General features: G+C 64.3%; 53 protein-coding genes and 1 tRNA gene (1 of these 54 only partly in view). 31 read left to right on the forward strand and 23 right to left on the reverse strand.

What is annotated here, in order from left to right; translation table 11 throughout:
* The 4 genes from JQ573_RS35720 to JQ573_RS35735 form a co-directional block, all read right to left on the reverse strand.
* A partial coding sequence (locus JQ573_RS35720) for a hypothetical protein (RefSeq protein WP_212408785.1) occupies positions 1–3901 on the reverse strand: 3901 nt, incomplete at its 3' end.
* 321 nt (positions 3902–4222) lie between these two features.
* Complete coding sequence (locus JQ573_RS35725; protein ID WP_212319746.1) at positions 4223–4936, reverse strand: hypothetical protein; 714 nt, start codon at positions 4934–4936, stop codon at positions 4223–4225.
* Positions 4937–5194: 258 nt separating this feature from the next.
* Positions 5195–8713, reverse strand: a complete 3519-nt coding sequence (gene mfd / locus JQ573_RS35730) for a transcription-repair coupling factor (protein ID WP_212319744.1) — start codon at positions 8711–8713, stop codon at positions 5195–5197.
* On the reverse strand, positions 8710–9000 hold the full coding sequence (locus tag JQ573_RS35735; RefSeq protein WP_212319743.1) for a succinate dehydrogenase assembly factor 2: 291 nt from the start codon (positions 8998–9000) through the stop codon (positions 8710–8712). The genes mfd and JQ573_RS35735 overlap by 4 nt, the downstream gene beginning before the upstream one ends.
* Positions 9001–9187: 187 nt before the next feature.
* On the opposite strand from JQ573_RS35735, the gene recG reads away from it, so the two are divergent.
* The gene (gene recG / locus JQ573_RS35740; RefSeq protein ID WP_212319742.1) at positions 9188–11296 is read left to right on the forward strand and encodes an ATP-dependent DNA helicase RecG; all 2109 of its coding nucleotides are present in this window, start codon (positions 9188–9190) and stop codon (positions 11294–11296) included.
* A gap of 191 nt (positions 11297–11487) precedes the next feature.
* On the opposite strand, the gene JQ573_RS35745 is transcribed toward recG, so the two are convergent.
* Both JQ573_RS35745 and glmS read right to left on the reverse strand, forming a co-directional pair.
* On the reverse strand, positions 11488–12303 hold the full coding sequence (locus tag JQ573_RS35745; protein ID WP_212319741.1) for a DUF502 domain-containing protein: 816 nt from the start codon (positions 12301–12303) through the stop codon (positions 11488–11490).
* 197 nt (positions 12304–12500) lie between these two features.
* Positions 12501–14327: a glutamine--fructose-6-phosphate transaminase (isomerizing) gene (glmS, locus tag JQ573_RS35750; RefSeq protein ID WP_212319740.1), complete on the reverse strand. Its 1827-nt coding sequence runs from the start codon at positions 14325–14327 to the stop codon at positions 12501–12503.
* Between the two features lie 330 nt (positions 14328–14657).
* On the opposite strand from glmS, the gene JQ573_RS35755 reads away from it, so the two are divergent.
* The 5 genes from JQ573_RS35755 to JQ573_RS35775 all read left to right on the forward strand — a co-directional run bounded on the left by JQ573_RS35755 (position 14658) and on the right by JQ573_RS35775 (position 20402).
* Positions 14658–15773: an acyltransferase gene (locus JQ573_RS35755; RefSeq protein ID WP_212319739.1), complete on the forward strand. Its 1116-nt coding sequence runs from the start codon at positions 14658–14660 to the stop codon at positions 15771–15773.
* 246 nt (positions 15774–16019) lie between these two features.
* On the forward strand, positions 16020–17234 hold the full coding sequence (locus JQ573_RS35760; protein WP_212319738.1) for a sensor domain-containing diguanylate cyclase: 1215 nt from the start codon (positions 16020–16022) through the stop codon (positions 17232–17234).
* A 168-nt stretch (positions 17235–17402) separates the two neighbouring features.
* On the forward strand, positions 17403–17978 hold the full coding sequence (locus tag JQ573_RS35765) for a hypothetical protein (RefSeq protein ID WP_212319737.1): 576 nt from the start codon (positions 17403–17405) through the stop codon (positions 17976–17978).
* A 51-nt stretch (positions 17979–18029) separates the two neighbouring features.
* Positions 18030–18221 (forward strand): hypothetical protein, encoded by a 192-nt coding sequence (locus tag JQ573_RS35770; protein WP_249132679.1) that lies wholly within the window; start codon positions 18030–18032, stop codon positions 18219–18221.
* Between the two features lie 207 nt (positions 18222–18428).
* Entirely contained in the window at positions 18429–20402 is a 1974-nt protein-coding gene (locus JQ573_RS35775; protein WP_212319736.1) for an oleate hydratase, read from the forward strand.
* A gap of 69 nt (positions 20403–20471) precedes the next feature.
* Here JQ573_RS35775 and JQ573_RS35780 read toward each other — a convergent pair whose 3' ends face one another.
* The gene (locus tag JQ573_RS35780) at positions 20472–21266 is read right to left on the reverse strand and encodes an adenylate/guanylate cyclase domain-containing protein (protein WP_212319752.1); all 795 of its coding nucleotides are present in this window, start codon (positions 21264–21266) and stop codon (positions 20472–20474) included.
* A gap of 288 nt (positions 21267–21554) precedes the next feature.
* Between JQ573_RS35780 and JQ573_RS35785 the strand changes: the two genes are divergently transcribed.
* The 3 genes from JQ573_RS35785 to JQ573_RS35795 are packed head-to-tail and all read left to right on the forward strand — an operon-like array spanning position 21555 to position 23447.
* The gene (locus tag JQ573_RS35785; protein ID WP_212319735.1) at positions 21555–21785 is read left to right on the forward strand and encodes a hypothetical protein; all 231 of its coding nucleotides are present in this window, start codon (positions 21555–21557) and stop codon (positions 21783–21785) included.
* Complete coding sequence (locus tag JQ573_RS35790; protein ID WP_212319734.1) at positions 21782–23056, forward strand: hypothetical protein; 1275 nt, start codon at positions 21782–21784, stop codon at positions 23054–23056. The genes JQ573_RS35785 and JQ573_RS35790 overlap by 4 nt, the downstream gene beginning before the upstream one ends.
* Before the next feature lie 55 nt (positions 23057–23111).
* The gene (locus tag JQ573_RS35795) at positions 23112–23447 is read left to right on the forward strand and encodes a hypothetical protein (protein WP_212319733.1); all 336 of its coding nucleotides are present in this window, start codon (positions 23112–23114) and stop codon (positions 23445–23447) included.
* A gap of 65 nt (positions 23448–23512) precedes the next feature.
* Here JQ573_RS35795 and JQ573_RS35800 read toward each other — a convergent pair whose 3' ends face one another.
* Complete coding sequence (locus JQ573_RS35800; protein WP_212319732.1) at positions 23513–24568, reverse strand: carbon-nitrogen hydrolase family protein; 1056 nt, start codon at positions 24566–24568, stop codon at positions 23513–23515.
* A gap of 262 nt (positions 24569–24830) precedes the next feature.
* On the opposite strand from JQ573_RS35800, the gene JQ573_RS35805 reads away from it, so the two are divergent.
* The 3 genes from JQ573_RS35805 to JQ573_RS35815 all read left to right on the forward strand — a co-directional run bounded on the left by JQ573_RS35805 (position 24831) and on the right by JQ573_RS35815 (position 27749).
* Positions 24831–25781, forward strand: coding sequence for a LysR family transcriptional regulator (locus JQ573_RS35805; RefSeq protein ID WP_212319731.1), 951 nt, complete (start codon positions 24831–24833; stop codon positions 25779–25781).
* 78 nt (positions 25782–25859) lie between these two features.
* Positions 25860–26150 (forward strand): DUF485 domain-containing protein, encoded by a 291-nt coding sequence (locus JQ573_RS35810; RefSeq protein ID WP_212319730.1) that lies wholly within the window; start codon positions 25860–25862, stop codon positions 26148–26150.
* Positions 26151–26165: 15 nt separating this feature from the next.
* Entirely contained in the window at positions 26166–27749 is a 1584-nt protein-coding gene (locus tag JQ573_RS35815) for a cation acetate symporter (protein ID WP_212319729.1), read from the forward strand.
* Between the two features lie 284 nt (positions 27750–28033).
* On the opposite strand, the gene glmU is transcribed toward JQ573_RS35815, so the two are convergent.
* Positions 28034–29392: a bifunctional UDP-N-acetylglucosamine diphosphorylase/glucosamine-1-phosphate N-acetyltransferase GlmU gene (gene glmU, locus JQ573_RS35820; protein WP_212319727.1), complete on the reverse strand. Its 1359-nt coding sequence runs from the start codon at positions 29390–29392 to the stop codon at positions 28034–28036.
* Between the two features lie 183 nt (positions 29393–29575).
* Between glmU and JQ573_RS35825 the strand changes: the two genes are divergently transcribed.
* Complete coding sequence (locus tag JQ573_RS35825; RefSeq protein ID WP_212319725.1) at positions 29576–30955, forward strand: hypothetical protein; 1380 nt, start codon at positions 29576–29578, stop codon at positions 30953–30955.
* A gap of 95 nt (positions 30956–31050) precedes the next feature.
* A complete protein-coding gene (locus JQ573_RS35830; RefSeq protein WP_018271584.1) occupies positions 31051–31431 on the forward strand; it encodes a hypothetical protein in 381 nt (126 codons plus the stop codon).
* Here the strand turns inward: JQ573_RS35830 and JQ573_RS35835 are convergent.
* Positions 31391–33019 (reverse strand): beta-(1-6) glucans synthase, encoded by a 1629-nt coding sequence (locus tag JQ573_RS35835; protein WP_212319723.1) that lies wholly within the window; start codon positions 33017–33019, stop codon positions 31391–31393. The two genes, JQ573_RS35830 and JQ573_RS35835, sit on opposite strands and share 41 nt — an antisense overlap.
* A gap of 244 nt (positions 33020–33263) precedes the next feature.
* Between JQ573_RS35835 and JQ573_RS35840 the strand changes: the two genes are divergently transcribed.
* From JQ573_RS35840 to JQ573_RS35855, 4 genes are all read left to right on the forward strand, one after another.
* Positions 33264–33875 (forward strand): beta-1-3, beta-1-6-glucan biosynthesis protein, encoded by a 612-nt coding sequence (locus JQ573_RS35840; protein ID WP_097672279.1) that lies wholly within the window; start codon positions 33264–33266, stop codon positions 33873–33875.
* A 193-nt stretch (positions 33876–34068) separates the two neighbouring features.
* A complete protein-coding gene (locus tag JQ573_RS35845; protein ID WP_212319721.1) occupies positions 34069–36897 on the forward strand; it encodes a glycosyltransferase in 2829 nt (942 codons plus the stop codon).
* A gap of 179 nt (positions 36898–37076) precedes the next feature.
* Positions 37077–37152 (forward strand) — tRNA-Lys (locus tag JQ573_RS35850).
* A gap of 210 nt (positions 37153–37362) precedes the next feature.
* A complete protein-coding gene (locus JQ573_RS35855; protein WP_212319718.1) occupies positions 37363–37545 on the forward strand; it encodes a hypothetical protein in 183 nt (60 codons plus the stop codon).
* Positions 37546–38813: 1268 nt separating this feature from the next.
* Here the strand turns inward: JQ573_RS35855 and JQ573_RS35860 are convergent.
* From JQ573_RS35860 to JQ573_RS35890, 7 genes are all read right to left on the reverse strand, one after another.
* Positions 38814–39059, reverse strand: coding sequence for a hypothetical protein (locus JQ573_RS35860; protein ID WP_212319716.1), 246 nt, complete (start codon positions 39057–39059; stop codon positions 38814–38816).
* A 207-nt stretch (positions 39060–39266) separates the two neighbouring features.
* A complete protein-coding gene (locus JQ573_RS35865; RefSeq protein ID WP_092114120.1) occupies positions 39267–39461 on the reverse strand; it encodes a hypothetical protein in 195 nt (64 codons plus the stop codon).
* A gap of 606 nt (positions 39462–40067) precedes the next feature.
* Positions 40068–40550, reverse strand: coding sequence for a hypothetical protein (locus JQ573_RS35870; RefSeq protein ID WP_212319714.1), 483 nt, complete (start codon positions 40548–40550; stop codon positions 40068–40070).
* A gap of 37 nt (positions 40551–40587) precedes the next feature.
* Positions 40588–40752 carry a hypothetical protein gene (locus JQ573_RS35875; protein ID WP_212319712.1) on the reverse strand — a complete coding sequence of 55 codons (165 nt, stop codon included), beginning with the start codon at positions 40750–40752 and terminating at the stop codon, positions 40588–40590.
* A gap of 87 nt (positions 40753–40839) precedes the next feature.
* The gene (locus tag JQ573_RS35880; RefSeq protein WP_212319710.1) at positions 40840–41100 is read right to left on the reverse strand and encodes a DUF3551 domain-containing protein; all 261 of its coding nucleotides are present in this window, start codon (positions 41098–41100) and stop codon (positions 40840–40842) included.
* 297 nt (positions 41101–41397) lie between these two features.
* A complete protein-coding gene (locus JQ573_RS35885) occupies positions 41398–42333 on the reverse strand; it encodes a 3-hydroxybutyryl-CoA dehydrogenase (protein ID WP_409334698.1) in 936 nt (311 codons plus the stop codon).
* 55 nt (positions 42334–42388) lie between these two features.
* A complete protein-coding gene (locus JQ573_RS35890) occupies positions 42389–42544 on the reverse strand; it encodes a hypothetical protein (protein WP_212319705.1) in 156 nt (51 codons plus the stop codon).
* Positions 42545–42789: 245 nt separating this feature from the next.
* Here JQ573_RS35890 and JQ573_RS35895 point away from each other — a divergent pair, with 245 nt between their 5' ends.
* From JQ573_RS35895 to JQ573_RS35920, 7 genes are all read left to right on the forward strand, one after another.
* Complete coding sequence (locus JQ573_RS35895) at positions 42790–42939, forward strand: hypothetical protein (RefSeq protein ID WP_212319704.1); 150 nt, start codon at positions 42790–42792, stop codon at positions 42937–42939.
* Positions 42940–43073: 134 nt separating this feature from the next.
* Positions 43074–43289, forward strand: coding sequence for a hypothetical protein (locus JQ573_RS35900; RefSeq protein ID WP_212319701.1), 216 nt, complete (start codon positions 43074–43076; stop codon positions 43287–43289).
* Between the two features lie 128 nt (positions 43290–43417).
* Positions 43418–43675 (forward strand): hypothetical protein, encoded by a 258-nt coding sequence (locus tag JQ573_RS35905; protein ID WP_212319699.1) that lies wholly within the window; start codon positions 43418–43420, stop codon positions 43673–43675.
* Positions 43676–43892: 217 nt separating this feature from the next.
* Complete coding sequence (locus tag JQ573_RS35910; RefSeq protein WP_212319697.1) at positions 43893–45182, forward strand: hemolysin family protein; 1290 nt, start codon at positions 43893–43895, stop codon at positions 45180–45182.
* Between the two features lie 119 nt (positions 45183–45301).
* Positions 45302–45901, forward strand: a complete 600-nt coding sequence (locus JQ573_RS35915; RefSeq protein ID WP_212319695.1) for a formyltransferase family protein — start codon at positions 45302–45304, stop codon at positions 45899–45901.
* A 193-nt stretch (positions 45902–46094) separates the two neighbouring features.
* On the forward strand, positions 46095–46454 hold the full coding sequence (locus JQ573_RS40425) for a hypothetical protein (RefSeq protein ID WP_249132680.1): 360 nt from the start codon (positions 46095–46097) through the stop codon (positions 46452–46454).
* Positions 46399–46953 carry a hypothetical protein gene (locus JQ573_RS35920; protein ID WP_212319693.1) on the forward strand — a complete coding sequence of 185 codons (555 nt, stop codon included), beginning with the start codon at positions 46399–46401 and terminating at the stop codon, positions 46951–46953. Before JQ573_RS40425 ends, JQ573_RS35920 begins: the two co-directional genes overlap by 56 nt.
* Before the next feature lie 85 nt (positions 46954–47038).
* Here JQ573_RS35920 and JQ573_RS35925 read toward each other — a convergent pair whose 3' ends face one another.
* Positions 47039–47437, reverse strand: coding sequence for a RidA family protein (locus JQ573_RS35925; protein WP_194454419.1), 399 nt, complete (start codon positions 47435–47437; stop codon positions 47039–47041).
* Between the two features lie 142 nt (positions 47438–47579).
* On the opposite strand from JQ573_RS35925, the gene JQ573_RS35930 reads away from it, so the two are divergent.
* Positions 47580–48455 (forward strand): DMT family transporter, encoded by an 876-nt coding sequence (locus JQ573_RS35930; protein WP_212319691.1) that lies wholly within the window; start codon positions 47580–47582, stop codon positions 48453–48455.
* Between the two features lie 79 nt (positions 48456–48534).
* Here JQ573_RS35930 and JQ573_RS35935 read toward each other — a convergent pair whose 3' ends face one another.
* Both JQ573_RS35935 and cysK read right to left on the reverse strand, forming a co-directional pair.
* Positions 48535–48780: a BrnA antitoxin family protein gene (locus tag JQ573_RS35935; RefSeq protein ID WP_092114100.1), complete on the reverse strand. Its 246-nt coding sequence runs from the start codon at positions 48778–48780 to the stop codon at positions 48535–48537.
* A gap of 3 nt (positions 48781–48783) precedes the next feature.
* Positions 48784–49758, reverse strand: a complete 975-nt coding sequence (cysK, locus tag JQ573_RS35940) for a cysteine synthase A (RefSeq protein WP_212319689.1) — start codon at positions 49756–49758, stop codon at positions 48784–48786.
* A 228-nt stretch (positions 49759–49986) separates the two neighbouring features.
* On the opposite strand from cysK, the gene JQ573_RS35945 reads away from it, so the two are divergent.
* A complete protein-coding gene (locus tag JQ573_RS35945; RefSeq protein ID WP_050400485.1) occupies positions 49987–50202 on the forward strand; it encodes a hypothetical protein in 216 nt (71 codons plus the stop codon).
* A gap of 10 nt (positions 50203–50212) precedes the next feature.
* Here the strand turns inward: JQ573_RS35945 and tgt are convergent, their stop codons facing one another.
* Positions 50213–51346, reverse strand: coding sequence for a tRNA guanosine(34) transglycosylase Tgt (gene tgt, locus JQ573_RS35950; protein WP_212319687.1), 1134 nt, complete (start codon positions 51344–51346; stop codon positions 50213–50215).
* Between the two features lie 255 nt (positions 51347–51601).
* On the opposite strand from tgt, the gene JQ573_RS35955 reads away from it, so the two are divergent.
* The 4 genes from JQ573_RS35955 to JQ573_RS35970 all read left to right on the forward strand — a co-directional run bounded on the left by JQ573_RS35955 (position 51602) and on the right by JQ573_RS35970 (position 55767).
* Positions 51602–52735, forward strand: coding sequence for a patatin-like phospholipase family protein (locus tag JQ573_RS35955; protein ID WP_212319685.1), 1134 nt, complete (start codon positions 51602–51604; stop codon positions 52733–52735).
* A gap of 97 nt (positions 52736–52832) precedes the next feature.
* Positions 52833–53570, forward strand: a complete 738-nt coding sequence (locus JQ573_RS35960) for a TetR/AcrR family transcriptional regulator (RefSeq protein ID WP_212319683.1) — start codon at positions 52833–52835, stop codon at positions 53568–53570.
* Between the two features lie 306 nt (positions 53571–53876).
* Positions 53877–54479 carry a PepSY domain-containing protein gene (locus tag JQ573_RS35965; RefSeq protein WP_249132681.1) on the forward strand — a complete coding sequence of 201 codons (603 nt, stop codon included), beginning with the start codon at positions 53877–53879 and terminating at the stop codon, positions 54477–54479.
* A 250-nt stretch (positions 54480–54729) separates the two neighbouring features.
* Positions 54730–55767: an aspartate-semialdehyde dehydrogenase gene (locus tag JQ573_RS35970; RefSeq protein WP_212319679.1), complete on the forward strand. Its 1038-nt coding sequence runs from the start codon at positions 54730–54732 to the stop codon at positions 55765–55767.
* Between the two features lie 150 nt (positions 55768–55917).
* Here the strand turns inward: JQ573_RS35970 and queA are convergent, their stop codons facing one another.
* Entirely contained in the window at positions 55918–56994 is a 1077-nt protein-coding gene (queA, locus tag JQ573_RS35975) for a tRNA preQ1(34) S-adenosylmethionine ribosyltransferase-isomerase QueA (protein WP_212319677.1), read from the reverse strand.
* Between the two features lie 76 nt (positions 56995–57070).
* Positions 57071–57105, reverse strand: partial view of a peptidylprolyl isomerase gene (locus JQ573_RS35980; protein WP_016846097.1) — the end only. It continues 430 nt past the right edge of the window; only the last 35 of its 465 coding nucleotides appear in the window; its start codon lies off the right edge, out of view; it ends in the stop codon at positions 57071–57073.

Genomic DNA, 57105 nt, shown 5'->3' on the forward strand with positions numbered 1-57105 from the left:
CGCCGGGGCCGAACACGTAGCTCACCTGCGACAGGTTCGCCGCCGAAACATCGATCTCGGCGTTGGTGGCCTGGACGACGCCGTTGATGGCCCAATGTCCGTTACCTTGGGTGTCCCAGAACGCGTACTGGGTCATCGTGTCGCCGTCCAGATCGCTCACCGTGAACAGGCTCGATGCAGCAATCGACGTCTGGCCGTGCGCCGCAGTCACGTTGACTGCGTTCACGGTTGGCGCGTTGTCGCCAAATGCCTTGGCCGTAAATTGAGTCCAGTCGCCCCAAACCGTGCCGTCATTGCCTCGAACGCGAAGGGTATCAGTCGATCCGTTTGGACCGAAGACGTAGCTCACCTGCGACAGGTTCGCCGCCGCAACATCGATCTCGGCATTGGCCGCCTGGGCGACACCATTCACCACCCAGTGGCCGTTGCCGCCGGTGTCCCAGAACGCGTATTGGGTGATCGGATCGCCATCGGCGTCCGACACCGTAAAGAGGCTGGAAGCCAGCACGGAGGTCTGGCCAGAGCCTGCATGGATGTTGGACGCTGACGTGACCGGAGCGATATCGGCACGCGTCGTGACCAGCGTTCCGGTGCCGGAATCCGCGCTGACGCTGAACCGCACGCCGGGTATCGCATCAAGCTGCAGATTGAAGGTGGATGCCCCCTCGGTAACGCGCAGGATGTTGCCGGCCTGCAAGGTCGCCGCCCCACCCGACACGAAATTGAGGCCTGCCAGATCGATGCTGTCGCCCAGCACCAGACTGCTGATCGTCGTGCCGGCCAGGGAGGTGCCATCGATCTTGAGCTGACCGCCGGAACCGCTGAAGGTGATACCGCCGTTCGCGATGCTGCCGGCCCGCAGCTCGACCACGCCGCCGGAGATCGTGACCGGCCCCGTGGAGCCGCCAGAGGAAACGATCTCATTGCCTCCGGCAAAGACCGCGACGTTGCTCGTCACCGCGCCAGCGACGTTGAGCGCACCACCGCTCGACACCGCGATGTCGTGCGCCGCGGCTCCAGATTTAATGTTCAGCACGCCACCGCTGATGACGGTCGTGTGGTCGATTGCGCCTCCCGAGGACACGTTGACGGTGCCACCCGAAATCCCGGTTCCGGAGCCGGTGATACCGGTGACCACACCTCCGGAGAATACGTTCTCGATGCCGCCGGCAAAGACCGAGACATTGCTCAGAACCGTGCCGCCAACGTTGAAGATGCCGCCGCTCGAGACGGAGATATGGTCCGCCGTCGCACCGGACGAGACATTCAGGTCACCACCATTGAAGACGGTCGCATATTCGAACGACGCGCCGGAGAGAACGTCGACGAGTCCGGAAATGACGGTCCCCGAACCGGTGACGCCGGTGACGGAGCCACCTGCAGAGACGATTTCGTGGCCGCCGCTCTGAATGGTGACATTGCTGGTGATCTTGCCCTGCACGTTAAGCGTGCCGGACACGTTGATCATGCTGGCCGAGCCTCCGGCCAGGAGGTTGAGCGTTCCGCCGGCCGCGATGAACGTTCCCGCACTGGCCGCACCGCTGATGGTGCCCTGGATGACGCCACCGGACGAGACGTTCTCGACGCCGCCGCTGGACACCACCACCATGTTGGACGTGGTCCCCATCACGTTGAGGATGCCGCCGGCCGAAACCGTCGTCCCTACACCGTTGGAGGATGCCGAGACCAATCCTCCCACCAGCACGTTTTCTATGCCGCCGCTTGAGATGAAAACGTTGCTGGTGACGGTGCCGCCAAGATTGAGCGTGCCACCCGACAGGGTGACGTCGTGCGCCGTCGCGCCGGCGGAAACATTCAAGGCGCCGCCGCCGAAGACCGCAGTGTTGAACGTCAGGCCGCCAGACGAAACATCCTCAACACCTCCGCTTGAAACTTGCGCCGCGGCCGAACCGCCGGCCGACACATTCAACACGCCGCCGCTTGAGATCGTGGCGCCAATGGTGACGCCACCAGAGGAAACCACCTGAGTGCCACCCGACAGAATCGTGGCGCCGGAATCGACGCCACCACTGAAGACGGCCTCGAATCCGCCAGACAGGATAGTGCCCGTCGCGCTGCCACCGGCTGAACCGGGACTACCGTTGAACGATCCGAGTTGGAAGTAGCCACCGCTCAGCAACGTCGTGCCGGCCGCCGTGCCGCCGCTCAGGACGGTCATGCCACCGGAGTTGGAGATCGTCGTTCCAGATACTGCACCGCCTGAGGTGACTTGCGCGCCGCCGTTGCTGGCAATCGTGGTGGACACCGCGAGGCCACCGGAGTTCACATCGAGCTGACCGCCCGCCACGGTCGTGTTGCTCGCGGTTCCGCCTGCCGAACCACCCGATCCCTGGAACGACGGAATGCCGACTTGCATGAAGCCGCCACTGCCAATGAAGGTGCCCTGGGCCGTGCCGCCCGCGAACACGTTCTCCGTGCCGTTCGCGGTGACGGTGATGGCGGAGGTTGAGCCGCCCGACAGAACGTCGAGGATCGGGCCACTACCCGCCGAATAGCCGCTCACGACAGCGCCAGGGCCCACCTCAAGGTGGGTGCCGGCAGCGAAAGTGGTGTTGGAAAGCTGCGAAACGGACGCTCCGCTGACCAGTTCTACGGCGCCGAAATTGACCGAAACGCCACTGAGGGACCCGCCTGAGAACAGCTTCAGCAGACCACCATTGACCATCGTGGCGTTTGCCGATCCGCCGGAAAGGACATCGAGCTCACCGCCGCCGAAGACATTGGCGCCGTTCTCGGCACCTCCGGACGAAACGGTTTCCAGGCCACCGCCGTGGATGTTGATGTTACTGGTTGTGCTTCCCGCGAGATTGAATTGGCCACCGCTATTCACATTGATGTCATGCGCGGACGCGCCGGCCTGCAAGTTCAGGGCGCCGTTGCTGTTGACGGCAACGTAGCTGACGGACGCACCCGCGGATGCATTCACTGTGCCCACGACGGTGACCGTTGGGAGGGCGGATGGATCCAATGAACCGCTGAGGGCACCGCCGGCAGAGACGTTCAACGTGGCGCCGCCCCCAACGAACACGAAGTTCGTCGCCGAACCCAAAAGGCTGAGCGTTGCTCCGTTCGATATGGTCAGATCGTGAACGGTGCCGCCGGTTGCGACGCTGGCCGAGGCTCCGGACGACAGGGTGAAGAACTCGGACTGGCCTCCGGAGAGGACATTGAGCGAGCCTCCCGACACCGTAAAGGACTGCGCATTGCCGCCGGAGAGCACGTTCAGCGTGCCCCCCGACACATCGAAGTTCTGCGCGTTGCCTCCCGAAAAGACATTCTCGGTGCCGCCGGCGAAGACCTCCGAGTTGCTGGTCTGAGAACCTGCGAGATTGAGGATGCCGCCACTGCTGACGCCGAAGTCGTGGATCGTCGCGCCATTGTCGGCCGTGACAAGGCCACCACTCCTGACCGTGAAGTAGGAGAGCTGGCCGCCCGAGGTCACGCTGACCGTGCCACCCGACACAATCGTCTCGTCGCTGCCGGGAGCGCCCGTCTCGATGCCGCCGGAAGAGATCACAACAAGGCCGCTCGAAAAGACCTCAACGTGGCTTGTCACCGTTCCGGTAACGTTCAGCGTGCCACCCGACGACACGGCAACGAACGACGCCGAACCGCCCGAGGAAACGTTGAGCAGGCCGCCTGCAGACACCGTGGCCGAGACGCCGAGACCGCCGCTGGAGATATTCTGGCTGCCGCCGGACAGGATCGTGGCGCCGCTGTCGACACCACCGCTCGAAATCACCTCGGAGCCACCGGACACAGTCGTTCCAGTGGCGCTGCCCGCGGACTCAATGATCAGCGTGCCGCCGGTCAGGACGGTATCGCCGGATTCCGTGCCAGAAGATACAGTAATGGTGACGCCGCTGGAAATCGTCTGCATGGTTCCGCCTCTAGGCCAGACTAAAATTCATTTGCCGGTTTCGGGCAGCGATGCCCGTCGGCGTCGACGTCCTTTACGCGCACCGCGTTGGCGTCGACCGAAAAATCCTGGTATGCGCTCAATAACCTGCTTTACGTGATCGGCCGTAAATCAGCCGCGTGCATTCAAATTGTCGCGGTGAATTTGCGTGCCGCGGACGCCACAGGAAATCCTTGTGGTCGAAACGCATCCGCGGATCGTTCCAGAAACTGTTGCACGCGTGAAAATTGACAATGCGGTAAGGCGTAACAAATTCGTTGGTGGGATGGGTGAACCCGCTGATCATGATGACCCGCGTTCCTGACGCCCATGCAAGCCACGACAGGCCGCTCGACAGACCAATGAAAAAGTCAGCATGACTGGCGCGGCGTCAGCCGAACGATCAACGATGACGTTGGGATGTTCCGGCAAATGGTCCGCCGGGCGCTTCAGCCCGATCGCCGGCGCGACGGTAATCGCATTCACGAAAAACCCCTGTAGTGAAATACAAAGAAACTGTTCGAAATGTGAGAAAAAGCTAGGCGAGATTGACAACCTCGTCAACGAAACCTTGGCGAGTACCCCTTCGGGGCTGCTCCGGAATCGCAGGAACAAAGCAACATACAACGATGAACAGAATCCCAGCGCCGCTCCAGCTTGCCTTGGGCGAAGTCTGCTCTGCCCCTGACAACGAACGTGGCGATCACCATCGCGGCCGGTTGTAAAGACCAGTACGCAAATTCCGCTCCGAGCCGATGTACTGCGTACCGCCTTCGACGAAGGTGTTGATCGCGGTGGCAGCCCCAGGAAATCCAACGATCTGTTCGGAGCCGCTTTCCACCGCGGTGTTGGACGCGACTGCGCTGCCGTAGGCGCCAGGTTGTGGTTGCAGTCGTTTGAGACGCACTGGAGCCAACCGTTCTTGATCGTCGTATTGATGGCGGTGCTGCGATAGATTTCCTCACCCGACTCTTCGTTACCATCGATGGTGGTGTCGCTGGTGGTGCCGCCGAACACGGTCAGCTTGCCGTTGCTGTCGACGTGGTGCTGCTTGCGGTTGAACCACTGTCAACTGTCATTCGGACGCCATCGATCGTGGTGTCGATCGCGATTCCAACTCCCAACAAGTCTGTCCGGCAACTCGCCCCGCGGCCGAGCCTGGCCGATGCCCGACAGTCGAAGCGAAGATCCGCTGGCCCTCGCCAACTCACTTGGCGCGAGGTCTCGATCACTGACTTTTTGAGCCGAGCCTCCCGCTCCGGGCAGGCCAAAACCTCACGCAGCCTTTTTGGTCTCCGCGAGATTGGCGAGCTGGCGCAGGATCTCGGTGGTGCCGGCGAGCCGCTCTTCCGGCGTCTCCCAGTCCTGGAAGAACACCACCTTCATGTCCGGCCGCACCTTGGCGGCCTGGCCGTGCTGGCGGATGAACATCACCAGCCGCTCCGGATGGGCAAAGCTGTTGTCGCGGAACGCGATCACGGCGCCCTTCGGACCGGCATCGACCTTCCCGACATTGGCCCTGCGGCAGTAGGCCTTGATCGCGGCGACCTTGAACAGGTAACGCACCTCGTCCGGCAGCACGCCGAAACGGTCGCGCATCTCGGCGGCGAAGCTGTCGATCTCCTCGTCGGTCTCGAGATCGGCAAGGCGGCGATAGAGCGACAGCCGCACGCTGAGATCGTTGACGTAGTCCTCAGGAATCAGGACCGGCATGCCGATCGTGATCTGCGGCGACCAGCGGTCGGCGGCGGGCTCGGCGACGCCGGCCTTGAGGTTGATGATCGCCTCCTCCAGCATCGACTGGTACAGCTCGAAGCCGACTTCCTTGATGTGGCCGGACTGCTCCTCGCCGAGCAGATTGCCGGCGCCGCGGATGTCGAGGTCGTGCGAGGCGAGCTGGAAACCCGCACCGAGCGTCTCCAGCGACTGCAACACCTTCAGCCGCCGCTCTGCCTGCGCCGTGATCTTCTGCTGCGCCGGCAGCGTGAACAGCGCATAAGCGCGCAGCTTCGACCGCCCGACACGGCCGCGCAGCTGGTAGAGCTGGGCGAGACCGAACATGTCGGCGCGGTGCACGATCAGCGTGTTGGCGTTCGGGATGTCGAGACCGGACTCGACGATCGTGGTCGAGAGCAGGATGTCGTATTTGCCGTCATAAAACGCGGACATGATGTCCTCGATCACGGTCGGCGGCATCTGGCCGTGGGCTACCGCGACCTTCATCTCCGGCACGTTCTTGTCGAGGAAATCCTTGACGCCGGCGAGGTCCTCGATCCGCGGCACCACGTAGAACGCCTGCCCGCCGCGGTAGCGTTCGCGCAAGAGCGCCTCGCGGATCATCAGGGGATCGTGCGGCGCCACGAAGGTGCGCACCGCGAGGCGATCGACCGGCGGCGAGGCAATGATCGAGAGCTCACGGACGCCGGTCAGCGCGAGTTGCAGCGTGCGCGGGATCGGGGTTGCCGACAGCGTCAGAACATGGACCTGGGCGCGCAGCTGCTTCAGCCGCTCCTTGTGGCTGACGCCGAAGTGCTGTTCCTCGTCGACGATCAGGAGGCCGAGGTCCTTGAACTTGATGGCCTTGCCGAGCAGCGCATGGGTGCCGACGACGATGTCGACGTTGCCGTCAGTGAGCCCCTTCTTGACCTGATTCAACTCCTTGGTCGACACCAGCCGCGAGGCCTGCGCCACGTTGACCGGGAAGCCGCGGAAGCGCTCCGTGAAGGTCCGCGAGTGCTGCCGCGCCAGCAGCGTGGTGGGCACCACGACCGCGACCTGCCTGCCTTCGAGCGCCACGGCGAACGCCGCGCGCAGCGCCACCTCGGTCTTGCCGAAGCCGACGTCGCCGCAGATCAGGCGGTCCATCGGGCGGCCGATTTCGAGGTCCTTCAAGGTCGAGTTGATGGCCCCTAACTGATCCTCGGTCTCCTCATAGGGGAAGCGCGCGCAGAACTCGTCATAGACATGCGGCTGCAGCGGGAATTTCGGCGCCTCGTGCAGCTGCCGCTCAGCCGCGATCTTGATCAATTCGCCGGCGATCTCGCGGATGCGGTTCTTGAGCTTCGCCTTGCGCGCCTGCCAGCCGCCGCCCCCCAGACGATCGAGCTCGACATTGGCGCTGTCGGAGCCGTAGCGCGACAGCAGCTCGATGTTCTCGACCGGCAGGAACAGCTTGGTCTCCGCGGCATAATGCAGTTCGAGACAATCGTGCGGCGCGCCGGAGACTTCCAGCGTCTGCAGCCCGACGAAACGGCCGATGCCGTGCTCGACATGGACCACCAGATCGCCGGTCGCAAGGCTCGTCACCTCGGAGATGAAATTGTCGAGCTTGCGGCTCGCCTTGCGCGGCCGCACCAAGCGGTCGCCGAGAATGTCCTGCTCGCTGATGACGGCGAATTCGTCGGTCTCGAAGCCGGACTCCATGCCCACCACGGCCAGCATGGTCTCGTTGCGCGGGGTCGCCTGCACGATCCGCCAGGTGTTGACGCTGGTCGTGTTGAGCAGCTTGTGGTCGCGCAACATCGCGCCCATGCGGTCGCGCGAACCCTCGCTCCACAGCGCGACGATGACCTTCTTGCGCTGCGACTGCAGCGCACCGATGTGGCCGACGACGGCCTCGAACACGTTGACATTGCCGTCGGCGCGCTCCGGCGCGAAATTGCGGCCCTGCCGCGCGCCGGCGTCGAACACGTCGGGCGAGCCTTCCGGCACCGCGAACGGCGTCAGCCGCGCCAGCGGTGCCTCGCCGAGCAGCCTGGCCCATTCGGCCTCGGACAGATAGAGCTTGTCAGGCGGCAACGGCTTGTAGATCGCGCCGCTGCCGGGATGCTCCAGCGCCTCGCGCCGCGCGTCATAGTAGTCGGCAATCTGCGTGAAGCGCTCGCGCGCGGCGTCCTCGCCCTGCGGTTCGATCGCGATCGTCGCGCCGTCGAGATAGTCGAACAGCGTGTCCATCCGCTCCTGGAACAGCGGCAGCCAGTGCTCCATGCCGGGATGGCGCCGTCCCTCGGAGACAGCTTCATAGAGCTGGTCGTCGCGTCCCGGCGCGCCGAACGCGGCGACATAGCCCATGCGGAAGCGCCGGATGGTTTCGGTCGTGAGCTGGAATTCGGACACCGGCACGAGGTCGAGCCCGCGCATGTCGAGCAGCGTGCGCTGGGTCTCGGCATCGAAAGTGCGGATCGATTCCAGAGAGTCGCCGAAGAAGTCGAACCGCACCGGCTGGTCGAGGCCGGCCGGAAACAGATCGAGGATGCCGCCACGGACGGCATATTCGCCGGGCTCGCGCACCGTGGACGAGCGGGTGTAGCCATTGTGTTCGAGCCAGGCGACGACAGAGTCCATCGGCACGACATTGCCGGGCGCAACCGACAGCGCCTGCGCCGCGACCTGATCGCGCGCCGGCACCCGCTGCACGGCGGCATTCACGGTCGTGAGCACGATCAGCGGCTTGTCGCTGCCGACCAGCCGCGACAGCTTGGCAAGCGCGGTCAACCGCTGCGCCAGAATGCCGGAATGTGGCGAGACGCGGTCATAGGGCTGGCAGTCCCAGGCCGGAACCTGCATGACAGCGATATCGGGCGCAAAGAACTCCAGCGCGCGGGCGAGCTGCTGCATCCGCGCGCCGTCGCGGCACACCACGGCGAGGCTGACCGCCGACCGCTTCGGCTGCGCGGCAATGGCGCGCGCCAGATCGGAGATGACGAGCCCTTCGGCGCCCTCGGCGACGTTGGCGATGGTCAGCACCCGGCCGGGCGCGAGCATCGCGGCCGGTGATTTCATCGGCTGCTTCATGCGCTGGGATCCGCCACCCGGAACGCCTTGATGCGGTCAAACAACGCGGTGGCATATTCGGCCGCCAGCACCTTGTCGCCGGTCAGTGCGGCATAGAGGTCGGGATCCGGCACCTCGATCAGATGCTCGAGCTCGCCGATCTCCTGATCGGACAGATCCGCGATGGTCGCATCGGCAAAGCGGCCGAGGATCAGGTCCATCTCCCGGGTGCCGCGATGCCAGCAGCGAAACAAAAGCCGCTTGCGGCGGTCATCGAGCCCGCTGCTCGATCGTGTCGATCCCGTCATGTCCCAAAATCCATCGAACGCCAAAAGCCCGGACGTGCCGGGCGGGGCCTGATATAGCGATGGCAGGGGCCGATGTCAGCCCTCTTTCGCCGTCTGAGGGGCATGCCGTCACTGCCGGCTCAAAAAAAACGTGGATGCCCGGCACAAGGCCGGGCATGACGTGTCGAAACGGACCTAGATTCTCCTGATGCGCCCCAGCCTGCTCAATCCGCTGTTTGCCCAGGTCACGACCCTGCAGGGTGTCGGCCCGAAACAGGACAAGCTGCTGCGCTATCTGCTCGACCGCAGCGAGACGCCGCGGCTGGTCGATCTGCTGCTGCACCTGCCGGCGAGCGTGATCGATCGGCGCGCGCGGCCGAAGATCCGCGACGCCGCGGTCGGAACCATGGTGACGCTCGAGGTCACCGTCGACCGCCATCGCCCGCCACCGCCGCGCAACTCGCGCGCGCCGTACCTCGTCTATGCCAGCGACGACACCGGCGATGTCGTGCTGACCTTCTTCCGCGCCCAGCCCGGCTATGTCGAAAAGCTGCTGCCGGTCGGCGAGAAGCGCTACGTCTCCGGCACGCTGGCGATGTATGACGGCATCCCGCAGATCGTGCATCCCGACCGCGTCGTCGATGAGGCCGGCTTCGCAAAGCTGTCCGGCATCGATCCGGTCTATCCGCTGACCGAGGGGCTCGCGATCGGCTCGCTCCGCCGCGCCATCGCGCAGGCGTTGACCAAGCTGCCGGACCTGCCGGAATGGATCAGTCCCGAGGTGCTGCGCCGTTGCAACTTCCCGCCGATCAGGGAGGCGCTGACTCGTGTTCATGTCCCGGTCGAATTGACCGACATCCTGCCGGACGGCCCGTTCTGGTCGCGGCTTGCGTTCGACGAATTGCTCGCCGGCCAGCTCGCGCTGGCGTTGATCCGCGCCACGCTGCGCCGCCCGGCCGGCGTCCGCAATGCCGGCGACGGTCATCTGCGAAAGCGGATCATCGACGCCCTGCCCTATGCGCTGACCAAGTCGCAACAGCAGGCGGTCGCGGCGATCATCGCGGACCTGCAACAACCGGTGCGGATGCTGCGCCTCGTGCAGGGCGATGTCGGCTCCGGCAAGACCGTGGTGGCGCTGCTGGCGGCCGCCGCCGTCGCGGAAGCCGGCAAGCAGGCCGCGCTGATGGCGCCGACCGAAATCCTGGCGCGCCAGCACATCAAGACCATCGCGCCGCTCGCCGAGCGAGCCGGCATGCGGGTCGCCATCCTGACCGGGCGCGAGAAAGGCAAGGAGCGCCGCGAGCTATTGGCACGGCTCGAAGCCGGCGAGATCGATCTGCTGGTCGGCACCCACGCGCTGATCCAGGACGACGTGATCTACAAGGCGCTGGCGCTCGCCGTCGTCGACGAGCAGCATCGCTTCGGCGTGCGCGAACGCCTCGCGCTGACCTCCAAGGGCGAGGCCGTCGACGTGCTGGTGCTGAGCGCAACCCCGATCCCGCGCACGCTGGTGCTGACTTATTTTGGCGACATGGACGTCTCGGAGCTGCGCGAAAAGCCCGCCGGCCGCCAGCCGATCGACACCCGCGCGGTGCCGATGAGCCGGATCGAGGATGTCATGGACGGCGTCGGCCGCGCGCTCGGCGCCGGCAAGCTGGTCTACTGGATCTGCCCGCTGGTCGATGAATCCGAGGCCGAGGGCACCGAGCACCTCACCAACGCGACCGAACGTTTCGAGAGCTTGCAGCAGCGGTTCGGCGATCGCGTCGGCCTGGTGCACGGCCAGATGAAGGGCACCGAGAAGGATCGCGTGATGGCGCAATTCGCCGCGCACGAGATCGGGCTCCTGGTCGCAACCACCGTGGTTGAGGTCGGCGTCGATGTCCCGGCGGCGACCATCATGGTGATCGAGAATGCCGAACGCTTCGGCCTCGCGCAACTGCACCAGCTGCGCGGCCGCATCGGACGCGGCTCGGAGGCCTCGACCTGCCTTCTGCTGTACAAGGAGCCGCTCGGCGAGATGTCGAAGGCGCGGCTGAAAGTGATCCGCGAGACCACCGACGGCTTCCGGATCGCCGAGGAGGATCTGAAGCTGCGCGGCGAAGGCGACGTGCTCGGCATCCGCCAGAGCGGCCTGCCCGGCTATCGCATCGCGCGCTCCGAGGTGCACGGCCAGCTCATCACGCAGGCCCGAGACGAGGCGCTACGGATCATGAAGGACGATCCGAAGCTGAAGGGCGAACGCGGCGAAGCGCTGCGCTGCCTGCTCTATCTCTATGAGCGCGACGAGGCCGTGCCGCTGATCGGCGCGGGATGACTCAACGCGACAGACGCCGCCGTCCGTCCCGTCATCCTGAGAAGCGCCAACGGGTCCGCGCGGAGCGCGGCCCGATGACGGGCTCCGCGCGTCTCGAAGGATCGACGGCCACCAGCGGGGCCGATTCATCCTTCGAGACGCGCGCAAGAGCGCGCTCCTCAGGATGACGGTGCGATAGCGCGATCGTACGGCTAGACACGCCGCATGGGCGCACCAGCCCCTAACTCCACCTTGGCCGGCGCGGGCTGTGTGGCCGGCTGCAACGAGGCCTGGTTGGCGACGCGCGCGGCGTTGGCCATGCCGGCGAGCGCCGCGGCGCGCTGTTTCTGATCGTTGGCGCCGGGCTGCACCACGCCGGCCGACATGATCAGGGTCGCGGCGTCCTCGGTGCTCATCTCGATCTCGATGATCTTGCTCCTCGGCACGTAGAAGAAGAAGCCGGTGGTCGGGTTCGGCGCGCACGGCAGGAATACCGAGATATGCTCTTCCTCTCCGGGCAGGCTGGCCGCGAGTTCGGCGCTCGGCGCCTGCGAGATCAGCACGATCGACCACATCCCGGGCGAGGGAAACTCGACCAGGCCGACGCGGCGGAAGCTCGATCCGTTGCCGGAGAACAGCGTCTCGAACACCTGCTTCAGGCCGCGATAGATCGCACGCACCGCTGGAATCCGGCCGAGCAGCCGTTCGCCGAGATCGACCAGGGTTCGCCCGATCAGGTTGGCGGTGAGGAAGCCGAGCAGCGTCAGCGCGATGACGGCGACGATCAGGCCGGAACCCGGCAATCCGAACGGCAGATACGTCTCCGGCCGATAGGCCGTGGGCACGAACGGCCGGACCAAATTGTCGACCCAGTTCACGAACCACCAGGTCAGATAGAAGGTGATCGCAACTGGTCCGGCCACCACCAGACCGGTCAGGAAATAGTTGCGGAACCGCGCCATCAGCCCTCGGGGAGCGTCCGGGGGTAGTTCACCTGGCGCGGGGGGAGGCACTTTGTTGGACGTCATTGCTGTTCCAGATCGTCGAAGCGGCCGTCCTCACCAGCATGATCCGGAAAAGTGCGCCGCGGATTTCCGAAAAGATCGTGTATAAACAAAAGGCTAGCGCGAGATGATGATCCTGCCCCGAACTTCGGCGCGGAGCACCCCTGAGCTAAGCCATTCTAGCAGGTTTTTGAAGGGCTGCGTGACAGCGTCACTTGCGGCTATTCGACCGTGACCGATTTGGCCAGATTGCGGGGCTGATCGACGTCGGTGCCCATCACGACGGCGGTATGATAGGCGAGCAGCTGGACCGGAACGGCATAGACCATCGGCGCGAAGGTCGCCGCCATGTCCGGCATCACGATCGTCACCAGCGACTGGATGGTGGCCTCCGCGGCGCCCTTGGCGTCGGTCATCAGGATGATCTTGCCGCCGCGGGCGGCGACCTCCTGCATGTTGGAGACGGTCTTCTCGAACACCTTGTCATAGGGCGCGATCACCACGACCGGCATGTGCTCGTCGATCAGCGCGATCGGCCCGTGCTTAAGCTCGCCGGCGGCATAGCCCTCGGCATGGATGTAGGAGATTTCCTTCAGCTTCAGCGCGCCTTCCAGCGCCAGCGGATAGCTGGTGCCGCGGCCGAGATAGAGCACGTCGCGCGACTTCGAGATCTCGCGCGCCAGCTTTTCGATCTGCGGCTCTGACGTGAGCGCTTCCGACATCAGCCGCGGGATCTCGACCAGGCCATGCACCAGCTTGGCCTCGTCGGCATCGGACAGTTCGCCGCGCGCCTTGCCGGCGGCAACCGCGAGCGCGGCCAGCACCATCAGCTGGCAGGTGAACGCCTTGGTCGAGGCGACGCCGATCTCGGGACCGGCGAGCGTCTGCAGCACGGTCTCGCTCTCGCGCGCGATCGTCGAGGTCGGCACGTTGACGACCGAGAGCGTATGCGCGCCCTGCGCCTTGGCGTAGCGCAGCGCAGCCAGCGTGTCGGCGGTCTCGCCCGACTGCGAGATGAAGATCGCGAGGTCGCCCTTGCGCAGCGGCGCCTCGCGGTAGCGGAATTCGGAGGCGACATCGAGCTCGACCGGAACGCGCGCCAGCCGCTCCAGCCAGTATTTTGCGACGAAGCCGGCATAGCTCGCGGTGCCGCAGGCCGTGATCGAGATGCGCTGGATATCCTTGAAGTCGAACGGCAGCTTGATCGGCAGGGCGACGCGCTCGGTCGCCATGTCGACATAACGCGCGAGCGTGTGCCCGACCACTTCGGGCTGCTCGTGGATCTCCTTCGCCATGAAGTGGCGATAATTTGCCTTGTCGACCAGCGCGGTCGCGGTGGTGTGCTTGATCGCCTCGCGGTGGACGATCGCGTTGTCCTTGTCGAAGATCGTCGCGCCCTTGCGGGTCAGCACCACCCAGTCGCCGTCCTCGAGATAGCTGATCGTGTCGGTCAACGGCCCGAGCGCGATCGCGTCCGACCCGAGATACATCTCGCCCTCGCCATGGCCGACCGCGAGCGGCGGGCCGTTGCGGGCGCCGATCATCAGATCGTCCTCGCCGGCGAAGATGAAGCCGAGCGCGAAGGCGCCGCGCAGCTGCGACAGCGCCGCCCTCACCGCCTCGACCGGCGCGACGCCGCCCTTGAGCAGATTGTCGACCAGATGCACCACGACCTCGGTGTCGGTCTCGGTCGAGAACACCGCGCCCTTGTGCTCGAGTTCCTCGCGCAGCTCACGGAAGTTCTCGATGATGCCGTTATGCACCACGGCGACGCGCTCGGTAGCGTGCGGATGCGCGTTGTTCTCGGTCGGCCTGCCGTGGGTGGCCCAGCGGGTATGGCCGATGCCGGTGTGGCCGCCGAGTGGCTTGGCCTGCAGCCGGGCCTCGAGGTTCTTCAGCTTGCCCTCGGCGCGGCGCCGCGTCAGGGAGCCGTTCTCCAGCGTGGCGACACCCGCGGAATCATAGCCGCGATACTCCAGCCGCTTGAGCGAATCCACCAGTTGCTCCGCGACCGGAGCGCGTCCAAGAATGCCGACGATGCCGCACATGCGGTTCAATGTCCCCAAAAATCGCCGAAAATTTGCCAAAGCGGCGACACGGTCCCTTAACGGGAATCGCCAGCCGCAAGATACTCAATAATTATTGCCGATTGCGACAGTCTTAAGCGGCGGGTTGATGCGAAAGGCTGGTTAATCGGGGCTAACTATGCCGCGGCAAACCCGGCCCCGCATGAGGCGGCACGTGCAGCGTCGATGCACACGTTAAGGATGTGATAAGGGATCTGCGACAACCTTCGTCGCAGCGCGAAACAGTCGAGACAAGGTCAATCACAATTCGCGCTGCACGCCAAGAGTGCGTTTGCTCTGGCTGGGGGCGAAGTGGACCACAGGAATAATTTTGACGTTTTAAGGCTGTTCGCGGCCTTTAACGTGGTGCTGCAGCATGCTGCCTATTTGCAGGTTCCCTGGGCGAGGCCACTGCCCCTGCTGGTCGCTTATACGTCCGGCGTTCCGATCTTCTTCATCATCAGCGGATACTTGATCACCGGCACCTTCTTCCGTAACGACGGAGACGTCGGCGTGTATCTGCGCAATCGTTGCCTGCGCATCTATCCTGGGCTCTGGCTCAATCTCGCGATCATCCTCGCCCTGCTTATCGGGTTCGGGGCGTTGCCGATCGGGTCGCTCCTCAGCCCGCAGTTTCTGCGATACTGGACCGTCGTCCTCGCCACCGGCTCCGATGCCGTCACCAGTTGGCTGCTGTCGCCATACCCGTTCGCCTGGAACGACGCCCTGCCTTTCCTGCCGACAACCGCGCTGTGGACCATCGAGCTCGAACTTGGCTTCTACCTGATCGTCCCCGCGATCTTGCTGCCGCCGATCAGGCGCCGCCGGTGGGCTTCGGTCGCGGTGATGTTTGCCGCGACCATCTACTCGCACTACTTGGCCACCGTCACCGTGACCGACGACAGCACGCGCGTGACAAACCCGCTGTTCTATTTCTGGTTCTTCGGCATCGGCGCGATATTTTCGCTCCTTTGGCCGCGAATTGACCGGCTATTCCGCGGCAAGTTCATGCTGTGGGCGTTGCTGTATGCCGAGATGGTCGTCCTGATCGGTGATCAGAACGGCATTGCGTTCTATCGTCCGCCGACGCTGCAATCGACCGCGCTGACGATCCTTCTTGCCTGCTGCGTCATGTCCGCGGCCTTCACCTGGACCAATCTGTCAAAGCCGCTCGCAGGCAACGACATATCGTACGGCATTTATCTGCATCATATGCCGGTCGTGATGCTCCTGCACGCCTTCGGATGGCAGGGCTTTTCGGCCGCAGTCCTCCTAATCGTGACGACGGCCATCGCCGCGATTGCGACGTGGTTCGCCGTCGAGCAACCGGCACTGCGTTTCAAAATTCATTCGGTCCGCAGATCTCCGGCGTCCAATGCGGGCGAGCGGCCGGACGTGCTGGACGGTGCGGCATACCGCGCCGGCTAAAGATCGATTCCGAACAGCGCTTCGAAGCCGCCGATCAACTGTTCGATCACGGTTCCCACCGCTGCGCGCGGCGCCACGCGGCACGCCCGCAGCATGCCGCGCAATCCGATGCCGATCGGTCAGGATGCCGCCGGTTTTGCACCGCGGTTCCCAAGATGGGCGAAAGCGCCGGCGGCAAACGCAGCGCGTCACGTCAACGCAGCATTAACGGCTTTCGGAGAGGGTGCCGCCGCCGGAGGTGCCCTGATGCAAGCCACGCACGACCGTGAGACGCAGCGCCTCGATGTCCTGGCGGAACTCGACATCCTCGATACGCCGCGTGAACTCGCTTTTGATCGCCTGACCGGGCTGTGCCGCAAGATCTTTCGCGTGCCGATGTCGACGCTGACGCTGATCGACGGCCATCGGCAATGGTTCAAGGCCTCGGACGGCATGGCGGATCGCGAGACCGCACGCGGACCTGCACTCTGCAATTTTGCGATCGCGCAGGACCATCCCTTCATCATTCCCGACACGCAGCGCGACCCGCGCCTTGCCGACAATATTTTCGTGCGCGGTAAGCCATTCATCCGCTTCTATGCCGGCGCGCAACTCAAGATCTCAGGTGCGATCGTCGGAACCCTGTGCGCGATGGACACGCGCCCCCGCGAGTTCGATGCCGATGCCGTCAGCATGCTGACCGACCTCGCCGCGATCGCCGTCGACGAGATGATGCTGCGGAACCTGAGCATGCAGGACGGGCTCACCGGCTGCTCCTCGCGGCGCGCCTTCCGCGGCGAAGGCGAACGGCTGACCGCGCTCGCCGCGCGGCATCTCAGTCCGCTTGCCTGCGCCGTGCTCGATGTCGATCACTTCAAACAGGTCAACGACACCTATGGGCACGCCGTCGGCGACATGGTGCTGGCGGCGGTCGCGGATGCCGCGCGCCGCGCGTTGCGCGGCTCCGACGTGATCGGCCGGCTCGGCGGCGAAGAATTCGGCATCCTGCTGCCGCACACCCGGCTCGACCAGGCGATGGGCGTGCTCGAGAAGGTGCGCGCCGCCGTCGCGGCAACGCGGATCGAGACGCCGGCCGGCACGATCGGTGTCACCTGCAGCCTTGGCGGCGCGGTGCTCTCGCCCGGCAACTGCCTCGACGACATGCTGCGCAACGCCGACCTTGCGATGTACGGCGCCAAGCAGGCCGGCCGCAACCAGGCGCTGGCCTGGGTCGACCGGGCGCCGTCGATTGCGCCGACCGCGCGGCGCGTGTTCAAGGCCGGCAAGATCAGCTTCAACGCCGGCCATTCCACGATCGACTGCACGGTGCGCGGCCTGTCGCGCGACACCGCGACGATCGAGGTGCTGTCGATCTCAGGCATTCCCGACCAGTTCAAGCTCGCGATCGCCGCCGACGCGCTGTCGCGGGCCTGCTGCATCACCGCGAAGGCCGACAACCGGATCGAGGTCGCCTTCACCTGAGCGGCGGCGCGGCTTCTCGGCAAGACTGCCGACACATTCGAAATTCTTCTCGCCGCAACGACACGGTGGAGATAGTTTCAAGGCAGCGCGACGAAGGGCCGCTAGCTCAGAATTGATTGGCGACACGTGCGTCCAAGGCGGGTCAGGGGCGTGGAATCAAGGATTGTATTGGCGGCGATTGTTCTCTCGGCGTTTCTGTGCGGACGCCGACTATTGACGCAATCAACCGATCTGAGTGCGTCGAGAGCGGCCAAATTGAGCGGAACATCCGGCTTTCTGTTTGGGTTATTCACGCTGGTGATCGGCGTGGTGAATTTGTTTTTTGGCTTTAAGGACGGCCAATTGCTTTGGTTCTCGTTCCACGGAAACACCTTGAAGAATTGGTTTCCTTTCGAGGGGCACGAAGCGGCGTATATTTACACGGGGGTCCTGTCTAGCGGTTGGGTCTTGGTTGGTGCAGGGGTGCTGAGACTTTGGGCGGCTCTGCCGATCGACAAGGAGAAGGATTTCGCCTCATCGCAATGGGTGGCCGCAGCCGCTGGCTTTGTCATATCGGCAGGCATGGCCGAATTGAGCGATCTGACGCGCGTCTGGGCCGTCGTTTTGGTGGTGGCCGGCTTTGCCGGGCCGCCCGCAATCATGGGACTGTTCAAAACCCGGAAACTGCGCGGACGTGAGATCCGTGCCAGTTCTCCTGCGCAAGTGCTTGAGCAGCACCAACAGCGGCCAGAGAGCAATCTTTGATGTCGACCGAACAGCCACCGCCCCTCGCAAAACCGTTCTGGCGCCGCGGCCTTGCCGGCTTGCTCGATTTCATCACCGTGTTCTTCGGCGGCGGCTACGCCATCGGCGCCGCCACCGGCCAACGGCTTCAGCCTGACCGGCGGCCCCGCGCTGCTGCTGTTCGCGCTGATCGTGCTGTACTTTTATCTCGGCTGGAAGGTACTCGGCGGCACGCTATGGCAGCGCATCCTCGGTGCGCGCTAGACGCGACGAAGCCCTGACGACGGTCCAAGCGCGGACGTGCAGACAATTTGGCGCGACGGGAACGCGTTCGGTTCAGGGATACCTGATTGCCGCAATGACGCATCGCGCACTGGTTGCAGCTTCCGCGAATACCTCCCGGGGGCCATGAAATTGACAGGTCGGACCGCTACAGTCAGGGTCAACTGAACGCGTTCCAGCGAGGCCGCCATGACTGACGTCGCATCTTCCAGCACCTCTCCCAATTCCTTCGAGGTCGAAACCGACGCGTCCAGCCGCTACTGGCACAACAGCAGCCACAACACGCTGCCACCGCCGGACATGATGGGCGCCTACATGCGCAACCGTCCGGTGCCACAGGGGCCGGTCGAAGCCCGCAAGGCCTGGATCATCGGCAGCGGCATCGCGGGACTGGCCGCGGCCTTCTACATGATCCGCGACGGCGGCATGAAGGGCGAGGACATCACCATCCTCGACACGATGCACATCGAGGGCGGTTCGCTCGACGGCGCCGGCGATCCCGAGAACGGTTACATCATCCGCGGCGGCCGCGAGATGAACTGGAACTACGACAATCTCTGGGACATGTTCCAGGACGTGCAGGCGCTCGAATTGCCCGAAGGATACAGCGTTCTCGACGAATACCGACTCGTCAACGACAACGATCCGAACTTCTCCAAGGCGCGGCTGATGCACAAGCGCGGCCAGATCCGCGACTTCTCGACGCTCGGCCTGTCGAAGCCGCAGCAATGGGAATTGATCCGCCTGCTCCTGAAGCGCAAGGAGGATCTCGACGACATCACCATCGAGCAATATTTCAGCCCGGGCTTCCTCCAGACCAATTTCTGGTTCCTCTGGCGCTCGATGTTTGCCTTCGAGAACTGGCAGAGCCTGCTCGAAATGAAGCTCTACATGCATCGCTTCCTCGATGCGATCGACGGGCTGACCGACATGTCGGCGCTGATCTTCCCGAAGTACAACCAGTTCGACAGCTTCGTCCGTCCGCTGGTGATCCATCTGCGCGAACGCGGCGTCAAGGTGCAGTTCGATACGCGGGTCCACGATCTCGACATCAAGGTCGAAGGCGATGCTCGCACGGTGACCGCGATCCACGCCAAGGTGTGCGGCGCCGACACCAGGATTCCGGTCGGTCCGAAAGACCTCGTCTTTGCGCTCACGGGATCGATGACCGAGGGCACCGCCTATGGCGACATGGACCACGCCCCGGTTCTTGCGCGCGGCAAGCATGATCCGGGCGAAGCCAGCGACTGGACGCTGTGGACGAACCTGGCGAAGAAATCGCCGATCTTCGGCAAGCCCGAAAAATTCTACGGCAATGTCGACAAGTCGATGTGGGAGTCGGTCACCCTCACTTGCAAGCCGTCGCCCTTCGTCGACCGCCTGAAGGAGCTTTCGGTCAACGATCCCTATTCCGGCAAGACGGTCACCGGCGGGATCATCACCTTCACCGACTCCAATTGGGTGCTCAGCTTCACCTGCAACCGACAGCCGCACTTTCCGACCCAGCCCAAGGACGTCCTGGTCGTCTGGGTCTATGCGTTGCTGATGGACAAGGAGGGCAACTACGTCAAGAAGCCGATGCCGGCCTGCACCGGCCGCGAAATCCTGGCGGAGCTCTGCTATCACCTCGGCATCGAGGACAAGCTGGACGCCGTGGTGGCGAACACCAAGGCCCGCCTCGCCCTGATGCCCTACATCACCGCGATGTTCATGCCCCGCGCGGCAGGCGACCGGCCGCATCCGGTCCCCGCGGGCTGCACCAATCTGGGGCTGATGGGCCAGTTCGTGGAAACGTCGAACGACATCATCTTCACGATGGACAGTTCGGTCCGCACCGCGCGGGTCGCGGTGTATACGCTGCTCAAACTCCCCAAGCAGGTGCCGGACATCAGCCCTACGCAATATGATATCCGCACCATCCTGAAGGGGGCCCGTGCCCTGAACAACAACGAACCATTCCCGGGTGAACGCCTGCTGCACCGGCTGCTCGACAAGACGTACTACGCCCACATTCTTCCGCCATTGCCCGAACCCGACTCCACGCGACGCGGCAGCGCGGAGCGCGAACTGGCGGGACTTCTCGGCAAGGGGGATCAGGCGCTCGGCGCCATCATCGGCTGGCTGGAACGAATTCGAGAGAGCATCTCGACCCGCAAGGGTTAGCGCATGCCGTCATGAGCGTGTCACGTCCGCGTTGATCGCAACACCCGAGTCCAGTTCCTGCCGGACGCCTTAAGGTTCGACCCGGTAGAGCCGCCATCGCTCCGGCACGCCCTTGAGCTGGTGCGCGCCGCGATCCTTGAACTGGATGGCTGACCCTGGCATCAGGTCCTTGACTGCGCTCGAGACCAGCACCTCGCCGGCACGTGCCTTGGCGGCGACGCGCGCACCGATGTGAAACGCGAGACCGATCACCTCCGCGCCGCTGACCTTGTATTCGCCGGCGTGTAGTCCCACCCTGATCTCGAGCCCGAGCGTGCGGACGGCCTTGACGATTGCGGTCGCGCAACTGATCCCGGCTGCGGGCGCGCGGAACGTCGCCAGCACGCCGTCTCCCGTCGTCACGACCTCCTTACCGCGCAAGGCCTTCAGTTCCCGGCGAACGGCGGCGTAGTAGTGATTCATCACCGTTGCCCAGCGCGAGTCGCCGAGCCGCGCGGCTTTTTCGGTGGATCGGACGATGTCGACAAAGAGGATCGTGGCGAGCGCCTGTTTGAGCTCCGAGCCTCGATCGGCGGTTCGACGCCGGTTCGCAATATTTCCCGTCAGCGGTTCATAGCTATGGCTGCGCCGCCGCGCGACGGCCGCCCTTGTATAGTCCTGGGCACGCTGCACCGTGCGGCAGCGAATGGTTTTTTCCTGCGGTGGAAACGTCCAGTAGACCTTTCGTCCGGCTCCGGCGCCTTGAACCACCACGGCGCCCCATTTCAGGAAGACCGTCGAGCCAGACCGTCGAATGCACCATGCCTTTGACGTGTATCCGGACACGTTCGACTGATGGACTCCGATGCGAAGGAATTTGGGCATGAGCGTCCGGCCGATCGAACGAGCGCTTTGGGGCTTATCGGGCAAGCGTAGTCACACATTCCCGCATTGGCAACAGGCCCCCTGAACCGAATATTTGCCGACGGCGCCCGTGCTCGACCGCGTACGCAATCAACACTCACGACGGCACTATTCGCCTTGATCCGAGACCTTAGCGTCACTGGTGTGGCGCAGTCTGCATGAAGCAGGCCAAACAGTTCACCGATAGTTGTCTGGATTTAGCCATAGAAATAATGCACCCTAAGGTTTATTTCGCTTGGGAGCTTTGCAATGGCTGAAGATTTCGAGCAGCAAATTGAACTCATGCGGGCGATGTTGATCCCTGTCATGGAAGAGCGCTTCAGAAAAGGCGAGATTTCGGGCGAACGCCTTGCCGCGTTGCGCGGGATCATGGCCGACTTCGATCGAGCCCGCGCCCTTCCAGACCTCGAGGATCGAGTGGTCGAGATGAAGAGAGTGATGGCGCGCATGAATGCGACTTTCGCTCAAGAACCGCGTTGATCTTGACCGACGGGCGAACCGAAGCAATCCGAACCGCGGCACGAGGTTTGGTGCACGCGGCCGGGTTGCTGGTGGCCGAACCCATGAAGGCCACCGAGGAAAGCGCCGAGATATTCGAGCTCTACAGAAGGGCTGCTGAAACTGGTGCTGCGATCAGGGATGCCGCCTCCCTCGATGTGCTTTTGCGGCTGGAACGGGATCATCTTAGACCCGTTGCGCAATCGTTGCGGCAATATGCCCGCCGGTGCCATTTGCAAATTGTCCGGTGTCCCTGGCCCCCTCTGCAATCGGACCCGAACGCCTGCGCGATCGTGGCTGGGGAGGGGTATACCGAGCTGGAGCTCGTGGCAAAAGAAGCGGGTCTGCGGCCGAACAAACCTGTCGCGGGGCAACCGGCTGAACAAGATCTTTGGCGTCAGGTCGCGACCGCGGAAATTCTGCTGATCGATTTGAGGGAATCCGAGCGTGACACGGTCTGGCCGAGAGCCTGCTATGCAATGGGTTTCGCGTTGGCGATCAGCCGCGTCATTTTCGTCATCACTGATTGCGCCCTGGAGTTGCCGTTCGACGTATGCGTGGCTCCCTTCGATCGCAGCGTAGAAGCATCGCTCCACTCTGCGGCCAGTTCACTGACCGCCGCCATGCTCCAGATACCGAACGACCCACGTGATCAGGATCTCGTCGGAGCGGCGGCATGTTACACGCTCGACGTTGATCCGCCAGCCGACGGGTGGACCCGGCATACGGCGCAACGTCTCAAGGAGAGATGCAGCAAGTTCGAGGTCGACCCAATTGCGATACGGCGCGCCATCGACAGTCATGTCGGTCGACCCGGCGGCGCCTACAGAACCGAAATCTCCTCCTTTCGGCCGGCGTATCCCGATCATGATCGACGCCACTGCTTCCACGTTTTGCAGTTCAATCGCCCGGATTGGGTGACCCAGGGGGTACGAGAGGCATGCGAGCCGCACGTCATTTACGAACGTGGTGATACCGAGCGTGATTTGCAGATTCTGGATCGCATTTGGAATGGTATCGGACGGGCGTCCCTTATCGTTGTCGATTTGACCGGGGTGACGTCCAACGTCTGCCTGGAGTTCGGCGTTGCTCGAATTCTCGGCCGCCCTCTCCTCCTATGCCACGATCGCGCAACATGGGAGAGGACTAGGCTGTTTCCGGAAATTGCTCAGCTTTCCGTGGAGCTGTACTCCGACAAATCGGAACTATCTGAAGTCGTGCGTTCAAAGCTCAGGAGTATTCGGATCGTCTAGCTGCATCACGGCGTAGTGCGCCTCGATATTGCGAAACTCATTCAGGGAGGTTGCTGTGCAAAATGATCTGAGTGGCTTGCTTTACTATTTGCCGATCCTCTTCGCATTGCCCATTCTAGTCCTTCTTCTGAGATTGGCATGGCTTGTTATTTCCGTGGTGATCGCCATCAATCGAGCCAGACGCTTTCAATCCCAGTTTGACGTCGTCATCCGCAACTTGCCGCCACCAGGCATTGCGCCTTCGAATGTGTGGGTCAGCGATGTGTCGGCGATGGCTGGAACGTGGAGTCAGCTAGATCCGATCCAGCGAGCTAACATGGCGAACAAGAAAGCCAATATGATTCAAGCGTTCACGGCAGCTCGCGTACCGCCCCCTCCCGGCTTCCCATGAACACCGGCAGCGCAGTCGCTCGAACCGCCGTCGGGGGCTAGAGCTGCGACTGCGATTCAACCTGGTCACCTCACCCCCTGCCGGTTCGATACAGCGTCGGTATCGGTGTCTGGAATTGCCGCGTCTTGGGCTGCCGCGAGGGGTTGTTCTTCATCGCGAAATCGTGCCGGGGTTAGGCGGCTGCGGTCGACGGTCATGCCAAAGATGTCGAAGCGGTTGTAGTAGCCGACGACGTCGTGAAACTGCTTCGGCTCGACGCAGCGATTGAGATCGATCTCCGCGTAGGCGATCCCTTCCTGGTCCTGCAATTCATCGCCAAAGACACCACCCGTCGGATCGACGAAGAAGCTCGCCGCGCGTGGCGTCTGGTCGATCACGTCGGCGATGGTTCTGTCGCGTTCAATGAGGAAGGCCCGCATCGGCTGGTCCATGTAGCCGGCGGTGACGATCCCGAATGCCTTGGCTTCGAAGCAGTGGGCGCTGGCCCGGATGCGGTTGGCGGCGACGTTGTCGAAATTGCCGCCGCCTGCCGGACGCCGGGTGGGCCACATCGGCGGCCAGCTCGAGATGTGCACCTGTTCACCCTGCGCCATCAATGCGAAGCGGGCCAACGGATTGGTATTCTCGCCACAGATCAACCCACCGATCCGGCCCTGCCGTGTCTCCGCGACCTTGAGACCCGCACCATCCCCCGACGACCACACCAGCTTCTCATAGAAGGTCGGAACCAGCTTGCGGTGATGAACCAGAATTTCGCCGGTCTCGCCGATCAACAGGTTCGAGTTCCACAGCCCTCCAACGCTGACGGCCGAGCGCTCGCTGATGCCGATCGAGACGGTGACGCCGAGGCCGCGCGCCTCGGCGCACAGCCGCGCCACTTCCGGTCCGTCCACCAGCACGGACTGCTCCGCGATCCGCACGAACAGATCGTGATTGTCGATCGGCGGCCACAGCGCGGCCCAGACCGGAAAGGCGGGAATGTAGGTTTCAGGAAACGCGATCAGCTCGGCGCCGGCCCTGGCTGCCTCCCGCATGATGGCGATCGCCTTTTCGGTGGTCGCCCGGCTGTCGAGGAAGACGGGCGCGGCGTGGACAGCAGCAGCCTTGAAACGAGGGAGCATGACGAAAATCCCGGCTAGAGCGTTTTCCCGCGAAGTGGACACCGGTTCGCGCGAAGAAAACGCGTCAAAACAAAATCTAGAGCTCCGTTCCGATCCAATCGGAACGGAAAAGCTCTAGGACTAGGGAGGCGAAGCGGTATCATCACGGCCTTCCCGGCATGCATGGGAATTGTCGCAAGGTCGGTTGCGAAGGATCGGAGCCGTCGGCGCGTTGGAACGGGAATTGCTTTGCTGACAGGGGCCGTAAATCCGGAGGCAGGTCATGTTCGATACGATCAACTGGGACGATTTGCGGGTCTTTCTCTGCGCCGCTCGTGCCGGAAATTTGAGTCAGACAGCAAAGCGGCTGCGGCTGGATCATTCCACCGTGAGCCGGCGGATCGCCCAGATGGAAGCTTCGCTCGGGATTGCGGTGTTCGAACGCCACCGTACCGGGCTCAAGCTCAACGAAGTCGGCGAGCGGTTGTTGCGTCATGCCGAGCGGGTGGAGAGCGCGGTAATCGCCATTCGCGAGGAGGCCAGCGCCAGCGACACCCAGGAACTCGTCGGGACCGTGCGGCTCGCCACCATGGAGGGGATCGCCTCGCTCTATCTGGCGCAACGCTTTGCGAAACTGCGGCGCACCGCGCCGCAACTCTCCGTCGAACTCGTCACCTCCGCGCAGACGGTCTACGTGCACAAGCGCGAGGCCGATCTGTTCGTGTCCTTCTTCCGGCCACCCGGTCCGGGCCTGATCTCCGAGCGCATCGGCAAGTTTCGGCTCGGGCTATTCGCGAGCCAGAGCTATCTCGACAATCACGGCATACCTGCAAGCCTTCGCGACCTCGGGGATCATTGGTTCGTCTCCTATATCGAGGACCTGATCCAGGTCGATTCGGTGCGCTGGCTCGCCGACGTCATCGAGGAGCCGAAGGTCGCATTCCACTCCAACAGCATGATCGCACAGATGAACGCCGCGGCGGGCGGCCTCGGCATCGTCATGCTGCCGAGCTTTGCCACCAACGACCGGCCCGATCTGGTCCCCGTGCTGCCCGCCCTCGCCGGCACCGTTCGCGAGGTCTGGCTCAACGTCCACAGCGACCTGCAATTTGCCCCGCGCATCCGCGCCGTCCGCGCGTTTCTGAAAAATACCCTGAAGCAGGACCCCGACATGCAGGTCACGCTGGCCGACGCCCTGCCGCAGCCGCGCACGGCAGATTGCAAAAATCCATAGTTCCCTTCCATCGGAGCCCGGCTGAAGCTCGTCCGATTGGCGCAAGGTCGCGCGCGCTGAAGTTTTGAGGGGGCAAGCATGAACGTGGTTATTCCCGGCAATACCGATCCGGCGCCCAGCGTCAGCGCCTTGGCCAAGAAGCGGCTGATCGTCGCGCTCGTGCTTAGTGCCGCGATGATCGTGATCTATTTCAGCTTCATGGGGCTGTTCGCGTTCGACAAGCCGCTGCTCGGCACCATCCTGATGCCCGGCCTGTCGCTCTGCATTGTGCTCGGCCCGCTCGTCATCATCTCCTCCTTCGCGCTCTGCCTGGTCTACGTGCTGTGGGCGAACCGGGTGTTCGATGCCGGCATCCGCAATCTTCGCTGAAGGGACCAGAGCAAGATGGGCAGCAGCACGCTTTCGATCGGGTTCTTCTTCGCCTTCATGGCGTTGACGCTGGCGATCACCTATTGGGCCGCACGGCGCACGCGCACCACCGAACACTTCTTCGCCGCCGGCGGCCAGGTCACGCCGTGGCAGAACGGCTGGGCACTCGCAGGTGACTTCCTGAGCGCCGCCGCCCTGCTCGGCATTGCCGGCATCGTCACCTCAAACGGCTTCGACGGCATGATCTATTCGATCGGGTGGCTGGTCGGCTGGCCGATCATTCTGTTCCTGATCGTCGAACCGCTGCGCAACGTCGGCCGCTTCACCTTCGCCGACGTCGTGGCCTATCGGCTGCGCCAACGCCCGGTGCGCCTCGCCGGCGCCGTCGGGACACTTGCCGTCATCCTGTTCTACCTGATCGCCCAGATGGTCGCGACGGGATCGCTGATCAAGCTGCTGTTCGGCCTGCCCTACACCTGGTCGGTGGTCGTGGTCGGCAGCGTCATGCTGGTCTATGTGCTGTTCGGCGGCATGCTGGCGACGACCTGGGTACAGGTGGTGAAGGCTGCGCTGCTGATGGGCGGCGGCATCCTGCTCGCTTTCCTCGTGTTGACCCATTTCGACATGAACCCGCTCAAGCTGTTCGCCGCGGCGTCCGAGAAATACGGCACCAAGGTCCTGCAGCCGGGATCCAAGGTGGTCTCCGGCCAATGGGATGCCATCTCGCTCGGGCTCGGCCTGATGTTCGGGACTGCCGCGATGCCGCATGTGCTGATGCGGGCCTATACGGTGAAGGATGCCAAGGCCGCGCGGCTGTCGATCCTCTATGCCACCGGCCTGATCGGCGTGTTTCATCTGATGGTCTTCATCATCGGCTTTGGCGCCATGGTGCTGGTCGGCGCCGACGCGGTGGCAAAGGCCGGAGGCGGCGGCAACATGGCAGCGCCCCTGCTCGCGCTGGCGGTCGGCGGCAATGCCTTCTTCGGCTTTATCTGTGCGGTCGCATTCGCGACCATGCTCGCCGTCGTCGCCGGGCTGACGCTGTCGGGCGTCGCCACGCTCTGCCACGACGTCTGGACCAATGTGATCCGCAACGGCAGCGCTTCCGAGGCCGAGCAGCTCAGGGTCGCGCGTGTCGCGACCGTCATGATTTCGATCTTCGCGATCTTTCTCGGCATCGCGTTCGAGGGCCAGAACGTCGCCTTCATGGCGGGCCTCGCGTTCTCGATCGCCTGCGCCGCCAATTTCCCATCGCTGGTGCTCGCCATTACCTGGCGTCGCTTCACGACGCCTGCAGCGGTGGCGAGCATTCTCGTCGGCACGCTGAGCTCGCTGGTGCTGATCTATCTGTCGCCGACCATCCAGGTCGACATTCTCGGCAAGCCGCTGGCCGCGATCGAGCATCAATGGTGGTTCGTGTCGCTGCGCAATCCTGCGATCATCAGCATGCCACTGTCGTTCGCGGTCGCGATCCTGCTATCGCTGATGACGCGGGAGAAGAACGCCGATCTCGCCTTTGACGAGATGCAGCGGCGCATCCTGCTCGGGCCGGTTCAGCCCAACACCAGCGCGCAGGGCCAGGTGAAGAGTGCAGCCTGAACAGCGCTGCGGGGACGACCACCCTCAATGAGGACGAACGGCCCCTAGCGCTGATTGGCTCGGACAATCATGTCGCGGGAACGCGAATGTGTGACTCCCCGGCCGCGCTAAACATTCGGTGTCGTCCCTGCGAAAGCAGGGACCCATAACCACCGACGGTCATTGTTTCACGATGCTGGAACGACGAGTCCCGCCTCCAACGTCGGCTGCGGAGTATGGGTCCCTGCTTTCGCAGGGACGACGCATCTTCGCGGAAGCAGGGTCGTGAACGTCGCGCGACGTCCTCACTTCCCCTTCGCAGCCTTCGCCTTCAGCTTCGCCGCGCGATAGCGGGTGGCGCCGCCTTCGCGGATCGACTGTTCGCTGCGCTCGAGCGCCATCGCGTCGTCGGGGACGTCCTTGGTGATAACGGAGCCGGAGCCGATATAGGCGCCCTTGCCGATCGTCACCGGCGCGACCAGCGAGGTGTTGGTGCCGATGAAGGCGCCCTCGCCGATCAGCGTCTTGTGCTTGAGGAAGCCGTCATAGTTGCAGGTGATGGTGCCGGCGCCGAGATTGGAATTGGCGCCGACATGGGCGTCGCCGACATAGGAGAGATGGTTGACCTTGACGCCGGCCTCCAGCGTCGCGGCCTTGGTCTCGACGAAATTACCGATCCGCGCGCCGTCGCCGAGCGAGGTGCCAGGCCGCAGCCGCGCATAGGGACCGACCGACACCTTCTTGCCGATGCGGGCCTCGACGATGTGCGAGAAGGAATGGATCACGGCGCCCTCGTCGATCGAAACGCCCGGTCCGATCACCACGAACGGCTCGATCACAACGTCCTTGCCGAATTTGGTGTCGGCGGCAAGATAGACGGTGTCCGGCGCGATCAGGGTCACGCCGGCCTCGAGCGCCTGCTTGCGCAGCCGCGCCTGCATCACGGCCTCGGCCTCGGCGAGCTGCGCCTTGGTGTTGATTCCGCGAACTTCGTCTTCGCTGGTTTCGATCACGACGGCCTCCAGTCCCAATTCCCTGACGATGCCGACGGCATCGGTCAGATAATATTCGCCCTTGGCATTGGCATTGCCGATCTTCTCGATGATCGCGAGCGCCTTCCTGCCGTCGAACGCCATCACGCCGGCATTGCACAGCGTGATCTTGCGCTCCTCGGGGCTGGCATCGGCATGCTCGCGGATCGCGATCAGCTTGCCGTTCCCGGTCACCAGCCGGCCGTAGCCAGTCGGGTCGGCGGCGTGGAAACCGAGCACCGCGAGCGCGGCGCCGTCGCGCAGCGGCGCGCGCATCCGCGCAAAGGTCTCGGCCGAGATCAGGGGCGTGTCGCCGAACGCGACCAGCAGGTCGTCGGCGCCGCGGGCGAGCGCCTCGCGCGCCGCCAGCACCGCATGCGCCGTGCCGAGCCGCTCGCGCTGCACGAAGGTCTGCGCATCGGGCCGCACCCGGCGCGCCTCGGCGGCGACCGCCTCGTGGTCGGGACCGATCACGACCGCGAGCTGCGATCCCTCGCCGGAGGCGGCGGCATCGAGCACATGCGCCAGCAGCGACTGCCCGGCCACCGGGTGCAGCACCTTCGGCAGCGACGAGCGCATCCGCGTGCCCTCGCCGGCCGCAAGCACCACTGTCAGGCTCGTACGCGCAGTCATTCGGCATCCTCGACGGTTCGCGCAGCCAGCTGCGCAGCGCTTTCTTTGAGGCCGTCTTTAATTGTTTTCCCCGGCAGAAGAAACCGATTCGCCTCCGTGGCCCCTCAGATTCAAGTTCCCGGTCCATTTCCTGTTAATCTTTGCCTCGTGATTCGGCGGGCCTTGAGGAGGGCCAAGCGGGCTTTGGCCAAAGATCCCGACAATCTGGCGGCGGATTTCGACACCGAAAGCACCACCGGCTTTTTGGCCGAGGAGGATGCCTTCGATCGCCGCATGCTGTGGCGGCTCGGCTCGTGGGGCGTGGCTGCGGTCGGCGCCGTCATCATCGCCGTGACGGCCAACCAGTCGGCGCTGACGCTGCGGCGCGACCAGGTCGCCGCATCTGATGTCGCGCGCCAGGCCCAGCAGCTGCAGACGCTGGCGAAGGAGAGCCACAACGAGACGCGCCGGCTGGCATCCGCGATCGATACACTCAACGGCGACCGCGACCGGCTGTATTCGCGCGTCACCACGCTGGAACAGGGGCTCGACTCCGTGACCGGCGCCATCGCGAAACAGCCGGCGGCACCACCACCAACTCCGGCAGCGGCGCCTGCTACGCCGCCCGCTTCAGCCAATTCGGCGCCGGCAGTGGCGGCACCAGCCGTTGCCGCCGTCGCAACGACGCTGGCTGCCGCATCGGACAAGCCGGTCGCGACCGACAAGGTGGTGGCATCCATCGACAGCAAGGCGCCGGCGCCGGTCGAGAAGCCAATTGCTGCGGCCGAGAAGCCCATGGCGGCCGACAAGAAGCCGGCGGCCGCCGCGAGCAGGCCGCAGGTTGCCGGGGAGAAGCCGTCGGCGCCCGAGAGCTCGTCGCCGGTTTCTGCCTCCGCCCCATCAGTTGCCAGTCCGATGAGCGCCGCGGCCGCCGCGGCCAGTACCGACGAAGTAAAACCGGCCGCGCCAGCGCCCGCGGCCACGCCGGCTGCGGACAAGCTGCTGATGGCATCGCGCGATCCTGCGCCGAACAAGGCGACCGAAGCGGCCAAGCCGCCGACCTCGAGCGATGTCAACGCCGCGCCGATCCCGCCGCTGGTGATCACCCCGGATCCGGACTCCGAAGTTGAAGAGGATGCGCCGAAGGCGCAGATCCAGCGCACCGAGTTCGGCGTCGATCTCGGCACGGCAAATTCGGTCAATGGACTGCGCGCGCTCTGGCGCAGCCTCTTGAAGTCGAAGGCCAACGCGCCGCTGGCTGCGCTGCGGCCGATCATCGTCATCAAGGAGAACAGCAACGGGCTTGGCATGCAGTTGCGCCTGGTGGCCGGACCGCTGAACGACGCCGGGACCGCCGCCAGGATTTGCGCCGGCCTCAGCCTGGTCCAGCGGACCTGCGAGACGGCGATCTATGACGGCCAGCGGCTGGCCCTGAATGAGCCGCCCGCCGGAGCCAAGCCGGCTGTGCCGCACCGGCGGGTCGCGCCGAGGCGCGCTGCCGCCCCGCCAGCGCAGCCGGTCGCCGAGGAAAAGAAGCCGGAGCCGACGTCAATCTCCTCGATGTTCCGGCGGAACAGCCAATAATCATGTCCGGCAAAGGATTGCGGCCAAATTCTCAACCGATTTCGCTGCTCTGACCGAGCCTTGTCCGAAACCCCGTTCCCGACCATAGTGCCGCGATGACAAAACCTCCGTTCCGCCTCTCCCCCTATCAGGTCCAGTTCCTGATGGTCGTGGGCTTCGTCACCGTCGGCTACGCGCTGTACGTGCGTTATCTCGCCATCGAATTCTCGCCGGTTGCACTGGCCTGCGACGCCGGCACGCAGACCATGCTCTGCAAGGCCCGCGCGCTGTCGACCGTGCTGTTCAAGAACTCGGTGTTCGGGATCACCGCGCTGGTAATTGCGGTGCTGAACCTGACGCGGCCGTCGATCGTGCTGCTCACCGTCGGCTTGATCGCAGCCGGGCTCGGGATCGTGCTCTACAACGTCGTGTTGTCGGGGCTTGCGATCGGCTTGTTCATCCTGGGTTTTGCGCGGCCCGCGCCCGCCACAGCGTAGCGGCGAGCAAGAGGTACATCACGCAGGTCCAGTCCGACTGCCAGTTGATCGTGCCCTCGTTGTAGATCGTGAACAGGGCGGCGATCGCCAGAAGGCCGGCGAACACGGATTCCGCGAGCGGCCGGATGCCTTCCTTCGGGCGATTGAGCATGGTGAGCAGCGCGAACGGCACCACCGCCATGGTGAGCGAGGCATAGGGGAAATCGCGGTAGCGCGGATCGAATGCGAAGCCGAGCGCGGTCTCGGCTGCGATCACCGTGGTGATGACCAGCACGATCGCCAGCAACGCGCCGATCGCGCCCTTGCCGCGATAGTCGCGCGGCCCGACCAGCTCCAGGAAGGTCGGCAGCGAGCGCCCGGCGATCAGCGCATGCGCCGTCAATAGGGGCGATGCAATCGCGGCTGCGAGCAGCACGCCCCAATGCAGCCAGCCGCCGACGCCGTAGCTCTCGTAATACATCTTGTCGCCGGCGATCCCGAGCAGCGCCCCCGCCGTCGTCGCCGAAATCGCGACCGCGATCCAGGCCGACGGCCGCGGTGTCCAGGGCCGGCGGCGCAGCGTCAGCCAGGCCGCGAGGAAGGTCGCGACGGACAGCGCCATGCCGCCCGCCATCTGCAGCTTCCAGTCGGGGTAATTGCTGATCGCAACGCCGGGCGGGTACTTCACCTGCCGCTTGGCCGCATCGAACAGGCCCCAATTGCCGCCGACGGTGCCCTCGAGCTTGCGCTTCCAGGGCTGGTCATAGGCCTCGATCAGATTGACCCGAAAGCCCTCGCGCTTGGCGAGATCGAGGATCTCGGACACCACCCGCGCCTGGTTGGTGCGCGACGGCAATGCGCCCTCCCGCATCCGCCCCGCGCTCGGCCAGCCGGTCTCGCCGATCAGAATCTCCTTGCCCGGGAACGTCACCGCCATCCGCTTGCGGATATCGTCGACATGCGCCGCGGCGTACTTCGCCTTGATCGGGACGTCCTCCCAATACGGCAGGATGTGAATGGTGACGAAATCGACCGCGTCATAGATCTCGCGGTTCTTCACCCAGTATTCCCAGACGTCGGCATAGGTGACAGGGAGATTGCCCGCCGCCGCCTTCACCGCACGGATGTTGCCGGCAAGATCGTTGGCCGTCATCTCGCCGCGCAGCAGCACTTCGTTGCCGACGATCAGCGAGGTGACGACGCCGGGATATTCCTTGGCGAGCCGGACCGCGATTGCGATCTGCTGCAAATTCTTGAAGCGGTTGCTGCTGAGCCAGATGCCCTGCATCACCTTCAGCCCGACCTTGGCCGCCACGCCGGGCACCTGGTCGAGGCCGTTCTCGATCGAATAGGTCCGCACGCAGTCGGTGACCTTGGCGAGATCGGCGAGGTCCTGCTCGATCTGCTCGACCGGAATCTGCGTGGTCGGATCAAGCGGCGTCTGGGCGCCGCGGAAGGGCGTGTAGGACACGCATTGCAGCTTTGCGGCAGGATCGATCGGCGCACGCGCGAGGGTAATCGGCGTGGCGAGCCACCACCACACAGATGCAATCACAGCGAGCGAGATCAGGAGAAGCGCCAGCGGCGTACGAAGCGAAATCGGTTCCATCCTCCGGGGGACCGTCGAATTAGCCGGTCATAGCCCGTCTGCCAAGTCCAGGAATCGGTCAATACCGTGGTTGTCCTGCGACAGTTTTGCGCTGGGTCGATAAAGTTGTGAGTTTGCTGGACAAAATACCAAATTCCAGTCATGGGAATCCGCCAGAGTCTCCGCCGCACTGGAGACCTATTTGGACGGCATCACGCGAGCCGTTAGGATGATCCCGCAGGGGCCGGAACATATCGGGGAATGCATGCGTCGACGGCTGCTTGAGTTGAAGAACACTGCTTTGCGCCATCTTGCCGTAACGGGCCTCGTCACAGCGCTCGCGCTCTTGAACGGAGCGGGCGGCGCGTTCGCCCAGAGCGGCACGCCGAATCCGCCTGATCAGGCCAAACAGCAGCCTGGACAGCCCGACGCCAATGCCAACGCCGTGCGGGAGGCCAACCAGCGCAAGGTCGAGGAGTTCGTCGAGGCCCAGCAGGCCATCAACGGCCCGGCCGGCAACCCGGAATGCGTCTGGCTCGGCCGCCGCGTGGTCCGCCTGATGTGGAACGACGACCTCGACACCGCCTTCCGCCATCTCGACCTCTATGACCGGTTCGGCTGCCCCGGCGGCCACGTCCAGGCCGCCTTCCGCTGCCTGACCCGGTTCGGCGCCCAGATCGACGACAAGGTGCGCGGCAGCCTCGATGGCCGCATTCACGCCTGCTGGATCAACCCGGGTGCCCAGCCGCAGGCCGCGGCAGCCGCAGCCGCGCCCACCCCGGCGCCGTCGACGGCCGGCAATGCCGCGCCTGCGCCGGCCGCCTCGCCCTCGCCTGCGCCGACCCCGTCGGCGACACCGGCGCCGGCATCGAAATAGCCGCATCGCACGATCGGATCCGGCCACGATTTTTTTCGCGGCTGGAACGGCTTGCGCCCTTAAAACGCCATCGCGGCACACCAGTTGTTAAATCGGATGGCGGAGATATCTTTCCCTCCGCCGCTATGTTGGTCGAACCCAGGGGACGGGTTCGCTTAGTCCTCAATCTCAGGCCCCGTATGGTTTAACCGCGATGCGCGCCGTCGTCGCCGTCCTGTTGCTTGTCACCGCCGCCCACGCCGCCCTGTGGGGTCTCTTCCAGGAGAAGCAGTCGGCGCCCGATTTCCGTGGCACGTTGCCGAGCCTGTCCTATGCCCCGTTCGAGTCCGGCCACTCCGTCGCGGACGTTGCCGCCGACAGCGAGAAGGTGCGCACCGACCTGCGAAAGCTCTCGACGCTCACCAAAGCGGTCCGCCTCTATTCGTCGACCGAAGGCAACGAGCTGGTGCCGCCGGTCGCCGCCGAGTTCGGCATGAAGGTCACGGTCGGCGCCTGGATCGACAAGGACGCCAACCGCAACAATCGCGAGATCGAAGCCGCGATCAACCTGGCCAAGCGCAACAGCAACGTCATCGGCATCGTGGTCGGCAACGAAACCGTGTTCCGCGGCGAGCAGGTCCCGCTCGAAAACCTCGGCTCGGTTCCGGAGATCGGAGTGCCGCCCGAGGAGTCCGAGCGCATCCTCCGCGAGGAGGCGCAGCGCCTGCGCGACGCGGAAACGCAACCCGAAGACAAGCGGTCCGAAGCCGTCAAATGGGCGATCGCCGAAAGCAACGTGCACCGGCTGATCAAGGTGATCCAGCGCGTCAAGAAGTCGGTCAACGTTCCCGTCACGACCGGCGAAATCTGGAACATCTGGCGCGACCATCCGCAGCTCGCCAATTCGTCCGACTTCATCGCCGCGCACGTGCTGCCGTACTGGGAAAACTTCACCGACAAGCAGGCGGTGGATCAGGCGGTCGACCGCTACAACCTCCTGCGCGACTCCTTTCCCGGCAAGCGCATCCTGATCGCCGAATTCGGCTGGCCGAGCCAGGGCTACAATCTGCGCAGCGCCGAGCCCGGCCCATTCCAGCAGGCCACCGTGCTGCGCAATTTCGTCGCGCGCGCCGAAGCCATCGGCATGGACTACAACATCGTCGAAGCCATCGATCAGCCGTGGAAGTTCTTTGAAGGCGGCGTCGGTCCCTACTGGGGCATCCTCAATGCCGACCGCGAGGCGAAGTTCGCCTGGACCGGCCCGGTCACCGATCTGAACTACTGGAAGATCGCGCTGGTCGCCGTGCTGGTCGGCCTTTTCATGTCGCTGCCGATCCTGCGGCTGGACCAGCCAACCGTGATGCAGGCGCTGCTGCTGTCGGCCGCAGCCAACGGTGTCGGCGCCTGGGTTGCGACCGTGTTCTCGTACTGGACCACGCACTATTTCGTCTGGGGTTCGGCCTTCGCGCTCAGCCTGGGCCTCGTGCTGCTGGTTCCGCTGGTCCTGATCGCGATGGCGCGGATCGAGGAGATCGCAGCGGTCGCGTTCGGCCGCGGCCCGCGCCGGCTGATCGGCAGGAGCGCGACCCTCGCACCGGCCACGATGGGCGAGAATGTGACGTTCCCGAAAGTCTCGATCCACATCCCGGCTTATTTTGAGCCGGTCGAGATGCTGAAGCAGACGCTCGATGCGGTGTCGCGGCTCGACTATCCGAACTTCGAGTGCGTCTGCATCATCAACAACACGCCCGATCCCGACTTCTGGCGGCCGATCCAGGATCACTGCCGGATGCTCGGCGAGCGCTTCAAGTTCATCAATGCCGAGAAGGTGCAGGGCTTCAAGGCCGGCGCGCTGCGGATTGCGATGGAGCGGACCGCGGCGGACGCCGAGATCATCGGCATCATCGACGCCGACTATGTCGTGCATCCGGACTGGCTCAAGGATCTGGTGCCGGCGTTTGCCGATCCGCGCGTCGGCCTGGTGCAGGCGCCACAGGAGCATCGGGACGGCGACCGCTCGCTGATGCACTACATCATGAACGGCGAATATGCCGGGTTCTTCGACATCGGCATGGTCCAGCGTAACGAGTTCAACGCCATCATCGTGCACGGCACGATGTGCCTAATCCGCCGCGCCGCGATGGACAAGGCCGGCGGCTGGTCCTCTGACACGATTTGCGAGGACACCGATCTCGGTCTCTCGATCCAGCAGCAGGGTTGGCTCACGCACTACACCAATGTGCGTTACGGCGAAGGCCTGCTGCCCGACACCTATGAGGCCTTCAAGAAGCAGCGCCACCGCTGGGCCTATGGCGGCTTCCAGATCGTCAAGAAGCACTGGCGGCGCTTCCTGCCCGGCGCGAGCCGGCTGACCCCGGACCAGCGCCGCGAGTTCTCGCTGGGCTGGCTCAACTGGTTAGGCGCCGAAAGCCTCGGCGTCGTGGTTGCGATCCTCAATCTGATCTGGGTCCCGATCGTCGCGTTCGCCGACATCGCGATCCCCGACAAGATCCTGACGCTGCCGATCATCGCCTCCTTCATCGTCTCGCTGTTGCACTTCGTGGTGCTCTACCGGCTGCGGGTGAACATCAAGGCGGCCCAGATGCTGGGCGCCATGATCGCGGCGATGAGCGTGCAGTGGACGGTGTCGCGCGCGGTGGCGCAGGGCCTGATCACCGAGCACCTCGCATTCGCCCGCACTTCGAAGGGCGGCCTGTCGCGGATGTCGATCGAATTCCAGGCGTTCTGGGAGGCCGTGATCGGCGTGCTGCTGCTGGTCGGCGCCATCGTGCTTGTCGTCACCAACGGCTACAAGCAGGTGCGCGAGATCTACATCTTCGCCGGCGTGCTGGTGCTGCAAAGCCTGCCATTCCTTGCGGCGGTTTCCATTGCGATCCTGGAGAATTCGCGGATCAACGAGTTCGCATTCTGGCGCAACAGCGCGATCCGGACGGCGGAACTGATCGGGCTCCGCCCGGTCAGCCTGCCCTCGGTCGCCGCCCCGTCGCAGCCGGTCGGCTCGGAAATCCGCCACGACAGCTGACTAACTTCAAGAAACCGGCCTAACCCGAGGCACCGGAACGGCAAATCCGCCCTCACGGTGCACAATTGACCGTCCCTCGGCTATTGACCCGATGGGCCCTGCCCCCTACACAGCGCGGGCTGGAGCATGATCCGGAGCGGCTCGAAGCCTGCGCGTCCGGATCCGATGTTCAGGTGAGTGAGCGCGTAGCTCAGGCGGTAGAGCACGTGACTTTTAATCATGGGGTCGAGGGTTCGAGTCCCTCCGCGCTCACCAAACAAAATCAAATACTTAAGCGACTTTTATCGACCTCCGGACAGACTTACAGATTTCGTCTTGCGCACACCCTGCACACAGTAGGTGCGGCAATGACGATTGCCCTTGTGGTGCTTGGGACCGCTACACTGACGGTGGTGCTCATCGCCGCGGCGACCGCGCTGATCGCCAAAGGTGAACAGCTTCGGCGAACCGGGATAGGATGCCGCCATGTGGCACCTGTTCCAATCGCTCGTGATCTTCGGGGTGATCGCCTCGAACATTGCCTATCACTGGACGCCGAACGGATACCTTGCTGCAGCCATCGGCGCCGGCCTGGCGTGGGTGCTCACCCAGATCATCACCGAACTCCCTCAGACGCTCGAAGGCCTTCGGCGGCGGCGCGGGTCATAAGCGTGTGGCACAGACGGTGCAGTATGTTTGAGGCTGGGGATTTCACGTCCCAGATGTAGACAAGCGCCGCCGGGACAAATCATTTCGGGCCCGGCGGCGTAATTTTTCGGGACAGATCAGACGCTGAACTGATCCCGCAACCTCTCGCCCTGCTCTCCTCCGACAAATTCGAACAGAAGATCGCGCGCCATCTTTACATCCCAATCCGCGTCGCCGTCGTGGTCGCGCCAGCTTGCTGCAATCAGCTTGTCTCTGGCTGGATGTGGTGTGGCGCGGACAGTCCAAGCAAACAATGCCTATGACGCCTCTTTGGGCCGCCTACAAGGAGTGTCTAGCCCGGCTGGGCGCCACGGGGTGCGAAGCACAAAGGCTGGCGCTGGAAGCCGACAAAGATCACGTCGCAATGACGCATACCGCGGCTGTTGCCGGCGGAGGCGGCGGAAGAAGTTATGCCCCCTATGTCGCGCCCAGGGTCGATCCCGTTGTCTGCGACACCATGCGCACCGCGGGATAATGTCCACCACGACTTGCAACTAGTTTCGCCGCTTTTCCGCTCGCCGGCTCGAGCATTTGAGCCGACGGGTACGCCTAAAACTTACGTCCGGAAGAGTCTATCTTTCTACATTCCCCGCTGATTGTAAGGGACTTCCGTTCCGACGACAGGGTTTTGGTAGCTTTGCCTGACTGTCGAGAAATAGTGATCGAAAGCGAAGCTGCGTGGTCTCTTCCACCGATGGTAATGTTTGTCGGGCCATCGAAGGAGAAGGAATCTTGCTCCACCTTCCAGCCTCCTGCGGGATCAACGTAATACTGCAGGGTCGCCGCGGCCATGTTCCAATCATCACTTGAAGCTGGCGGAAAATCGCACTCCAATGCTACGACCACAGTTTGAGCGTGACCTTCCAGGGTCAATGCTCCCAAGGCCAGAAGTGATAAAAATCCATTCCGTATGACTTGCACGTAAAAACTCCTCGAAGCGCTTATCGCACATCTGCATTTTACCCTATTCTCCCCGCCCGAGATTCCCGTGTTTCTACGGCCACCGTCTCCATATTCACAAAGCCAGCGCGGAACGCTTATCTGTTGGCAATGCTCAAGCAAAGCCGCTCGAAATCCCGCCCGAAGTTGCCCGCAAATTCGCGGCAAAGATGCGGATGTTCTATGCGGAGAGTAGCCCACTCAAGCGTGATGAGATCGCCTCGGATACCCGGCATCTCTTCTAGAGCACATGCCAACGAGCCCGCCGCATCCCTCATCTGAGCAAATGTTCACGGCCCCACCGTCAGCGGCAGCTCGCCCTGACCGCCCGTCCAGTCGATGATATCGAGCGGAAGCCCTCGCTTCAGCATCTCGGCCTCGAGACTGCCGGCGTGGCGTTTCCATTCGGGCGTCGAGCGGACCCGGAATTTTGGCTCTTCGCCGTTGGCCTCGAATTCATCGTCGGCTTTGAGCGCACCGCGGATGGCTTCGTACATCATCTTCAGGCTGGCGTCGGTGAAGGCGCCGTAGTCCATCGGTCGTCTCCCTCAGCACTGTCAGAAGCCAAAAGGCCGCCACGAAACTCATCGCGGCGGCCTTCTGCATAGCGGCCCATCCAGACGGCCCAAGGGGAGCGTGAGTGAGTCGAGTTAACGAAACGTTGTTGGTGCGGTGGCGGCATCCCCGGCAACAAGGCCAGGATCATCCGCACGGCGCCGCAGCCGTACCGGCCCGGCCGCTCGTCAGAGCCTCAGGCATCGAAACAATTGGGCGAGCGCCGTGTTGGCGGATTGCGCGCGCCGTTCGAGGATTTCGGCCGCCGTGGCGTAGTTGCGTGCCAGGATCTGGAGCGCGCGTCGAGCATCCGGCAGCGTGGACTGCTTGGCCATCTCCAGGCACTGGTGCTCGAAGTAGCGAAGCTCCTCAAGTTCGGTCATTGCGATTCGTCCGATTTCATCTGCATCTTCGAACTCAGTGCGCCAACGGCCTAGTGAAAGTTTGGCAAGATTGTTGCGGACGCGGGATGATCTGGTCGGAGTGTTGCTGGAGGCGTGATTTGATAATCACTGCTCCGTGACCAGTGCGGGGCGCGCTACGCGGATCGACAAGCACGCCCGATCGCTCCAGTATGCGTGGGTCTTGCTTCGGACGCAGCAGCGTCTTGACCGCGATGTTGGGGCGTCTTCGCGCGGATGGCGGTGGCGAGGCATTTGGTGGAGTGGTTGGCGCAGGCATGTGGCCGGCGTGTCCTTGAGTTGGCATTGTTGTATCAGATGAAGAGACGCGATTGGGCCTTCGTGGCCGCCTGTGTGGCCGGCGCGGTGTTGTTCGGTGTCTGGAGTTTCCAGATGGGGATCGCGTTTCATCGCTCGCGGCAGGGCGCAACCGATCTCTCCAGCTCGCACCGGCGTAGCCAGGACGGCTCTCAGGACGGCTCTTCCGCGAGCAGCCCTGCCCGGCCCGCGGCCGACGACAGCGACCAACAGGTCCGACAGCCGCGATAGCCGGCGCAATTGCGTTCTTCACCGCCGCATCGCCTCGATCTAAGCCCATGCCAGCCCCGCGACGACAGCGGGCTCATCATCGTCGGTCCTCGCACCGGTGAGGCGCCTGCGGCGCGCGCTGTCCTTGGCGCGACGATGACGCGTATCAAACCGGCGTAGCGCCATCGGCACACGCCGCGCGAGGCCTTGAGCGAGCTCGATGGCCTGTCTGACCACGGCCATCACGGTCGCCACGCGCGTGAACAGGCCGATCAGGAAGATCATCGAGAAGACGTCGATATAGGCCAGCACATCGCCGACCAGCATCAATTCGGGAGGAAGCGGAATCCGGTGCAGATAGGCACCGATCAGGATGACGACCGGGATCAGCGCGATCAGCTTCCGCAACGTCAGCCGATCCAGCAAGGCCGCGAGCTCAACGACCAAGACCTGCCAGAGCCAGCCGCCAAGCGCGGCCGGCTTGTCGATCGTCCAAGTCTGCCACAACGTCTGCCATAGCTGCCGCCAGTTCCGTTTCCCCATCGCAGCGTCCGCATCCTCTCGCGCGCAATACCGATGGCTACGGCTTCGACGACGCCTCGCTGCCGTCGCCCTCGACCGCGGCGCCCTGCACATCAGCCGAATCGGCCGACGGAAAGATACGCTCGTAGTTGGCCCGGGCCTCGCGAATCAGACGCGCGCGCTCCAGTTCAGACTTCGAGATGAACCTGATGATCTCGCCCATGTGCTCTCCAACGCAGGGTGAATTCTCCGACCATCGACAATGCAACCATCATGCCTGATGGCCGCCCGGCCGACATGCTCGTACCGCTTAGCGGGGGGCCCGCGGCGATATCCGCTGCTGGCTGAACGCAACACGCGGATTGATGCCGCAATAGGCATCGCGGCCTGACGCCGACGCCTGGCACTGCTCGTAGGTCTGGTAGCCGCAATAGCCGGGATATCCCTCATCCCTGCCCTGGATGCACCAAGGATAATCATAGGGATCGGCCGCCGCCGGCTGTGCGGAGCCGACAATCCAGCTCGTCCCGAGCACCGCGAACGCCAGAATTGCCAAATTCGACCTGCGCATGATCCTGCTTCCTTCTCGATCGGCACCCAGCCGTTGATTTAGGTACGCCGGGAAGATCTGCGAGGTTTCCGCTCTCCGCCTCAAGAAGGTGTGACCCGCGCGCGAGGAGCGCATCGGAAGCCAAGGCGCTCCGGATGGGCTGGGGACCACACAAAAAACACGAGGCCCGGTGTGCCTAGGAGCCCGGGCCTCGTGTCTGATGTCCCCCGCCTCAGTGGCGGATCAGGCGTTGTGGTTACGCGAGCTTGTCCGCGCGATCCATCCCGGATGACTACGGGGGTCGGGCGCGCGCAGACTTCACTTGCTGTAGCTGTAGAACCCCTGCCCGGTCTTGCGGCCGAGATGGCCGGCATCGACCATCTCCTTCAGCAGCGGCGCCGGCCGGTATTTGGGATCGTTGAAGCCGGTGTAGAACACCTCCATCACCGACAGCATGGTGTCGAGCCCGATCAGGTCGGCAAGCGCGAGCGGGCCGATCGGATGGTTGCAGCCGAGCTTCATGCCGGCATCGATCTCTTCCGCGGTCGCAATGCCTTCCTGCAGCGCGAAGATCGCCTCGTTGATCATCGGGCACAGGATGCGATTCACCGCAAAGCCCGGGCTGTTCTTCGCGGTGATCGCGACCTTGCCGATACGCTTGGCGAAGGCTTCGGCCTTGGCGACCGTGTCGTCCGAGGTCTGCAGGCCGCGGATCAGTTCAAGCAGCGCCATCACCGGGACCGGATTGAAGAAGTGCATCCCGATGAAGCGGTCGGGACGATCGGTCGAGGCCGCAAGGCGGGTGATCGAGATCGACGAGGTGTTGGTTGCGACCAGCGCGCTCGGCTTCAGCCCGGCGCAGAGATCCCTGAGGATCTTGACCTTCAGCTCCTCGTTCTCGGTGGCGGCTTCGATCACGAGATCGCAGGCGGCAAGCTTGGACTTGTCGGTGGTCGCGTTGATCCGCGCGAGCGTCGCGTCGCGATCGGCCGCCGTCATCTTCTCCTTGGCGACCAGGCGGTCGAGACTGGACCCGACCGTCTTCAGGCCGCGTTGCACCGCCGCGTCCGAGATATCCACCATGGTCACGGCAATCCCCGCCGCCGCGCAGATTTGCGCGATACCGTTGCCCATGGTTCCGGCGCCGATGATGCCAACCGTCTCGATCATTGTGTCTGTCCCTTCTCGTCGCTTGCGCCGCCTCGCGGCCGCATCGTCAAAACGGCGGACCCCGAGGGTCCGCGGATGACGCATGCATAGCAGTCCGGCCGAACGGCCGATACAGGAGACGGCGGTATTCTGGTGAGGTCTATTCCGGGCGCGGTGGGATGGATCGCCGTGGCGGCTCGGCCGCGCGCGACGGCTCGAGCACGCGATTAAGCCGCACGATCCACCAGGCGAACCGGCCGTAGCTGCGGCGCAGCGCCGACCCAAATCCCTCGTCGATGTCCTGGTCCCGATCCATGCCGCTCTCGTTAACGCCGATCCTTGAAGGAACAGTGTGACGCGATCACCCGCTGCGCCAGCCGCTGTTAGGAATTTGGCAACTATCGGCGCGCAGGCTGAAGGCTCAGTGCCGGTAATCTCCCGGATTGCACCGGGCCGCCCCCGCGCCGCAGCATCGCCATGGCGGCGCGACTCGCTTTTAATTGATCGAATTTTCCGCCGGGTGCCGCGACATAAGGACATTAGACGACGAGGGCTACGCCCATGCTTTCTGAAAAGTTCTTTTTGGTTCTCGAGACATTGCTCAACGGCCAGACCCATTCCGACGGCAGCCCGCGTGTGGTGAGCACATCACCCCACGTCCCGGTCAAGCTTCCGCAGGAAAGCCAGCCGGAACGCAAGCTCCCTCGCTAGGCTTCGTGCCGCGAGCCAGCCTGATCGATCGCCGCGACGAGCGAAGCCGGTCGTCCGTCTCGCGCCCGTGATCCAGCTCATAGTCGGTACCGGTGAGCCACGCTACACCACTCCCACAACGAAGTGGTGCCGCCGTGAACGATGAGACCGACAGCAAGACCGATTTCGGGAGCATCGCCGTCGCGATCTGCGTCGCCGCCTACACAGCGATCATGCTCGCCTATCTCGCCCAACATGATCTCGGCCTGACCGCCACGCAAACGCGTCATCTTTCGATGATGGCCGCGCTGTTCCTCGCGCTGCCGATCGCGCTGGATTTCCTGCGCACGGGCCCCGGCAAGGCGCGCTGAGCCGGGCCACGGCGCGCCTGCCGCATCCGATCTCCCCTGCCGAACACGCGCCTGCGCAACATAGCGCTAGGTGAAGCGACGCGAATCAGCGTTACTTTGCAACTGATCACTTCGTGGGATTTGGCTGCATGACCCAGCCCAGCGTCCTGGATCAGAAGATTTTGGATCAGAACATTCGCGAGCTGCAGGAATGGCTCCGCAGCGCCTGGCAGCAGCTTGCGGACCCCTCGCTCACCGCCTTCTCCCGACGCGAACTGCGCAACCAGATGAAGCAATGCAACGCCGATTTACGCGTGCAGCTGCAAGCCGCTTCCAAACAGATGCTGAGTCAGCCTTCTGCATCGGGCAAGACGTTCGTCAGACCTGAGCTGCGGATACTCGCCTAGGAGCGTTTTCCAGCGCAGCGGATTGCCGCTCGCGTGAAGAAAACGCGCCGGTGTCACAAGCGCCCGCGCGCCAAAATGCCGCGATCTCCTGCTGCATGCGCGCCATACGCACCCTCTGCTTGTGCAGGGGCGCCCGACAAGGCACAGCAAAACGGCCCCGGTATGCCTATATAGGGCGTCGCAGAGCGGCCCATGCCGCCAAACCTCAGGGACTCCCGTGTTATATCTGGAACTTGCGATCGTGGCGGTCTTGATCGTCGTCAACGGTCTGTTGTCGATGTCCGAGCTCGCGATCGTCTCCTCCCGTCCGGCGCGCCTCGCCGCGCTGGTCGAACGCGGCGTCAGCGGTTCGCGCCGCGCGCTTGCGCTGGCCTCCGATCCCGGAAAATTCCTCTCCACGGTGCAGATCGGCATCACGCTGATCGGCGTGCTGTCGGGCGCCTTCTCGGGCGCGACGCTGGGCCAGCGCCTCTCGCAATGGCTGTTCGAGCTTGGCGTGCCGCCCAACGTCGCCGACGCTGCCGGTGTCGGCATCGTCGTCGGCGTGATCACCTATGCCTCGCTGATCGTCGGCGAGCTGGTGCCGAAGCAGATCGCGCTGCGCGATCCCGAGGCGATCGCGGTGCGGGCCGCGCCGGCGATGACGGTGATGGCGAAATTGTCGCTGCCGGTGGTGTGGCTCCTCGACCGCTCCGGCAAATCGCTGCTGTGGCTATTGGGCCATCGCGAGGATGCGCAGGACCGCGTCAGCGAGGACGAGATCAAGACGCTGGTGGTGGAAGCCGAAAACGCCGGCGTGCTCGAGCCCGGCGAAAAGGAGATGATCGCCGGCGTGATGCGGCTCGGCGATCTGCCGGTCGGCGCCGTCATGACGCCGCGCCACGAGGTCAGCCTGATCGACCTCGCCGCCCCCGCGCCCGAGATCCTGGCGACGCTGCAAAGGAGCAGTCACTCGCGCTGCGTGGTGTTCGACGGCAACCGCGATCATGCGCTCGGCATCGTGCAGGCCAAGGACGTGCTCGACGTCTACCTCGCCGGCCAGACGCCCGACATCCGCGCGCTGACGCGCGATGCGCCGATCATTCCGGAGACCGTCGACGCCCGCGACGTCGTCGCGATCCTGCGCGACTCCGCGGTGCATATCGGCCTCGTGCACGACGAGTACGGCACCTTCCAGGGCGTCGTGACCAGCGCCGACATCCTCGAGGCCATCGTCGGCGCCTTCCATACCGAGGAAGGCCCGGCCGAGCCCGCCTATGTCAGGCGCGACGACGGCTCCTATCTGATCTCGGGCTGGATGCCGGCGCTCGAGTTCAGCGAACTGCTCGGCATCGTGCTGCCCTCGCCGCGGCCCTACCAGACCGCCGCCGGCTTCCTGCTGCATGCGTTTGGCGCGATCCCCGATGTCGGTGCGAAAATCAACGCGCAGGGCTGGGACTTCGAGATCGTCGATCTCGACGGCCGGCGTATCGACAAGGTGCTGGCGAGCAAGCAGCCGTCGGCCTGAGGTTGCCAGCCGGCCGACCTGTTGATAACGGGCAGGACAACGAAACAGGCGGCCGCGGTGTGCTATCGGCATAGCGGCAGCCCAACCAAATCCCGCGTAACCCCCACGGAATTGATCCCATGCGCCTTACCCTCGTCGGTTCCCGCCACTTCGGCGTGACGACCTTGAACATGCTGCGCGAGCACGCCGTCGAGATCGCAAGGGTAGTCGTCCATGACGGCGAGGACCGGCTGGCGGCCGCGGCCCGGGCGGCCGGCATCGAGGTCGTGGTCCAGGCCGATCCCAAGCTGGTGACGGCCGCCGAGATCGCGCCGGGCACCGACCTGATCGTCACGGCCCACAGCCACGCCCGGGTCAGCAAGGAGGCCCTCGCCGTGGCCAAGTTTGGTGGCGTCGGCTACCACCCGTCGCTGCTGCCCCGCCACCGCGGCATCGCGGCGGTGGAGTGGACCATCAAGGAGGGCGATCCGATCGCCGGCGGCAGCATCTATCACCTCGCCGACCGCATGGACGCCGGCGCCATCGCCGCCCAGGACTGGGTGTTCGTCAAGAAGGGCGAGACCGCACGCGAATTGTGGGAGCGTGCGCTGGCACCGCTCGGCCTGCGCCTGCTCGGGGAGGTCATCGATTACGCGAAGGCCTTCAAGACGCTGCCGGCCAAGCCCCAGGATGAGCAGTTTGAGACCAAGGCGCCTAACCTCAGCCCCAGCAAACACTAATCCGCATCTTGGTATCTTAATACCTGATGCAATCAAGCGACGGAACAAATTCTTCGTTCCTGACCCGGAACCAGATTCACTATGATGTGTTTGAGTCCACAGGAACATTTGGGGCTTCTGCGACGCAGCAAATTTTGAACACATTGTGACAGGATAAGCCGCGTCATCACACGAAATTACAGGGATTTGATTCATGCGTTCGATCCGCATTCGCGACCTGATTTTGGTCACCTCGGTCGCTTCGGCAGTTGCCCTCACCGCTGTTCCCGTGTCCGCCCAGCAGCCCTACGACGGCCTCTGGAGCGTCACTGTCGTCACCAAGACCGGCAGCTGCGAGCCGTCGTCCAGTTCAACAGTGAATGTCGTCGACGGAAAGATCTCAGCGCAGGGTGCGGGGATCTCCGGAACCGTGGGCAGCGGGGGCCTTGTGCGAGTCTCGATCAATGGTGCATATGCGAACGGACAACTCAGTGGCAACTCCGGATCGGGGAAGTGGAATGGGGCATCAGCTGGCGTACCGTGCAGCGGCCGATGGGAAGCATCCCGTCAGTAAGATCACCAGCGTATCGAGTTTCTTCGCCATCGCGCGGCGGCCAGCATTTGCAGCCGTCGCGTTTTTCGTGACCGCATTGGCAAGCAGCGCGGGCCACGCCCAGTCCAGCCCGTTCGCCGGCATGGCTGGCACCTGGTCGGGCGCCGGCACCGTCACCCTGGATGACGGTTCCAGCGAACGTATCCGCTGCCGTGCGACCTACCACGTCGGCGGGCCCCGGATGACTATGGGCCTCACCTGCGCCAGCGACGCCTACAAGTTCAACCTGGCGGCCGATGTGCAGGCCGAGGGTAATGCGGTCACGGGCTCCTGGAGCGAGTCCAGCCGCAATGTCAACGGCGATCTGCGAGGTCGCGGCGGCGGCGGCAACTTCCAGGTCGCTGCCAGCGCGCCCGGCTTCAATGCCGACATCTCGATGCGCACCGCCGGCAACAAGCAGTCCGTCACGATCAGGGCCGACAGCCAGTTCCGCGGCGCCAACATCACGCTGTCGAAGTAAGCTATCAGGACTCCAACGACAAAAGCCCTCGGGTAATCCCGAGGGCTTTTTTGTTGGCTGCGCAGGCAATGGCTCGGATGTGCCTCTATGCGGCAGGCACGAACGCGGTGACCTCGATCTCGACCTTGGCGCGCTGATCGACCAGCCCGTCGATATAGAGCAGCGTGGACGGCGGGAAATTGCGTCCGAGCGTCTCCTTCCACGCCGCGCCGATACCGGCGCCCGCAGCCTCGTATTCGCTACGGCTGGTCAGGTACCAGGTCAGGCGGACGATGTGCTCGGGACCGGCGCCGGCTTCGTTCAACAGCTTGATGATGCGCTTCAGCGCCGTGCCGACCTGGGCGGCCATCTCGGGCGCGTACTCGCCCTTCTCGTCGCCGCCGGTCTGCCCCGCCAGCACGATCCATTTGCCGGGCGCATCGAACGCGACACCGTGCGAGAAGCCGCGGGGTTTCGACCACTCGGCCGGTTGCAAGACACGCATGAGCAGATCCTCCTGATGTGATTATTCCCGCCCTGCTTAGCAGAGATCACGCGGTTGGCGCACCACCGCATCGCAGAATTGCGCGTTGCAAATTCATATCGGCTCGCCGATACCGGGAATCCCTCCTCATCTCAATCCGATCATGGATCGCACGCCCTCAAAGACCCGCGCAGCACTGTGGATGTCCGGTTGGCTCGCGCTGATGCTGATCGTGGCGGTGGCCGGCCGCGAGGCGACGCGCGAGGTCAACGTCTTCCAGCTGATGGCCGTGCGCGGCGTGCTCGGCTTCGTGATGCTGTATCCGCTGGTCCACATCCATGGCGGGCTTGCGATCGTGAAGACCGCGCGCGTTCACCTGCACATCGCGCGCAACCTGATCCATTTCTGCGCGCAGCTTGGCTGGTTCTATGCGCTGACACTGATTCCGATCGGCCAGGTGGTCGCGATCGAGTTCACGATGCCGATCTGGACCGCGATCCTCGCGGCGGGCTTCCTCGGCGAACGGATGACATCCTGGAAGGTCGTTGCGATCGTGCTTGGCCTCATCGGCGTCATCGTGATCGTGCGGCCGGCGACCGGTGCGATCAATCCGGGCCAGCTGATCGCGCTTGCCGCGGCCATGGGCTTCGGAGTCTCGATCGTCGTGGTCAAATCGCTGACTCGGACCGAGCAGGCGCTGACGATCATCTTCTGGATGCTGGTGGTGCAGTCGCTCGCCAGCATCGGGCCTGCGCTCTATGTCTGGACCTGGCCGCCGCTCTCCACCTGGGGCTGGCTTGCCGTGATCGCATTCTGCGGCACCTTCTCGCATTACTGCATGGCGCGCGCCCTGCGCCACGCTGATGCAACCGTCGTGATCCCGATGGATTTCGTCCGGGTCCCGCTGACCGCGATCGTCGGGTGGCTGATTTATGCCGAGCAGCTCGACGCCTATAAGGTGCTTGGCGCCGCCATGATCCTGGCCGGCAACCTTCTGAACCTGAAGCCCGCTGCAAAGGTGTCGGCGCGCGCAAGATGACGGCCGCGCCGCGCTACACCGCTGCGGCTCGACCACGAAGCCCGGGGATCATCCCGTGCTTCCCTGCTTCGAAAGCGCGCTACTTCCCGGCGGCCTTGCGCAGCGCCGCGTTGATGCGGTCCTGCCAGCCAGGGCCGCCCTCCTGGAAATATGCCAGCACGTCTTGATCGATCCGCAGCGTGACCTGCTCCCGGACGCCGGGGACCGGAACGGCCGCAGTCTTCGGCAGCGCATCCGCGACCTTGGTGGTGGCCCGTTTGAACGCCGCCTCGGCTTCGCTACGGGCATCGTTCAGGGTTCGCGGTCGTCTCGGCTGGTCGGCCATGTCCTAGATTCCTTCAAACAGCACCGTCGAGAGATAGCGCTCCGAGAATGACGGCACAATCGCCAGGATGGTCTTGCCCGCAGCCTCCGGCCGCTTGCCGATCTGCAAGGCGGCCGCGATCGCTGCCCCCGACGAGATACCGCCGGGGATGCCTTCGCTGCGCGCCAGCGCGCGCGCGGTCTCGATTGCGGTGGCGCTGTTGATCTTGACGATCTCGTCGATCACCGAGCGGTCGAGGATGTCAGGGATGAAGCCCGCGCCGATGCCCTGGATCTTGTGCGGCGTATGCTGGCCGCCCGACAGCACCGGGCTCTCCTCCGGCTCCACCGCGACGACGCGCAATGACGGCTTGCGCGGCTTCAGCACCTGCCCGACGCCGGTGATGGTGCCGCCGGTGCCGACGCCGGCGACGAAATAGTCGATGTTGCCGCCGGTGTCGTTCCAGATCTCCTCCGCGGTGGTGCGGCGATGGATTTCGGGGTTGGCGAGGTTCTTGAACTGCTGCGGCATGACGGCGTTGGGGGTCGTGCGCACAAGTTCTTCCGCGGTCGCGATCGAGCCCTTCATGCCCTGCGCCGCCGGGGTCAGCACGATCTCTGCGCCGAGGAAGGCGAGCATCCGCCGCCGCTCGATCGACATCGACTCCGGCATCACGAGCTTCAGCCGATAGCCGCGCGATGCCGCGACATAGGCGAGCGCGATTCCGGTATTGCCCGAGGTCGGCTCGATCAGCACGGTGTCGGCGTTGATGATGCCGGCCTTCTCCATCGCCACGATCATCGCCGCGCCGATGCGATCCTTCACGCTGGCCGCCGGATTGAAGTATTCCAGCTTGGCGAGGATCGTCGCGTTGACGCCGCTTGCCTGCGGCAGTCTGCGCAGCCGCACGATCGGCGTCGAGCCGATCGCATCGACGATGGAGTCAAAGACGCGGCCGCGTCCGGGTTGCACTGCACTCGTTGTCGACGGCGCGTCCATCAAGCGGCTCCTGTTGCGGGATATGCTGGAAATATGCGGTCTTCTCTCATTAGAAGCAGCGCATCATGACGCGCAAGTGAGAAACCGCCGAGGCGCCAATTCGTTGCATCGCAAAATAAGAACCTACGCAAATAACGTAAAACCTACGCATTTGTGTTGCGACAAGGTCAAACAAGTGCGTCTATATACTTTCGTCAGGTGCAGCTCAGAACGCAAAGGGAGGCGCACATGCCAGCACTTGCTGAAGTCCGGTCGACCGCAGCGTCCAGACCCGATCCGCGCGGCAGCGATTTGCCGACCTGTCCTGTGTGTGCTGACTCCATGGTAGCGGCAGAAGCGTCCGCGTACCTGTTCGACAATTTGATCAGCTATCTCTGGACCTGCGACAATTGCGGTTACGGGTTCGTGACCAAGCACACGGTGAAACCGATCGTGTGCAACTGATCACTTAAGCTCACCTCGGAGCGATGTCACCGCGCGCCCAACCGGCGCGCGTTTTCGTTTTAAAATCCTCGAAGGTGCCGTTTGCCACCGCGTCGCGGATGCCCTGCATCAGCTCCTGGTAATAGGCGACGTTGATTTCGGACAGCAGCATTGCCCCAAGTGTTTCGCCGGCACGCACCAGATGGTGCAGATAGGCGCGCGAGTAGCTGCGCGCCGCGGGCCACGCGCTCTCTTCATCGAGCGGACGCGGATCGTCGATGTGCCGGGCGTTGCGCAGGTTGATCTGCCCGAACCGGGTGAACGCCATGCCGTGCCGCCCGTTCCGGGTCGGCATCACACAGTCGAACATGTCGACGCCACGCGCCACCGCCTCCAGAATGTCCTCCGGCGTGCCGACGCCCATCAGATAGCGCGGCCGATCGGACGGCAGCGCTGGCGCGGTCTCCTCGATCATCGACAGCATCACCGCCTGCGGCTCGCCGACCGCCAGCCCGCCGATCGCGTAGCCGTGAAAGCCAATGTCGGTCAGCCCGCGGGCGCTGGCGTGGCGGAGATCGGGGATGTCGCCGCCCTGGACGATGCCGAACTGCATGTAGCCATCCGGCGCGCTCTCGAAGGCACGCTTGGAGCGTTCGGCCCAGCGCAGCGACAGCTGCATCGCGCGCTCGATGTCGGCGCGCTCGGCCGGCAGCCGCACGCACTCGTCCATCTGCATCGCGATGTCGGAGCCGAGCAGCCGCTGCACCTCGATCGAGCGCTCAGGCGACAGCTCGACCTTGGCGCCGTCGATATGCGAGCGGAAGGTCACGGCCTTCTCGGTCACCTTGCGCAGTTCCGAGAGCGACATCACCTGGAAGCCGCCGGAATCCGTCAGCATCGGCCCGCCCCAGCCGGTGAAGCGCTGCAGGCCGCCAAGCCCTGCGATCCGCTCGGCGCCCGGCCGCAGCATCAGGTGATAGGTGTTGCCGAGCACGATATCGGCGCCGGCATCGCGCACCTCGCGCCAATGCATGCCCTTCATCGCCCCGGCGGTGCCGACCGGCATGAATGCTGGCGTCCGGACGACGCCATGCGGCGTGGTCAGGCGCCCGGTACGGGCGGCGCCGTCAGTGGCCAGCAGTTCGAAATGATTGGGAAGATTCATGCGGCTGCTTATTGCGTGTCGCCGGTGCCCGATCAACCCGTCGGGTAACGGCCTCCGCGCGACTTCGTGAACGCCAACCGCCCGGGCGGACGCTTGCCCCGGAACCGTCTTTCCGTTAAACAAAACGAAACCGTATCGTTTTATGTCGAGAATAAGGCGGCGGATCGTTCCCGCCGCGACTGCAATCCGCGTGAAACCTGACTGGCCGAGATGTTCCCACCCTGCAGCGCCCGGCCTGACGGCATCCGCCATCGGATGACAGCTGGTCATGTGATCCGGCGAGCGGTGCTGCTGTGCGGGCTTGCCTTCGCGGTGGCGGCCTGCAGCTCGCTGCCGCGGATGCCTTACACGGCGGCCGACGCCGCCAATTCGCGGGTGCTCGATCTCGACGGGCTGCGCCGCTACGCCGACGAGCCGGCGTCCAAATTCCGGCTCGAGAAGAGCGACCGCGCCCCGATCAAGACCTACCTCGCCCTCTCCGGCGGCGGCGCAGACGGCGCCTATGGCGTCGGCGTCCTCAACGGCTGGACCGCGGCCGGCAACCGTCCGAACTTTTCGGTCGTCTCCGGTGTCAGCACCGGCGGGCTGATCGCGCCCTTTGCATTCCTCGGCCCGCGCTACGACGATACGTTGAGAGAGGTCTACACGTCCGGGATCGCCGAAAGTCTGCTGCAGGACCCGAGCCTGATGCGGGTGCTGTTCGGCTCCGGCCTGTTCGGCAACAAGCGGCTGCGCGAGCTGGTGGCGCGTTACGTCGGCCAGGACGTGCTGAGCGAGGTGGCGCGCGAAAACGCCAAGGGCCGAAAGCTCCTGATCGCCACCACCGATCTCGACACCCAGCGCACGGTGATCTGGGACATGGGACGGATCGCCGCCGTCGGAACGCCGGAGGCGCTGCAGCTGTTTCGCGACGTGATGGCGGCCTCCGCCAGCATCCCGCTGGTGTTTCCGCCGATCATGATCGACGCCGAGGGCCAGGGCCGCCGCTTCCAGGAGATGCATGTCGACGGCGGCGTGACTGCGCCGGTCCTGACGCTGCCGGACGCACTGCTGTTCCGCGAGCGTGCCTGGCCGGCCGATGGCCGCATGAACATCTACATCCTCGTCAACAAGAAGCTCGAGGGCAACTTCGAGCTGGTGTCGAACTCGACGATCGACGTCGCCTCACGCAGCATTTCCGCGATCACCCAGGCGCAGACGCGCTCGGTCATTCTCTCGACCTATGATTTCGCCCTGCGCAACCGGCTGGGCTTCCATCTGTCCTACATCGAGCGCGACTATCCGGCGCCGGAAACCCAGGGCTTCGACACCGCCTATATGCGCGCGCTCTACCAGCACGGCTACGAGAAGGCCGCCGCGGGGCAGGCCTGGACCGCGACGCCGCCCTAACCGGGCCAGCCCCCGGTACCACCGAATGGACGAATCCGCATCGCGCGGGTTATAGACCGGACAGACCCGTCCGAACGCACAACGAGATGAATGGGCAATGGGATTGACGGCAACCAAGGCCAAGGTGGCCAAGCGCGGCGTGATCAAGTCACGTGGCGGCCGGCCGACCCGGGATGCTGCGATCGAGCGCGACCAGCGGCTGATCGAGGTCGCCACGCGCCTGTTCCTCGAGCGCGGCTTCGATGCGACGTCGATCGACGCCGTGGCGGAGGCCGCCCGCGTCAGCAAGCCCACCGTCTACGGACAGTACGGCGACAAGCGCGGCCTGTTCGCCGCGGTGCTCAGGCGCGAAATTGCCCGGTGGCTTGCCCCGCTCGCCGCCGCGGCGGCCGAAGCGCAGGCCGGCGGTAGCTGCGATGGCTCGGTCGAGGAACGGCTGATCGAGCTCGGGCGCCAGCTGCTGGTGCTGAACTGCAGCGCCGACTCGATCGCCTTCAGCCGGATCCTGACCGCGCAGGCGATCAATTTCCCCGAGGTCGCCAAGCTTGCCGTCGACGAAGGCTGGTCGAAAGCGGTGTCGACGACGGCGGATTTCTTCGACCATCTGGTCGACAACGGCGCCCTCGATCTCGAGGACACGACGATCGCGGCCGAGACCTTCCTCAACATGGTGGTCGGCCACACCCACCGGATGGCGACGTTCGGGATTCTGATCGACATGAAAGCCGCCGTGACGCGGATGGAAGTCTCGATCCGGTTGTTCCTCGCCGGTGCCGTGGGACCGCGGGACCGGCTGCGTGACGCCGCCAAAGCACGTCGCCGGCCGACGCGCTGACCGTTTTATTGGATCGTTTCGTCGTCCTACACGTTGCCGTGATGAGTCTTGAATAAACAGAACGAAACCGTATTGTTTAGTTGCAAAGAGACGCTCAGCCCGGATCGCCCCCCAAGGGTTCTGCGTCACCTTTGTAACTTCGATCGTCACGACGGAGCTGCCGCCATCGCTCTGCCTGAACGTTCGGCGGCCGACCTCTGACTAACAGAGGTCGGCCGCACCTTTCTCGGCCCGCCCCTCGCTCTGCGAACGCGGGTCATGCGCGTGCACATGTTCAATACAGGTTCGACGATGAGGACAGGACGATTGCACGCACTGAGGCATTGGGCATTGGGAGCGCGGCTACTTGCAACTGCGCTGCTGGCCCTGCCCTTCGCGTCGCCGGCCCATGCGATCACGAGCTCGGCTGCCGCCGCGCTCACCCCGCAGGACAGTGACAGCGCGCTCGACGTGCATGCGGTTCGCCGCGAGCTCGACAGCTTCCAGTCCGCCCAGATCTCGCTGCGCAAGGCGATGGCGATTGCGGAGGCGCTGCACTCAGGCTCGATCACCGCCGACATCAGCTTCGACGGCGCGTCGGATCCCGCGGTCTATCGGGTCAAGACCATGCAGCAGAACCGCATCTGGCAGCATGCGATCGATGCCTCGACCGGCCAGGTGGTCGGCGGCGAGCCGCCTTCGCCGCTGGCCTCCCTCGGCGCCGAGGACCGCGACAACCTTGTGGTGCTCAGGGCGCTCCGGCATCGGCTCGCCGATGCCGTGCGCGTCGCCGAGCACACGACCTCGGGCAAGGCGATCAGCGGCGGCTTGATGCGCGAGCGCGGCAAGCTCAATTTCGTCATCGTGGTGCTGACTGGAGGCGATCTGAAAGAGGTGATCCTCGAGCCGCCCGGCGCGCGCCGGCGCTGAGAGCGGCGCGGGTGCTGCCAGGCTCTCCCTTGCCAGGTTTTCGCCCCAAAAGCCGTTGACGGACGCCGATCTCTGCCGCATAAGTCCGAGCCATGATCACCGCGACCAAACGCACCACCAAAACCACCAAGCCCTCTGGGGCCTCGGGAGGCGTGCGCGCGTAGTCGGTCGTACAGCATCATCTCTACCCGAAGCCCCGCCTGATGAAGGTCCGGGGCTTTTTTGTTGCCCGCGTCATGCTCAGATTCGAATGGAGGACAAAGTGAGTAACGATCCCGTCGTCGCGATTGTCGGCGTCACCGGCGCAGTCGGCGCCGAATTCATCGCCACCATGGACAAGCGCGGCTTCCGCGTCGGCAAGCTGAAGGCGCTGGCGAGCGCCCGCTCGGCTGGCAAGACCGTCAGCTTCCGCGGTAAGCCGGTCATGATCGAGGAGCTGACTGAGCGCGCCTTCGAGGGCGTCGACATCGCGCTGTTCTCGGCCGGCAGCGGCATCTCCAAGAAGTTCGCGCCTGTCGCGGTGAAGTCCGGCGCCGTCGTGGTCGACAATTCGTCGGCCTTCCGGATGGATCCGAACGTGCCGCTGGTGATCCCCGAGATCAACGCCAACCGCATCCGCGACCACAAGGGCATCATCGCGAACCCGAACTGCGCCGCCATCACCGCGCTGGTGCCGCTGTGGCCGATCCACCGGAAGAACCGCATCAAGCGCGTGATCATCTCGACCTACCAGGCCGCGAGCGGCGCGGGAGCAGCCGCGATGGAGGAGCTCGTCGAATCCACCCGCGCCAATCTCAACGGACAGGTCTACACCCCGAAGGTGATGCCGCACCCCTACGCCTTCAACCTGTTCAATCACAACACGGCCATCGATCCGGAGACCGGCTACAACGACGAAGAGACCAAGGTCATCAAGGAGACCCACAAGATCTTCGAGGACGACAAGATCGCCGTCGGCGTCACCTGCGTGCGGGTGCCGGTGCTGCGCGCGCATTGCGAGGCGATCACCTTCGAATGCGAGAAGCCGATCACCGAGGATCAGGTGCGCGCAATCATGGCGCAGGCGCCGGGCGTCAAGATCGTCGACGACCGCGCCAAGAACTACTTCCCGATGCCGATCGATGCGTCCGGCCAGGACGACGTGCTGGTCGGCCGCATCCGCAAGGATCTCAGCGATCCCTCCGGGCACTCGATCTCGATGTTCGTCGCGGCCGATCAGTTGCTCAAGGGTGCCGCACTGAACGCGGTGCAGATCGCCGAGCTGCTGCCCGAGCGCGCGATGGCGTGAGGGAATGACGCGAAGTCCTGACCCGTCATCCTGAGGCGCGAGCGGAGCGAGCCTCGAAGGATGCATCGGCCCCAGTCGGGCCGTCGCCCTTCGAGGGCCGCTGAAGAGCGGCCACCTCAGGGTGACGGTGAGACAGCTGTGCTTGCGGAGTTAATCGCCCGCCGGAAACAGCAGGCAGGCATCGCCGTACGAATAGAACCGGTAGCCGTCGCTGATCGCATGCGCGTAGGCGGCCTGCATCGTCTCGAGGCCGGAGAAGGCCGAGACCAGCATGAACAGCGTCGAACGCGGCAGATGGAAATTCGTCAGCAGGATATCGACCGCGCGGAAGCGATAGCCCGGCGTGATGAAGATCGAGGTCTCCGCGGCAAACGGCTGAATGGTGCCGTCGGCATTGGCGGCACTCTCCAGCAGCCGCAGCGATGTGGTGCCGATCGCGACGATCCGGCCGCCCTTTGCGCGCGCGGCGTTCAAGGCAGAAGCGGTCTCGGCGGTGATGCAGCCCCATTCGGCATGCATCCTATGCTCGGAGGTTTCGTCCACTTTGACCGGCAGAAACGTCCCTGCCCCGACATGCAGCGTCAGGCGATGCAGTTCGACGCCGCGGCTCTTCAGCGTGGCCTCGAGCGCCGGCGTGAAATGCAGCCCCGCCGTCGGCGCGGCGACCGCACCTTCATTGGCGGCGAACATGGTCTGGTAGTCGCTGACGTCCTGGTCGTCGGGCGTGCGCTTGGAGGCGATGTAGGGCGGCAGCGGCGTGGCGCCGACATCGGCGATGGCCTGGTCGAGCACCGGACCATGGAACGAGAATGACAGCGTCACCTCGCCCTCCTGCCCCTTGGCCTCGACCTCTGCATCGAGATTGCCGAGCAGGCAGACCTTGCCCTCATTGCCGAAGCGGATGGTGTCGCCGGGCGCAAGCTTCTTCGCCGGCTTCACCAGCGCCTGCCAGCGCGAGCCGTCGAGCCGCTTGATCAGGGTCGCCTCGATCTTCGGCTCGGTTTCGCGCCCGATCCGGCGGCCCTTGAGCTGGGCCGCAATCACCTTGGTGTCGTTGACGACGATCTGATCGCCCGCCTCCAGCCAATGCGGCAGGTCCGCGATGGTGGCGTCGCGCAGCACGCCGTCCGGATGCACCACCAGCATCCGCGCGGAATCGCGCGGGCTCGCGGGGCGAAGCGCGATGCTCTCGGGCGGCAGTTCGAAATCGAAGAGATCGGTGCGCATGGCGCGATTGCAACTTTAACGTTGTCATTCCGGGTACGTCGCTTTCGCCACGCCCCGGAGTGACGAAGTGTTCAGCTCAAGCCGCGTCGGCGGCCATGCGCGCCTTGACGA

It is taken from the genome of Bradyrhizobium sp. AUGA SZCCT0105, assembly GCF_018129565.1.
Classification (GTDB): domain Bacteria; phylum Pseudomonadota; class Alphaproteobacteria; order Rhizobiales; family Xanthobacteraceae; genus Bradyrhizobium.

Excerpts from the sequence above, each read along its gene's own strand:
- JQ573_RS40425 (WP_249132680.1), top strand. The coding sequence starts at position 46,095 with ATGCGTTCGATCCGCATTCGCGACCTGATTTTGGTCACCTCGGTCGCT.
- JQ573_RS35955 (WP_212319685.1), top strand. The coding sequence starts at position 51,602 with ATGACAGCTGGTCATGTGATCCGGCGAGCGGTGCTGCTGTGCGGGCTT.
- JQ573_RS35735 (WP_212319743.1), bottom strand. The coding sequence starts at position 9,000 with ATGACGGGATCGACACGATCGAGCAGCGGGCTCGATGACCGCCGCAAG.
- JQ573_RS35815 (WP_212319729.1), top strand. The coding sequence starts at position 26,166 with ATGGGCAGCAGCACGCTTTCGATCGGGTTCTTCTTCGCCTTCATGGCG.
- JQ573_RS35860 (WP_212319716.1), bottom strand. The coding sequence starts at position 39,059 with ATGGACTACGGCGCCTTCACCGACGCCAGCCTGAAGATGATGTACGAA.
- JQ573_RS35885 (WP_409334698.1), bottom strand. The coding sequence starts at position 42,333 with ATGCGTCATCCGCGGACCCTCGGGGTCCGCCGTTTTGACGATGCGGCC.
- JQ573_RS35835 (WP_212319723.1), bottom strand. The coding sequence starts at position 33,019 with ATGGAACCGATTTCGCTTCGTACGCCGCTGGCGCTTCTCCTGATCTCG.
- JQ573_RS35895 (WP_212319704.1), top strand. The coding sequence starts at position 42,790 with ATGCTTTCTGAAAAGTTCTTTTTGGTTCTCGAGACATTGCTCAACGGC.
- JQ573_RS35880 (WP_212319710.1), bottom strand. The coding sequence starts at position 41,100 with ATGCGCAGGTCGAATTTGGCAATTCTGGCGTTCGCGGTGCTCGGGACG.
- JQ573_RS35920 (WP_212319693.1), top strand. The coding sequence starts at position 46,399 with ATGGGGCATCAGCTGGCGTACCGTGCAGCGGCCGATGGGAAGCATCCC.
- JQ573_RS35810 (WP_212319730.1), top strand. The coding sequence starts at position 25,860 with ATGAACGTGGTTATTCCCGGCAATACCGATCCGGCGCCCAGCGTCAGC.
- cysK (WP_212319689.1), bottom strand. The coding sequence starts at position 49,758 with ATGGACGCGCCGTCGACAACGAGTGCAGTGCAACCCGGACGCGGCCGC.
- JQ573_RS35970 (WP_212319679.1), top strand. The coding sequence starts at position 54,730 with ATGGAGGACAAAGTGAGTAACGATCCCGTCGTCGCGATTGTCGGCGTC.
- JQ573_RS35890 (WP_212319705.1), bottom strand. The coding sequence starts at position 42,544 with ATGGATCGGGACCAGGACATCGACGAGGGATTTGGGTCGGCGCTGCGC.
- glmS (WP_212319740.1), bottom strand. The coding sequence starts at position 14,327 with ATGTGCGGCATCGTCGGCATTCTTGGACGCGCTCCGGTCGCGGAGCAA.
- JQ573_RS35800 (WP_212319732.1), bottom strand. The coding sequence starts at position 24,568 with ATGCTCCCTCGTTTCAAGGCTGCTGCTGTCCACGCCGCGCCCGTCTTC.
- JQ573_RS35780 (WP_212319752.1), bottom strand. The coding sequence starts at position 21,266 with ATGCCCAAATTCCTTCGCATCGGAGTCCATCAGTCGAACGTGTCCGGA.
- JQ573_RS35775 (WP_212319736.1), top strand. The coding sequence starts at position 18,429 with ATGACTGACGTCGCATCTTCCAGCACCTCTCCCAATTCCTTCGAGGTC.
- JQ573_RS35855 (WP_212319718.1), top strand. The coding sequence starts at position 37,363 with ATGTGGCACCTGTTCCAATCGCTCGTGATCTTCGGGGTGATCGCCTCG.
- JQ573_RS35915 (WP_212319695.1), top strand. The coding sequence starts at position 45,302 with ATGCGCCTTACCCTCGTCGGTTCCCGCCACTTCGGCGTGACGACCTTG.
- JQ573_RS35840 (WP_097672279.1), top strand. The coding sequence starts at position 33,264 with ATGCGTCGACGGCTGCTTGAGTTGAAGAACACTGCTTTGCGCCATCTT.
- JQ573_RS35865 (WP_092114120.1), bottom strand. The coding sequence starts at position 39,461 with ATGACCGAACTTGAGGAGCTTCGCTACTTCGAGCACCAGTGCCTGGAG.
- JQ573_RS35925 (WP_194454419.1), bottom strand. The coding sequence starts at position 47,437 with ATGCGTGTCTTGCAACCGGCCGAGTGGTCGAAACCCCGCGGCTTCTCG.
- mfd (WP_212319744.1), bottom strand. The coding sequence starts at position 8,713 with ATGAAGCAGCCGATGAAATCACCGGCCGCGATGCTCGCGCCCGGCCGG.
- queA (WP_212319677.1), bottom strand. The coding sequence starts at position 56,994 with ATGCGCACCGATCTCTTCGATTTCGAACTGCCGCCCGAGAGCATCGCG.
- JQ573_RS35830 (WP_018271584.1), top strand. The coding sequence starts at position 31,051 with ATGACAAAACCTCCGTTCCGCCTCTCCCCCTATCAGGTCCAGTTCCTG.
- JQ573_RS35875 (WP_212319712.1), bottom strand. The coding sequence starts at position 40,752 with ATGGGCGAGATCATCAGGTTCATCTCGAAGTCTGAACTGGAGCGCGCG.
- JQ573_RS35935 (WP_092114100.1), bottom strand. The coding sequence starts at position 48,780 with ATGGCCGACCAGCCGAGACGACCGCGAACCCTGAACGATGCCCGTAGC.
- JQ573_RS35870 (WP_212319714.1), bottom strand. The coding sequence starts at position 40,550 with ATGGGGAAACGGAACTGGCGGCAGCTATGGCAGACGTTGTGGCAGACT.
- JQ573_RS35745 (WP_212319741.1), bottom strand. The coding sequence starts at position 12,303 with ATGACGTCCAACAAAGTGCCTCCCCCCGCGCCAGGTGAACTACCCCCG.
- JQ573_RS35785 (WP_212319735.1), top strand. The coding sequence starts at position 21,555 with ATGGCTGAAGATTTCGAGCAGCAAATTGAACTCATGCGGGCGATGTTG.
- glmU (WP_212319727.1), bottom strand. The coding sequence starts at position 29,392 with ATGACTGCGCGTACGAGCCTGACAGTGGTGCTTGCGGCCGGCGAGGGC.
- JQ573_RS35960 (WP_212319683.1), top strand. The coding sequence starts at position 52,833 with ATGGGATTGACGGCAACCAAGGCCAAGGTGGCCAAGCGCGGCGTGATC.
- JQ573_RS35805 (WP_212319731.1), top strand. The coding sequence starts at position 24,831 with ATGTTCGATACGATCAACTGGGACGATTTGCGGGTCTTTCTCTGCGCC.
- JQ573_RS35945 (WP_050400485.1), top strand. The coding sequence starts at position 49,987 with ATGCCAGCACTTGCTGAAGTCCGGTCGACCGCAGCGTCCAGACCCGAT.
- JQ573_RS35905 (WP_212319699.1), top strand. The coding sequence starts at position 43,418 with ATGACCCAGCCCAGCGTCCTGGATCAGAAGATTTTGGATCAGAACATT.
- JQ573_RS35930 (WP_212319691.1), top strand. The coding sequence starts at position 47,580 with ATGGATCGCACGCCCTCAAAGACCCGCGCAGCACTGTGGATGTCCGGT.
- tgt (WP_212319687.1), bottom strand. The coding sequence starts at position 51,346 with ATGAATCTTCCCAATCATTTCGAACTGCTGGCCACTGACGGCGCCGCC.
- recG (WP_212319742.1), top strand. The coding sequence starts at position 9,188 with ATGCGCCCCAGCCTGCTCAATCCGCTGTTTGCCCAGGTCACGACCCTG.
- JQ573_RS35845 (WP_212319721.1), top strand. The coding sequence starts at position 34,069 with ATGCGCGCCGTCGTCGCCGTCCTGTTGCTTGTCACCGCCGCCCACGCC.
- JQ573_RS35760 (WP_212319738.1), top strand. The coding sequence starts at position 16,020 with ATGCAAGCCACGCACGACCGTGAGACGCAGCGCCTCGATGTCCTGGCG.